The organism is Cellulosimicrobium sp. ES-005, from assembly GCF_040448685.1.
Taxonomy (GTDB): Bacteria; Actinomycetota; Actinomycetes; order Actinomycetales; family Cellulomonadaceae; genus Cellulosimicrobium; species Cellulosimicrobium cellulans_G.
In genome coordinates this window covers 4797903-4854723 of sequence record NZ_CP159290.1, presented here as the reverse complement: position 1 = coordinate 4854723, position 56821 = coordinate 4797903, and the positions used below count along the sequence as shown (strand labels likewise).

Annotated in this window: 55 protein-coding genes (2 of these 55 only partly in view); 8 read left to right on the top strand and 47 right to left on the bottom strand. The window is 74.7% G+C overall.

The features are described from left to right. Window positions 1-102, top strand: the 3' portion of a protein-coding gene (locus ABRQ22_RS21655) for a glycoside hydrolase family 15 protein (RefSeq protein WP_353708129.1). The gene continues 1092 nt to the left of window position 1, outside the view; 102 of the gene's 1194 nt are visible here — the last part of the coding sequence; its start codon lies beyond the left edge, outside the window; the stop codon is at window positions 100-102. After that, on the top strand, window positions 99-2369 hold the full coding sequence (locus ABRQ22_RS21650; protein WP_353708128.1) for a TIM-barrel domain-containing protein: 2271 nt from the start codon (window positions 99-101) through the stop codon (window positions 2367-2369). Before ABRQ22_RS21655 ends, ABRQ22_RS21650 begins: the two co-directional genes overlap by 4 nt. An 89-nt stretch (window positions 2370-2458) precedes the next feature. Here ABRQ22_RS21650 and ABRQ22_RS21645 read toward each other — a convergent pair whose 3' ends face one another. From ABRQ22_RS21645 to rpsB, 10 genes are all read right to left on the bottom strand, one after another. After that, entirely contained in the window at window positions 2459-3769 is a 1311-nt protein-coding gene (locus tag ABRQ22_RS21645; RefSeq protein ID WP_253051289.1) for a site-2 protease family protein, read from the bottom strand. A 55-nt stretch (window positions 3770-3824) separates the two neighbouring features. Then, window positions 3825-5024 carry a 1-deoxy-D-xylulose-5-phosphate reductoisomerase gene (gene dxr, locus ABRQ22_RS21640; RefSeq protein ID WP_353708127.1) on the bottom strand — a complete coding sequence of 400 codons (1200 nt, stop codon included), beginning with the start codon at window positions 5022-5024 and terminating at the stop codon, window positions 3825-3827. 55 nt (window positions 5025-5079) lie between these two features. Beyond that, complete coding sequence (locus ABRQ22_RS21635) at window positions 5080-5841, bottom strand: class I SAM-dependent methyltransferase (protein ID WP_353708126.1); 762 nt, start codon at window positions 5839-5841, stop codon at window positions 5080-5082. Between the two features lie 23 nt (window positions 5842-5864). After that, window positions 5865-6416 (bottom strand): DivIVA domain-containing protein, encoded by a 552-nt coding sequence (locus ABRQ22_RS21630; RefSeq protein ID WP_253051286.1) that lies wholly within the window; start codon window positions 6414-6416, stop codon window positions 5865-5867. Beyond that, window positions 6413-7504: a 23S rRNA (adenine(2503)-C(2))-methyltransferase RlmN gene (gene rlmN / locus ABRQ22_RS21625; RefSeq protein WP_253051465.1), complete on the bottom strand. Its 1092-nt coding sequence runs from the start codon at window positions 7502-7504 to the stop codon at window positions 6413-6415. Before rlmN ends, ABRQ22_RS21630 begins: the two co-directional genes overlap by 4 nt. Window positions 7505-7629: 125 nt before the next feature. Next, complete coding sequence (locus ABRQ22_RS21620; RefSeq protein WP_353708125.1) at window positions 7630-8487, bottom strand: phosphatidate cytidylyltransferase; 858 nt, start codon at window positions 8485-8487, stop codon at window positions 7630-7632. A gap of 32 nt (window positions 8488-8519) precedes the next feature. Further along, entirely contained in the window at window positions 8520-9077 is a 558-nt protein-coding gene (gene frr / locus ABRQ22_RS21615; RefSeq protein WP_253051284.1) for a ribosome recycling factor, read from the bottom strand. A 46-nt stretch (window positions 9078-9123) separates the two neighbouring features. Continuing rightward, the gene (gene pyrH / locus ABRQ22_RS21610; RefSeq protein ID WP_253051283.1) at window positions 9124-9879 is read right to left on the bottom strand and encodes a UMP kinase; all 756 of its coding nucleotides are present in this window, start codon (window positions 9877-9879) and stop codon (window positions 9124-9126) included. A 161-nt stretch (window positions 9880-10040) separates the two neighbouring features. After that, window positions 10041-10880, bottom strand: a complete 840-nt coding sequence (gene tsf / locus ABRQ22_RS21605) for a translation elongation factor Ts (protein ID WP_253051282.1) — start codon at window positions 10878-10880, stop codon at window positions 10041-10043. A gap of 131 nt (window positions 10881-11011) precedes the next feature. Then, the gene (gene rpsB / locus ABRQ22_RS21600) at window positions 11012-11995 is read right to left on the bottom strand and encodes a 30S ribosomal protein S2 (RefSeq protein WP_253051281.1); all 984 of its coding nucleotides are present in this window, start codon (window positions 11993-11995) and stop codon (window positions 11012-11014) included. Between the two features lie 430 nt (window positions 11996-12425). Between rpsB and ABRQ22_RS21595 the strand changes: the two genes are divergently transcribed. Beyond that, the gene (locus ABRQ22_RS21595; RefSeq protein ID WP_353708124.1) at window positions 12426-13004 is read left to right on the top strand and encodes a M23 family metallopeptidase; all 579 of its coding nucleotides are present in this window, start codon (window positions 12426-12428) and stop codon (window positions 13002-13004) included. Between the two features lie 25 nt (window positions 13005-13029). Here the strand turns inward: ABRQ22_RS21595 and ABRQ22_RS21590 are convergent, their stop codons facing one another. From ABRQ22_RS21590 to ABRQ22_RS21435, 32 genes are all read right to left on the bottom strand, one after another. After that, on the bottom strand, window positions 13030-13938 hold the full coding sequence (locus ABRQ22_RS21590; RefSeq protein ID WP_353709604.1) for a tyrosine recombinase XerC: 909 nt from the start codon (window positions 13936-13938) through the stop codon (window positions 13030-13032). 168 nt (window positions 13939-14106) lie between these two features. Further along, window positions 14107-15447, bottom strand: a complete 1341-nt coding sequence (gene dprA / locus ABRQ22_RS21585; protein WP_353708123.1) for a DNA-processing protein DprA — start codon at window positions 15445-15447, stop codon at window positions 14107-14109. Beyond that, window positions 15440-16978, bottom strand: coding sequence for a YifB family Mg chelatase-like AAA ATPase (locus tag ABRQ22_RS21580; protein WP_353708122.1), 1539 nt, complete (start codon window positions 16976-16978; stop codon window positions 15440-15442). Before ABRQ22_RS21580 ends, dprA begins: the two co-directional genes overlap by 8 nt. Beyond that, the gene (locus ABRQ22_RS21575; protein WP_253051277.1) at window positions 16978-17337 is read right to left on the bottom strand and encodes a YraN family protein; all 360 of its coding nucleotides are present in this window, start codon (window positions 17335-17337) and stop codon (window positions 16978-16980) included. Before ABRQ22_RS21575 ends, ABRQ22_RS21580 begins: the two co-directional genes overlap by 1 nt. Before the next feature lie 115 nt (window positions 17338-17452). Further along, window positions 17453-17752, bottom strand: coding sequence for a DUF2469 domain-containing protein (locus ABRQ22_RS21570; protein ID WP_024840525.1), 300 nt, complete (start codon window positions 17750-17752; stop codon window positions 17453-17455). Window positions 17753-17789: 37 nt separating this feature from the next. Next, entirely contained in the window at window positions 17790-18524 is a 735-nt protein-coding gene (locus ABRQ22_RS21565) for a ribonuclease HII (protein ID WP_353709603.1), read from the bottom strand. A gap of 131 nt (window positions 18525-18655) precedes the next feature. Continuing rightward, window positions 18656-19483: a signal peptidase I gene (gene lepB / locus ABRQ22_RS21560; RefSeq protein WP_353708121.1), complete on the bottom strand. Its 828-nt coding sequence runs from the start codon at window positions 19481-19483 to the stop codon at window positions 18656-18658. A 173-nt stretch (window positions 19484-19656) separates the two neighbouring features. After that, entirely contained in the window at window positions 19657-20016 is a 360-nt protein-coding gene (gene rplS / locus ABRQ22_RS21555) for a 50S ribosomal protein L19 (protein WP_253051275.1), read from the bottom strand. A gap of 264 nt (window positions 20017-20280) precedes the next feature. Beyond that, window positions 20281-21096: a tRNA (guanosine(37)-N1)-methyltransferase TrmD gene (gene trmD / locus ABRQ22_RS21550; RefSeq protein WP_353708120.1), complete on the bottom strand. Its 816-nt coding sequence runs from the start codon at window positions 21094-21096 to the stop codon at window positions 20281-20283. Between the two features lies 1 nt (window position 21097). Then, window positions 21098-21691 carry a ribosome maturation factor RimM gene (gene rimM / locus ABRQ22_RS21545; protein WP_353708119.1) on the bottom strand — a complete coding sequence of 198 codons (594 nt, stop codon included), beginning with the start codon at window positions 21689-21691 and terminating at the stop codon, window positions 21098-21100. A gap of 141 nt (window positions 21692-21832) precedes the next feature. After that, window positions 21833-22072, bottom strand: coding sequence for an RNA-binding protein (locus ABRQ22_RS21540; RefSeq protein ID WP_024840519.1), 240 nt, complete (start codon window positions 22070-22072; stop codon window positions 21833-21835). Beyond that, window positions 22072-22509, bottom strand: coding sequence for a 30S ribosomal protein S16 (gene rpsP, locus ABRQ22_RS21535; protein WP_253051272.1), 438 nt, complete (start codon window positions 22507-22509; stop codon window positions 22072-22074). The genes ABRQ22_RS21540 and rpsP overlap by 1 nt, the downstream gene beginning before the upstream one ends. 172 nt (window positions 22510-22681) lie before the next feature. Beyond that, window positions 22682-23806: an amidohydrolase family protein gene (locus tag ABRQ22_RS21530; protein WP_253051271.1), complete on the bottom strand. Its 1125-nt coding sequence runs from the start codon at window positions 23804-23806 to the stop codon at window positions 22682-22684. A 156-nt stretch (window positions 23807-23962) separates the two neighbouring features. Further along, window positions 23963-25573 (bottom strand): signal recognition particle protein, encoded by a 1611-nt coding sequence (gene ffh / locus ABRQ22_RS21525; protein ID WP_353708118.1) that lies wholly within the window; start codon window positions 25571-25573, stop codon window positions 23963-23965. 112 nt (window positions 25574-25685) lie between these two features. Beyond that, on the bottom strand, window positions 25686-27548 hold the full coding sequence (locus ABRQ22_RS21520) for a [protein-PII] uridylyltransferase (RefSeq protein WP_353708117.1): 1863 nt from the start codon (window positions 27546-27548) through the stop codon (window positions 25686-25688). Between the two features lie 16 nt (window positions 27549-27564). After that, entirely contained in the window at window positions 27565-27903 is a 339-nt protein-coding gene (locus ABRQ22_RS21515) for a P-II family nitrogen regulator (RefSeq protein WP_253051268.1), read from the bottom strand. Continuing rightward, window positions 27900-29213: an ammonium transporter gene (locus tag ABRQ22_RS21510; protein WP_253051267.1), complete on the bottom strand. Its 1314-nt coding sequence runs from the start codon at window positions 29211-29213 to the stop codon at window positions 27900-27902. Before ABRQ22_RS21510 ends, ABRQ22_RS21515 begins: the two co-directional genes overlap by 4 nt. Window positions 29214-29438: 225 nt before the next feature. After that, a complete protein-coding gene (gene ftsY / locus ABRQ22_RS21505) occupies window positions 29439-30611 on the bottom strand; it encodes a signal recognition particle-docking protein FtsY (protein WP_253051266.1) in 1173 nt (390 codons plus the stop codon). 63 nt (window positions 30612-30674) lie between these two features. Next, window positions 30675-31055, bottom strand: coding sequence for a hypothetical protein (locus ABRQ22_RS21500; RefSeq protein ID WP_253051265.1), 381 nt, complete (start codon window positions 31053-31055; stop codon window positions 30675-30677). A gap of 150 nt (window positions 31056-31205) precedes the next feature. Continuing rightward, window positions 31206-34763 carry a chromosome segregation protein SMC gene (gene smc / locus ABRQ22_RS21495; RefSeq protein WP_353708116.1) on the bottom strand — a complete coding sequence of 1186 codons (3558 nt, stop codon included), beginning with the start codon at window positions 34761-34763 and terminating at the stop codon, window positions 31206-31208. A gap of 144 nt (window positions 34764-34907) precedes the next feature. Continuing rightward, complete coding sequence (gene ndk / locus ABRQ22_RS21490) at window positions 34908-35360, bottom strand: nucleoside-diphosphate kinase (protein WP_253051263.1); 453 nt, start codon at window positions 35358-35360, stop codon at window positions 34908-34910. Between the two features lie 67 nt (window positions 35361-35427). After that, window positions 35428-35922 (bottom strand): DUF4233 domain-containing protein, encoded by a 495-nt coding sequence (locus tag ABRQ22_RS21485; RefSeq protein WP_308202275.1) that lies wholly within the window; start codon window positions 35920-35922, stop codon window positions 35428-35430. Window positions 35923-35926: 4 nt separating this feature from the next. Further along, window positions 35927-37654, bottom strand: coding sequence for an MDR family MFS transporter (locus ABRQ22_RS21480; RefSeq protein ID WP_253051262.1), 1728 nt, complete (start codon window positions 37652-37654; stop codon window positions 35927-35929). Between the two features lie 117 nt (window positions 37655-37771). Continuing rightward, entirely contained in the window at window positions 37772-38440 is a 669-nt protein-coding gene (locus tag ABRQ22_RS21475) for a TetR family transcriptional regulator (RefSeq protein ID WP_253051261.1), read from the bottom strand. A 96-nt stretch (window positions 38441-38536) separates the two neighbouring features. Continuing rightward, entirely contained in the window at window positions 38537-39274 is a 738-nt protein-coding gene (gene dhaM / locus ABRQ22_RS21470) for a dihydroxyacetone kinase phosphoryl donor subunit DhaM (protein WP_353708115.1), read from the bottom strand. Beyond that, the gene (dhaL, locus tag ABRQ22_RS21465; RefSeq protein ID WP_253051259.1) at window positions 39271-39915 is read right to left on the bottom strand and encodes a dihydroxyacetone kinase subunit DhaL; all 645 of its coding nucleotides are present in this window, start codon (window positions 39913-39915) and stop codon (window positions 39271-39273) included. The genes dhaM and dhaL overlap by 4 nt, the downstream gene beginning before the upstream one ends. Window positions 39916-39985: 70 nt before the next feature. Continuing rightward, a complete protein-coding gene (gene dhaK, locus ABRQ22_RS21460; RefSeq protein ID WP_253051258.1) occupies window positions 39986-40981 on the bottom strand; it encodes a dihydroxyacetone kinase subunit DhaK in 996 nt (331 codons plus the stop codon). 193 nt (window positions 40982-41174) lie between these two features. Then, window positions 41175-42596: a folylpolyglutamate synthase/dihydrofolate synthase family protein gene (locus ABRQ22_RS21455; protein WP_353708114.1), complete on the bottom strand. Its 1422-nt coding sequence runs from the start codon at window positions 42594-42596 to the stop codon at window positions 41175-41177. Continuing rightward, on the bottom strand, window positions 42593-46063 hold the full coding sequence (gene ileS / locus ABRQ22_RS21450) for an isoleucine--tRNA ligase (RefSeq protein ID WP_353708113.1): 3471 nt from the start codon (window positions 46061-46063) through the stop codon (window positions 42593-42595). The genes ABRQ22_RS21455 and ileS overlap by 4 nt, the downstream gene beginning before the upstream one ends. A 244-nt stretch (window positions 46064-46307) precedes the next feature. Beyond that, window positions 46308-46574: a hypothetical protein gene (locus tag ABRQ22_RS21445; RefSeq protein ID WP_353708112.1), complete on the bottom strand. Its 267-nt coding sequence runs from the start codon at window positions 46572-46574 to the stop codon at window positions 46308-46310. Window positions 46575-46894: 320 nt separating this feature from the next. Beyond that, the gene (locus ABRQ22_RS21440; protein ID WP_353708111.1) at window positions 46895-48481 is read right to left on the bottom strand and encodes a molybdopterin-dependent oxidoreductase; all 1587 of its coding nucleotides are present in this window, start codon (window positions 48479-48481) and stop codon (window positions 46895-46897) included. An 87-nt stretch (window positions 48482-48568) separates the two neighbouring features. Then, window positions 48569-49384, bottom strand: a complete 816-nt coding sequence (locus tag ABRQ22_RS21435) for an SDR family NAD(P)-dependent oxidoreductase (protein WP_353708110.1) — start codon at window positions 49382-49384, stop codon at window positions 48569-48571. 231 nt (window positions 49385-49615) lie between these two features. Here ABRQ22_RS21435 and ABRQ22_RS21430 point away from each other — a divergent pair, with 231 nt between their 5' ends. The 4 genes from ABRQ22_RS21430 (at window position 49616) to ABRQ22_RS21415 (ending at window position 53209) form a co-directional block, all read left to right on the top strand. Then, the gene (locus ABRQ22_RS21430; protein ID WP_353708109.1) at window positions 49616-50671 is read left to right on the top strand and encodes a putative F420-0 ABC transporter substrate-binding protein; all 1056 of its coding nucleotides are present in this window, start codon (window positions 49616-49618) and stop codon (window positions 50669-50671) included. Window positions 50672-50757: 86 nt separating this feature from the next. After that, window positions 50758-51753 carry a putative F420-0 ABC transporter permease subunit gene (locus ABRQ22_RS21425; protein ID WP_353709602.1) on the top strand — a complete coding sequence of 332 codons (996 nt, stop codon included), beginning with the start codon at window positions 50758-50760 and terminating at the stop codon, window positions 51751-51753. Then, window positions 51750-52649, top strand: coding sequence for a putative F420-0 ABC transporter ATP-binding protein (locus tag ABRQ22_RS21420; protein ID WP_353708108.1), 900 nt, complete (start codon window positions 51750-51752; stop codon window positions 52647-52649). Before ABRQ22_RS21425 ends, ABRQ22_RS21420 begins: the two co-directional genes overlap by 4 nt. Window positions 52650-52675: 26 nt before the next feature. Then, window positions 52676-53209, top strand: a complete 534-nt coding sequence (locus ABRQ22_RS21415; RefSeq protein WP_353708107.1) for a hypothetical protein — start codon at window positions 52676-52678, stop codon at window positions 53207-53209. Between the two features lie 59 nt (window positions 53210-53268). Here ABRQ22_RS21415 and ABRQ22_RS21410 read toward each other — a convergent pair whose 3' ends face one another. The 4 genes from ABRQ22_RS21410 to ABRQ22_RS21395 form a co-directional block, all read right to left on the bottom strand. Next, window positions 53269-53694 (bottom strand): TIGR03667 family PPOX class F420-dependent oxidoreductase, encoded by a 426-nt coding sequence (locus ABRQ22_RS21410; protein ID WP_353708106.1) that lies wholly within the window; start codon window positions 53692-53694, stop codon window positions 53269-53271. Window positions 53695-53696: 2 nt separating this feature from the next. Next, window positions 53697-54146, bottom strand: a complete 450-nt coding sequence (locus tag ABRQ22_RS21405; RefSeq protein ID WP_353708105.1) for a CoA-binding protein — start codon at window positions 54144-54146, stop codon at window positions 53697-53699. A 62-nt stretch (window positions 54147-54208) separates the two neighbouring features. Next, on the bottom strand, window positions 54209-54679 hold the full coding sequence (locus tag ABRQ22_RS21400; RefSeq protein WP_353708104.1) for an anthrone oxygenase family protein: 471 nt from the start codon (window positions 54677-54679) through the stop codon (window positions 54209-54211). Continuing rightward, window positions 54676-55581 carry an NAD(P)H-binding protein gene (locus tag ABRQ22_RS21395; protein WP_353708103.1) on the bottom strand — a complete coding sequence of 302 codons (906 nt, stop codon included), beginning with the start codon at window positions 55579-55581 and terminating at the stop codon, window positions 54676-54678. The genes ABRQ22_RS21400 and ABRQ22_RS21395 overlap by 4 nt, the downstream gene beginning before the upstream one ends. Window positions 55582-55745: 164 nt before the next feature. Here ABRQ22_RS21395 and ABRQ22_RS21390 point away from each other — a divergent pair, with 164 nt between their 5' ends. Continuing rightward, a complete protein-coding gene (locus tag ABRQ22_RS21390) occupies window positions 55746-56696 on the top strand; it encodes an AraC family transcriptional regulator (RefSeq protein WP_253051245.1) in 951 nt (316 codons plus the stop codon). Window positions 56697-56702: 6 nt separating this feature from the next. Here ABRQ22_RS21390 and ABRQ22_RS21385 read toward each other — a convergent pair whose 3' ends face one another. After that, window positions 56703-56821: the 3' end of a metallophosphoesterase gene (locus ABRQ22_RS21385; RefSeq protein WP_353708102.1), read on the bottom strand. The gene runs 385 nt beyond the window's last position; only the last 119 of its 504 coding nucleotides appear in the window; its start codon lies off the right edge, out of view; the stop codon is at window positions 56703-56705.

Below are 56821 nucleotides of genomic sequence, written 5' to 3'. Positions count from 1 at the left end.
GGGCCCGTGGCCCTGCCCCTGCTCTGGTCCCACGGCATGTACCTGATCCTGGCCGACGAGCTCGGCCTCTTGACCGACACGACGACGGAGCAGCACCCATGACGACCCTGATCCACCGCCCGGCCGGCATCGGCCACCCCTACGCCGCGTCGGCCGACCAGCGCGTGCCCGTACGCCCGCACGCCGGCAGTGCCGTCAGCCTGGGCGTCGTCGTCGAGAACGCCCCCGCCGACGTCGCCGTCACGTGCGAGTGGGACGACGGCGAGCAGGTCACGAGTCTCGGCGTCGCGCCCGGCTCTGTCTCGCCGGCCGACGCGGCGGCCCTCGCGGGCGGCGACGGCCACCTCGCCGCGGCGCAGGCGGGCCAGCTCGCCGCCGACGGCGCCTGGCACGCCACCAGCCCCGTCCTCGACGCCGGGCGCCGCTACCGCTACCGCTTCACGGCCGACGGCGTGAGCACCGAGTGGTTCGAGGTCAGCGCGGGCGCGTGGACCTCGACCGCCCCCGCCGGTTCCCGCGGCGTGACCGTGGGCGGGGTCCCCGCCGACGAGCACCCCCTCGTCGTCCCCGGCTCGGTCGAGTGGTGGGTCGACCAGGACCGCGCGCACCGCGTGCGCCTCGCGTTCCGCCTCGCCGACTCCGAGCACGTCGTCGGCTTCGGCGAGCGCTTCGACGCGGTCGACCAGCGCGGCAAGCGCCTCGACGCCGTCGTGTTCGAGCAGTACAAGTCGCAGGGCGCGACGGGCCGCACCTACCTGCCCATGCCGTTCGCGCACGTCGTCGGCGGTGAGGGCTGGGGCTTCCACGTCCGCACCTCGCGCCGCACCTGGTACGACGTCGCCGCCACGGCGCCCGATCGTCTCGTGATCGAGGCCGCGCTCGGGGACGACGCGGCGCTCGACGTCGGCGTCTACGAGGGCGACCCGACCGCGGTCCTCAAGGCGTTCGGCGACGAGGTCGGTCGCGCCGAGGAGCTCCCTGAGTGGGTCCTGCGTCTGTGGGCCTCCGGCAACGAGTGGAACACCCAGCAGCTCGTCATGAGCCAGATGGACGCGCACCGTGATCTCGACATCCCCGTGGGCGTGGTCGTCATCGAAGCGTGGAGCGACGAGGAGGGCATCACGATCTTCCGCGACGCCCGGTACGCGGTCCATGCCGACGGCGCACCACACTCCGCGGACGACTTCACCTACCCGGCCGACGGCGCGTGGCCCGACCCTCAGGGCATGATCGACGAGCTTCACGCTCGCGGCGTCAAGGTCGTCCTGTGGCAGATCCCGCTCCTCAAGACCGAGCACGACCTCGGCCCCGACGTGCCGCACGACGCGCAGGTTCTCGCCGACGGCCGTGCCATGGTCGCGGCCGGGCACGCCGTCCGCGAGGCCGACGGCAGCGCGTACCACAACCGCGGGTGGTGGTTCCCGCAGTCCCTCATGGCCGACCTGTCGACTCCCGAGGGCCGCGAGTGGTGGACCGCGCGGCGGCAGTACCTCGTCGGCGAGCTCGACGTCGACGGCTTCAAGACCGATGGCGGCGAGCACGCCTGGGGCGACGAGCTCCGATACGGCGACGGGCGCCGCGGCGACGAGGGCAACAACCTGTACCCCGTCCACTACGCGCGCGCGTTCGGCGACCTGCTGCGCAAGAACGGCAAGGCACCCGTGACGTTCTCCCGCGCCGGGTTCACCGGCTCGCAGGCGCACGGCCTGCACTGGGCGGGCGACGAGAACTCCACGTGGGAGGCGTTCCGCTGGTCCATGACCGCGGGCATCACCGCCTCGGCGTGCGGCATCGTCTACTGGGGCTGGGACCTCGCCGGGTTCTCCGGCCCCGTGCCGGGCTCCGAGCTGTACCTGCGCGGCGTCGCGGCCGCGACGTTCACCCCCGTCATGCAGTACCACTCCGAGTTCAACCACCACCGGCGGCCGCTGCGCGACCGCACACCGTGGTACGTCGCGGAGACGAACGACGACCCGGAGGTCGTCGACGTGTTCCGCGCCTACGCCCAGCTCCGCGAGCGGCTCGTGCCCTACGTCGCCGAGCAGGCGCGCCGCTCGATCGCCACGGGCGCGCCGCTCATGCGCGGCCTGTTCGTCGACCACGCGCACGACGAGAACGTGTGGGCGCACGCGGACGAGTTCCAGCTCGGGGACGACCTCCTCGTGCACCCGGTGACGCAGGAGGGAGCCACGTCGTGGAGCACGTACCTCCCGGCCGGCGACTGGGTGGACGCGTGGACGGGGCGACCCGCCACGGGTGAGCGACGCGGCCCGGGCCAGGTCGTCACCCGTCCGGTGCCGCGCGACGTCATCCCCGTGTACGTCCGCACCGACGCGTGGGAGCGCCTCGCGCCGGTGTTCCAGGCGTAGCGCGGCTCCGGCGTAGCGGTCAGCAAGACGTCGCGCAAGAGGACGGGCCCGGGACCCGCAGAGGCGTGGTCCCGGGCCCGTCCGTGCGCTCAGGTCAGGCGGACGGGGTCGATGATGTCGGCGAGGATGAGGAGGGCGCCGACGCCGACGAGGACGACGAACATGACGTACGCGACGGGCATCATGCGGGCGAGGTCCGCGGGGCCGGGGCGCGGGAGGCCGCGGACCCGGGCGACCGTGCGCTTGGCCCCCTCGTAGAGGGCGTTGACGACGTGCCCGCCGTCGAGCGGCAGCAGCGGGATGAGGTTGAAGACGAACAGGGCCACGTTGAGCGCGGCGAGCAGCATGAGCATCGTGACGACGCGGTCGAGGACCGGGCTCTCGGCACCTGCCACGTCCACCGCGACACGGCCGACGCCGACGACGCTCATCACGGAGTCCTGGCCGCGGGGCGCGTCGGTGAACGCGGCCTGGGCGGCCTCGTAGACCTTCACGGGCAGGGTGACGATGATCCCCGCCGTGCCGCTCACCTGCTGCCACGTGGCCTCGGCCGCGACGCCGATCCCCGTGGGCTGCCGCTCCACCGTCGGGGTGAAGCCGACGAAGCCGGCGGGCTCGGTCACCGGGTCGCCGGACTCGTCCACGACGGGCGTCCCGTCCTCGGCGACGACCTGGCGCTCCACGTCGACGGGCGTGATGGTGAGGTCGACCTGCTCGCCGTCGCGCTCGACGACGACGGGCGTCGCCTGGCCGGCGGAGCCGCGGATCATCCCCGAGAGCTGGTCCCAGGAGGTGACCTCCGTGCCGTCGAACGACACCACGGTGTCGCCCGGCTCCAGTCCGGCGGCGGCCGCCGGCGACGGGTCGGCCGTGGCCGCGCACTCCTCCTGCTCGGTCGCGACGACCGACGGGACGCACGCGGACACGGACCCGACCGTCGTCGTGACGGCGGGCAGGCCGATGCCGACGCACACGATCGCCATGAGCACGAACGCGATGAGGAGGTTCATGAAGGGACCGCCGAGCATGACGACGACCTTCTTGGGCGCGGAGAGGTTGTAGAAGGCCCGGTGCTCCTCGCCGGGCCGGATCTCCTCGGTGCTCGCGTCGCGGGCGTCGGCGACGACCTGCGAGAAGAAGCCGTTCCCCCGCGGGCGCGCACCGGCGGGCGCGGGCGGGTACATGCCGACGAGGCGGACGTAGCCGCCGAGCGGGATCGCCTTGAACCCGTACTCGGTCTCGCCCCGGGTGCGCGACCACAGGGTCGGGCCGAACCCGACCATGTACTGGCTCACGCGGACGCCGAACCTCTTCGCGGGCACCATGTGCCCGACCTCGTGCAGCGCGATCGAGACGACGATCCCGACCACGATCACGAGGATGCCGATCAGCGTCGCCATCTGTCCCTCTGCTCCTTCTCGGCCCGGGCGCTCGACGCGACCGGACGGTTGCTCGTCACCGGCGGTCCAGGATCTCGCGCGCGCGGGCGCGCGCCCAGGCCTCGGCCTCCGCCACGTCGTCCAACGTCACGGCGTCCGCGGAGGTTCCGTCGTGCGCCGCGAGCACACGCTCGACGGTCGTCACGATGTCACCGAAACCTGCGCGTCCGCTGAGGAAGGCCGCGACGGCCTCCTCGTTGGCGGCGTTGTAGACCGCCGGGTGGGTCGCGCTCGCCGCGACGGCGGCGCGCGCGAGGCTCACCGCGGGGAACGCGGCGTCGTCGAGGGGCTCGAACGTCCACGACGTCGCGGCCGTCCAGTCGCACGGCGGGGTCACGGGGTCGAGCCGCTCGGGCCACGACAGCCCGAGCGCGATGGGCAGGCGCATGTCCGGGGGCGACGCCTGCGCGATCGTCGAGCCGTCGACGAACTCGACCATCGAGTGCACCACGGACTGCGGGTGGACGACGACCGTGATGTCGTCGGCGGGGACGTCGAACAGCAGGTGCGCCTCGATGAGCTCGAGGCCCTTGTTCATGAGGCTCGCGGAGTTCACGGTGACGACCGGACCCATGGCCCACGTGGGGTGCGCGAGCGCCTGCTCGACCGTCGCCGCCTTGACCGCGTCCGCGTCCCACCCGCGGAAGGGCCCGCCGGAGGCGGTCAGGATCAGGCGGCGCACCTCGGCCCGCGTCCCGGACCGCAGGCACTGCGCGATGGCCGAGTGCTCGGAGTCGACGGGCACGATCTGGTCGGCGTGCTGCTGCGCCGCGCGCACCAGGGCACCCCCGGCGACGAGCGACTCCTTGTTCGCGAGGGCCAGCGTGGACCCGGCGCGCAGCGCGGCGAGCGTCGGGCCGAGCCCGACGGAACCCGTGACGCCGTTGAGGACGACGTCGCTCCCCCGGGCGGCGAGCGCAGCGGCGGCGTCGGGCCCGGCGAGCACCTCGGGGACGTCCGCACGTCCGGCGAAGGCGCGCGCCAGCGCCTCGCCCAGCGCCGTGGCGCGCGACGCGTCGGCGACGCCGACCGCGCGCACGCCCAGCGTCGCGGCCTGGCGCGCGAGCAGCTCCACGTCTCCGCCGCCCGCCGAGAGCGCGTCGACGCGGAACCGGTCGGGGTGGGCCTGGACGACGTCGATCGCCTGCGTGCCGATCGACCCGGTCGAGCCGAGGATCGTCACGGTGCGGAGGGCGGGGGCGGGTCCGTCGGGCATGGTTCCCATCCTCCCAGGCCGCGGGCGGTGCGTGCGCACGGCGTGTCCCGACGCGTCAGCGCGGGGCCGTCCACTCGAGCGTGTACCGGAAGAAGAGCCGACGGCGCACGCGCACCCCGGGCAGGTGCGCCCGGGCCGTGCGCGCGATCTCGTCGACGGTGTGCCGCGAGTCCCGGACCGGCATGCCCGGGGCGTCCGTCCCGGGATCCCCGGGCCGGGCTCGGCGCGGGTGCTTGACGAGGCCCACGAGGGGGTTGAGGAGCGCCGACGGGACGTCGACCGCGAGGTCGCGCGCCGACACCACGCGCGCGAGGCCGACGACGAGCAGCCGCCCGCCCGGGGCGAGGAGGCTGCGGGCGTGCGCGAGTCCGTCGTCGAGGTCGAGATGGTGCAGCACCGCGACCATCGTCACCGCGTCGTAGCCCCCGCCCACCCGGGCGTCCGGGCCGGTGGGGCGTTCCCGAGGACCGGGCTCGCCGGGTGAGCGGACGTCGTCGGGCGAGCGGACGTCGTCGAACCCGAGCTGCCGGACGGTCACGGCGGGGTCGGCGGCGAGGCGCGCCAGAGCCTGGGCGACCATGCCCGCGTCGGCGTCGATCCCGTGGACCTCGGGAGCCCGGCCGCGCAGCCGGCCGAGCAGCACGCCGGCCCCGCAGCCCACGTCGAGCACGACCCGGGCGCCGCGCGGCACCCGGCGCACGACCCAGCCGTGGAAGTGCTCGTTGTGGTTCCACGGGTGCCGGTCGTTGGCCGCCTTCAGCCACGAGGCGGCGCGGCGCACCAGCGGGTTCGCGGACGTCCGCGGATCGAGGCTCACGCGCGTCGGGTCCTGATGCGTCGTCACTCGACGCCGAGCAGGACCTCGATGGCGCGGGCGAAGAACGCGTCGACCGGACCCTCCGCGTACCCGTCGCGACCCCGCGCACGGCCGAACGTCGCGGAGCGGATCTCCGCCGCGGTGATCGGCACCTGACGGTCGAAGTAGGCGACGAGCCGGTCGCACAGGTCGTCCACGTCGTCGATGTCGTACGCAGGCTTGCCGCGCTCCGCGAGCGCGAACTTCTCACCGTCCGGGCGGCCCAGGCGGCCGTAGAGCGACCGGGCGCGCTCGGCGAGCGCGTTCATCCAGGCCTGCTGGCCGTGGGCGGCGACGTACTCGGCGCGCTGGCGCGCGATGAACGCACCCTCGAGGCGGTCCAGCGCCGCGTCGACCTCGTGCGTGTCGTACCCCCCACGGACCAGGTCGAAGACCGAGGCCTGGATCTCGGTGCTGGTCAGCCGCTCCTGCACCCGGCCCTCGTACACGTCGCGGGCGTGCTCGAAGAAGTCGTCGACCTCCTCGGGGTCGTACCCGTTCCGGGTCTTGCCGACCGTGGTGAACAGCGAACTCACTCGTCCTCCTCTGCCGCGAGCTGCCCGCAGGCACCGTCGATGTCGCTGCCGCGGGTGTCACGGATCGTCGTCGGGATCCCGTGACCGCGCAATCGTGCCACGAACTCCGCCTCGACGGCAGGGTCGCTGGCCGTCCAGATCGAGCCGGGCGTCGGGTTGAGCGGGATCGGGTTGACGTGCACCCAGCCGCGACCCCGGGCGTTGAGCTTCTCGCCGAGCAGGTCGGCACGCCACGCGTGGTCGTTCATGTCCTTGATGAGCGCGTACTCGATGCTCACGCGCCGTCCGGTGACCTCGAAGTAGTGCCGCGCCGCGTCGAGCGTCTCGTCGACGCTCCACCGCGTGTTGATCGGCACGAGCTCGCTGCGCAGGTCGTCGTCGGGGGCGTGCAGCGACAGCGCGAGCGTCACCGGGATCCCCTCGTCGGCGAGCTTGCGCATCGCCGGGACGAGGCCGACCGTCGACACCGTGATGTTGCGCGCCGACATGCCGAGCCCGTCCGGGGCCGGCGCCACGAGGCGTCGGACCGTGCCCATGACGGCCTTGTAGTTGGCGAGCGGCTCCCCCATGCCCATGAACACGAGGTTGTTGAGCCGGGTCGGGCCGCCGGGGATCTCCCCGTCCGCGAGCGACCGGGCGGCGGAGCGCACCTGCTCGACGATCTCGGCGACGGAGAGGTTGCGCGTGAGGCCGAGCTGCCCCGTCGCGCAGAACGGGCACGCCATGCCGCAGCCCGCCTGGCTCGACACGCACAGCGTGGAGCGCTGCGGGTACCGCATGAGCACCGACTCGACCTTGGCGCCGTCGAAGAGGTGCCACAGCGTCTTGACGGTCGTCCCGCCGTCGGCCTCCATCCGGCGCGCCGCGGTGAGCAGCGGCGGGAAGAGCGCGTCCGTGAGCACGTCGCGCGTCGCCTTCGGCAGGTCCGTCATCGCCTCGGGGTCGCGCGTGAGGTGCGCGTAGTAGTGCGTCGCGAGCTGCTTGGCGCGGAACGGCTTCTCCCCGAGCTCGACGACGACGTCGCGCACCTCCTCGGGCGCGAGGTCGGCGAAGTGGCGCGGCGGCTTGCCGCGCCGGGGCGCGGTCATGACGAGCGGGAGCGGCTTCGACTCCGCGGACGGGCGGACGGAACGGACGGTCATGAGGAGGTCCAAGCGTGGGGGGGTCGTGCGGACGGTTCGCACCGCGGTGCGAGCAGGTCGTCGGACGGCTGTCAGACGGCCAGCGCGAGGAGCACGTACACGAACGGGGCGGTGAGGAGCATGGAGTCGAGCCGGTCCAGGATGCCTCCGTGACCGGGCAGGAGCGACCCCATGTCCTTCAATTCTAGGTCGCGCTTGATCATCGACTCGGCGAGGTCGCCGACCGTCGCCGTGAGCGGGGCGAGGATGCCCAGCGCGACGCCCACGAACGGGCTCGCCCCGAGGCCCACCACGGCCCCGACCACGCCGACCGCCGTCGCGAGCACGAACGAGCCCGCCAGCCCCTCCCAGGACTTCTTGGGGCTCACGGAGGGGGCCAGCGGGTGGCGCCCGAACAGGACGCCGGCGACGTACCCGCCGACGTCGTTCGCGACGGCGAGCAGGATGAAGATCAGGACCCGCACGCGCCCGTCGGGAGCGGCCAGCATGAGCATCACGAAGCCCGCCATGAACGGCAGGTACGCCGCCGCGAACGTGGCCGCCGCGGCGTCGCGCACCGCCGCCGTCCCCGACCCGTCGATGACCCGCCACACGACCGCGCCCGCGACCGTGAGCATGAAGGAGACGAGCAGGGCCTCGGGCCCCGAGTAGTACGAGGACACGAGGATGCCGACCGTGCCCACGAGGAGCGGGAGGAGCGGGAGGTGCAGCTCGCGGCGCTTGAACGCCTGGGCGAGCTCCCACAGCGCGGCGCCGACCGCCACGGTCGCGAGCAGCACGAAGAACTCGGGCCGGAAGGCGAGGCTCGCCGCGACGAGCGCGAGCAGGCCGAGGCCCACCGCGATCGCCACGGGGAGGTTGCGGCCCGCCTGGGGAGCGCGCGCCGCGGAGGTGCTGTCGCCGGCGGCCGTCGAGGAGGTGTCGGTCATCGGTGCGTGGAAGAGCTCGCCGGACGAGGTGCTCAGACCTCGAGCAGCTCGCTCTCCTTGCCCGCGAGGAGCGCGTCCACCTGGTCAACGTGCGCCTTGGTGAGGGCCTCGAGCTCCTTCTCGGCGCGCCCGACCTCGTCCTCGCCGGCCTCGCCGTCGCGCGCGATGCGGTCCAGCTCCTCCTTGGCGCGACGGCGCACGTTGCGGATCGCGACGCGCGAGTCCTCGGCCTTCGCCTTGGCGAGCTTCACGAAGTCACGGCGGCGCTCCTCCGTGAGGGCGGGCAGCACGACCCGGATGACGTTGCCGTCGTTGGAGGGGTTCACGCCGAGGTCGGAGTCGCGCAGCGACTTCTCGACCGCCGTGATCGAGCTCTTGTCGAACGGGGAGACGAGGATCGTGCGCGCCTCGGTCACCGTGAACGACGCGAGCTGCTGCAGCGGCGTCGGCGCGCCGTAGTAGTCGACCGTGATCTTGTTGAACATCGCGGCGTTCGCACGGCCCGTGCGGATCGCGGCGAAGTCCTCCTTGGCCACCTCGACGGCCTTGTCCATCTTCTCCTCGGCCTCGAGGAGGGTCTCGTCGATCACCAGTGCTCCTTCGTCGTTCGTCGGTGGGGTCGTGCGGTGTCCGTCGTCAGTCGGTCGTGACCAGTGTGCCAATATTCTCGCCGACCAGGGCACGCGTGACGTTCCCCGGCTCGCTCATGCCGAAGACGCGCATCCGCACGTCGTTGTCCCGGCACAGGCTCAGCGCCGTCGCGTCCATGACCCCGAGGTCGTTGACGAGCGCGTCGGTGTACGTGAGGTGGTCGAGCTTCGTCGCCGACGGGTCCTTGCGCGGGTCGGCGGTGTAGACGCCGTCCACGCCGTTCTTGCCCATGAGGACCTCCTGGCAGTGCGTCTCGAGGGCGCGCTGCACGGAGACCGTGTCGGTGGAGAAGTAGGGCATGCCGGCGCCGGCGCCGAAGATGACGACGCGGCCCTTCTCGAGGTGGCGGATCGCCCGCAGCGGGATGTACGGCTCGGCGACCTGGCCCATCGTGATGGCGGTCTGCACGCGCGTCTTCACCCCCGCCTGCTCGAGGAAGTCCTGGAGCGCGAGGCAGTTCATGACGGTGCCGAGCATGCCCATGTAGTCGGCACGCGCGCGGTCGAGCCCGCGCTGGGAGAGCTCGGCGCCGCGGAAGAAGTTCCCGCCGCCGACGACGATGGCGACCTGCACGCCCTGGGCGACCGCGTCCGCGATCTCCTGGGCCACGCGCTGGACGACGTCCGGCGCCAGACCGATCTGCCCGCCGCCGAACGTCTCGCCCGACAGCTTGAGGAGCACCCGCCGGTGCTCGGAACCCTCGCGGGGCGTGGTCTGCTCGCCTGCCGTCACTGTCGACACCTGTCCTTCGTCCTGGCCCGGTGGGGTGGGGGGTGGTCCTGCTCCGCCGTCGTCCCACCCGATGGTGCGGCACGACGCCGGTCGTCGCGCGCCCGGAGCCGGGTGCGCGGTCGGCCCGGTCCCGCCGCCTCGGGGGCGGCGGGACCGGGCCGACGGGGGCGTCAGGCGCCGACGCGGTACCGCACGAACTCGGTGATGGTGCCACCGACCTCGGAGACGACCTGGCCGACCGTCTTCTTCGGGTCCTTCGCGAGCGGCTGGTCGACGAGGACGACGTCCTTGAAGTAGCCGTTGAGACGACCCTCGACGATCTTCGGCAGCGCGGCCTCGGGCTTGCCCTCGTTGCGCGAGGTCTCCTCGGCGATGCGACGCTCGTTCTCGACCGTCTCGGCCGGGACCTCGTCGCGCGACAGGTACGTCGGGGACATCGCGGCGACGTGCTGCGCGACGTCCTTCGCGACGGCCTCGCCCGCGGCGTCCGTGGCGACGACGACGCCGATCGACGGCGGCAGGTCACGCGCCGTGCGGTGCAGGTACGCCGTGACGCGCTCGCCGGCGACGCGGGTCACGCGGCGCAGGACGATCTTCTCGCCGAGCGTCGCGGCCTGGTTGTCGATGACCTCCTGGACGGTCTCGCCGTCCGAGTCCGCGGCGAGGGCCGCGTCGGCGTCGCGCGCGCCGGCCTCGGCAGCGGCCTTGAGGACGCGGTCCGCGAGCGAGATGAACGTGTCGTTCTTGGCGACGAAGTCCGTCTCGGAGTTGAGCTCGATGAGCGTCGCGACCTGGCCACCCTCGGTGTCGCGGATGTCGACGGCGATGAGGCCCTCGGAGGTCGAGCGGCCCTCGCGCTTGGCGACGCCCTTCAGACCCTTGACGCGGATGATCTCGAGCGCCTTCTCCGCGTCGCCGTCCGCCTCGTCCAGAGCCTTCTTGACGTCGAGCATGCCGGCGCCGGTGCGCTCGCGCAGGGCCTTGATGTCAGCGGCGGTGTAGTTCGCCATGGTGGTTCCTCACTCGTGGTTCGTCACGGGTTCTTCGTCACGGGTACGTGCAGGGGCACCGCGCCGGTGCCCGGTGCGCCGGTGGGACGGCACGGGGTGCGCGGCGGGCGACCGCCGCGCACCCCGGGACGTCACTTGGTCTCGTCGGCCTCGGCGTCGGCGACCACGGCCTCCGCGTCGGCGACGGCGGCGACCTCGGCAGCAGCCTCGGCCACGACCTCGGCAGCGGCGTCGCCCGGCTCCTCGGCGGCGACCTCGGCAGCGGCCTCGGCGACCTCCTCGGCCGCGGCGGCCTCGACGTTCGCCTCGGCGGCGGTCTCGTCGGCCGCGAGCTGCTTCTCGGCACCGGCGAGGAGCTCGCGCTCCCACTCGGCCAGCGGCTCGGCCTCGGCGCCTGCCTCGGCCTCGGCACCGGAACGGCCGGAGTGGCGCTGGAGCAGACCCTCGGCGACCGCGTCCGCGATGACGCGCGTGAGCAGCGTCACGGAGCGGATCGCGTCGTCGTTGCCCGGGATCTTGTAGTCCACGACGTCGGGGTCGCAGTTGGTGTCCAGGATCGCGACGATCGGGATGTGGAGCTTGCGCGCCTCGTCGACCGCGAGGTGCTCCTTGTTCGTGTCGACGATCCACACGGCGGAGGGGACCTTCGCCATGTCGCGGATGCCGCCGAGCGTGCGGGCGAGCTTGTCCTTCTCGCGACGCAGGACGAGGAGCTCCTTCTTGGTGAGCGACGAGCCGGCGACGTCGTCGAAGTCGATCTCCTCGAGCTCCTTGAGGCGCTGGAGACGCTTGTGCACCGTGGTGAAGTTGGTGAGCATGCCGCCGAGCCAGCGGTGGTTCACGTAGGGCATCCCGACGCGCGCGGCCTGCTCGGCCACGGGCTCCTGGGCCTGCTTCTTGGTGCCGACGAAGAGGATGGAGCCGCCGTGCGCGACGGTCTCCTTGACGAACTCGTACGCGCGGTCGATGTACGACAGCGACTGCTGGAGGTCGACGATGTAGATGCCGTTGCGCTCCGTGAAGATGAAGCGCTTCATCTTCGGGTTCCAACGGCGGGTCTGGTGCCCGAAGTGGACACCGCTCTCGAGGAGCTGGCGCATGGTCACGACGGCCATGACACGTCCTTTCGCCGTGCGGCCCGGGATCCACCCGGTGCGCGCACGCTTCTGGCGACCCCTCCCGGAGGACGGGCCGCGGTGCGGTTGTCGGTGACGACCCTGGTGGTCGCACCCCTGGCGCCACCCGTGCCGACGCCTGCGACGCACCGTGGACGGTGCGGGCAGGACCGACGCCGGACGCGGCCCCGCCCGGTCCGGCGGGGCCGGGAGCATGGGCGAGGACGTGACGCGCGAAGTCGACCGGCCCCGTCCTCGGCCGAGGTGAGCACCTCGGGCCGGGCACGGCGAACGCGCCGGTCGCAGCGGCAAGTCTACCCGACGGGAGGGCCGACCACAGCCGCCGGTCCCGGGCGCCGTCGCGACCCGCTGTCCACAGGCCGCCGGCTCCCGCCGCCCGGCCACGGCCCGCGTCGGGCACCCTGGCGCGATGGCTCCCGACCGTACCCCTGCGACCGTCCGACGACGTGCGGTGGCCCTCGCGCTGACCGCGCTCCTGCTCGTCCTGGCCCCGCCGCCGCCCGCCGCCCCGGGCAAGCCCCTGGACGCCCCCGCCGGCGCCTCCCCCGGCTGGGTGCCGCCGCTCGACCGCGCGCCCGACGCGCTCGGCGTGCTCGTGCCGTTCGACCCGCCGCTGCACGACTGGCTGCCCGGCCACCGGGGCGTCGACCTCGCCGCGGGCACCGGGGAGAGCGTCCTGGCCCCGGCACCGGGGGTCGTCACGTTCACCGGCCCGGTCGCCGGGCGCGACGTGGTCGTCGTGACGCACGACGACGGCCTGCGCACGTCGCTCGAGCCGGTCACCGCCGTGGCACCGCGGGGGACGCGTGTCGCCGCAGGGAGCGTCCTCGGGACCGTGCAAGGGCCGGGAGGCGGCGGGGCCATCGCGAGCCACTGCGCGGCCACCTGCGTGCACTGGGGCGTGCGGCGGGGCGAGCGCTACGTCGACCCGCTCGCGCTGCTCGGCGAGCGGCCGCCGATCGTGCTCCTCCCGCTCGGAGAGCCGTGACCGGAGGACCCGCGCGTCCGGAGCCTCAGGCGCGTGGGAAGGCCTGCTCGAACGAGCTGCGGAGCCGCTCGGCCGTCACGTGGGTGTAGCGCTGCGTCGTCGCGAGCGAGGAGTGCCCGAGGATCTCCTGGACGCTGCGCAGGTCCGAGCCGCCCGCGAGGAGGTGCGTCGCGGCGCTGTGCCGCAGGTCGTGCGGAGCGACGTCGTCGACCCCGGCCGCCTGCGCGAGCCGGTGCACCGCGTCGCGCACCTGTCGCTGCCCCCACCGACCGCCCCGGTCCCCGACGAGGAGCGCCGCACCCGACCGCTCCGTCACGAGCGCCGGCCGACCCGCGTCCAGCCAGCGGGTCACGGCCCGCGCCGCCGGGACGCCGAACGGGACGACGCGCTCCTTGTCGCCCTTGCCGAGCACCCGGACGACCCGCTGCGACAGGTCCACGTCGTCCACGTCGATCCCCGCGAGCTCGCCCACGCGGATGCCGGCCCCGTAGAGGAGCTCCGCGGCGGCCCACTCGCGCAGCCGGGCCGGCTCGCCCGACGCGGCCGCCTCCCGCGCGCAGTCGAGCATGCGACCGGCCGCGTCGGCCGTGAGCACGGTCGGCAGGGTGCGCGGGACGCGCGGGCTCGCGAGCCGTGCCGCCGGGTCCGCCGCGACGCGACCGGTCCGCCGCGCCCAGTCGAAGAACGCGCGCGCGGCGGCGCCCCGGCGCGCGAGCGTCGCGCGGGCGAGCCCGCGTTCCGACTGCTCCGTCAGCCATGCGCGCAGGGCGGCGAGGTCGACGTCGCTCGGCGACGCCGCGCCGTGGCGTGCCGCATGACCCAGCAGCGACTCGACGTCGCCCGTGTACGCGCGCACCGTGTGCGCGGACGACCCCTGGGCGAGCTCGAGGTGCACGGCGAAGTCCGCGAGCGCCGCGCGCAGGGCCGCCGGCAGCGCGTCGGCCGACGCGGGCGCCCGGTCGGCGCCCTGCTCGGCCGCCGGGTCGTCGGGGAGGTCGGACGGGGTCACGCGACCAGTCTGGCGCGTGCGCCTGCGCGCCTCGCGGAGGCGCTCCGTCCGGGTGCCCTTCCGGAGACGCGCCGTCCGGTGTGCTCTCCGGGGTCAGACCGCGCGCACGCGCCGCCAGCCGCCGGACGTCCGCTCGGCCAGGCCGCGGATCTCGAGCCGGCCGAGGGCACCGACGGTCTCGGGGACGGCGAGCCCCGCCGACCGCGCGACGGCGTCCGTCGGCACCCCTGACCGCAGCGGCAGGGCGTCCCACGTCCGGGTCTCGACGGCGTCGAGCCCGTCGTACACGGCGTCGCGGGGCGCCCTGCGCGTCCCCGCGGCCGGTGCTGCCGGCGCCGCGTCCCGTGCCAGCGCTCCGGCCAGCTCCGCCACCTCGTCGGCGTCGGTGACGCACACGGCGGCACCGTCGCGCAGGAGCCGGTGGCAGCCGGTCGACGCCATCGAGGTCACGGGTCCGGGGACGGCGCCGACGGGCCGCGAGAGCTCGGCGGCCCGGACCGCCGTGCTGAGCGATCCCGAGCGCCAGGCCGCCTCCACGACCACGGTCGCGCCCGCGAACGCCGCGATGAGCCGGTTGCGCAGCAGGAAGCGGACCCGGCTGGGCACGGAGCCCGGCGGCACCTCCGACACGACGGCGCCTCCGGTCCCGACGACGGCCCGGAGGAGCTCCGTGTTGCCGACGGGGTACAGCCGGTCCACCCCGCCCGCGAGGAACGCGACCGTCGGGCCGCCGGACACGAGCGCCGCGCGGTGGGCCGCGGCGTCGATGCCGTAGGCACCGCCCGAGACGACCGTGAACCCGCGCGCCGCGAGACCGGACGCGATCTCCCCGGTCACGTGGCGCCCGTAGTCCGTGCACGCGCGTGCCCCGACGACCGCGACGGATCGCGCCGCCAGCGCCGCCAGGCCGTCCGAGCCACGGACCCAGAGCGCGAGCGGACGGCCCGGACCCAGGTCGTCGAGGGGCGTCGGCCAGCCCGGGTCGCCCGGGACGACGAGGGAGCCGTCGAGCCGGTCGAGCACGTGGAGCTCGCGGCGTGGGTCGAGGCCCTCCAGCCGCGGTGCCCAGCGCGCGACGGCGCGCAGGAGCCGCGCGACGGGCCCGCTCCGCGGGTCGCGACCGGGCGCGGGCCGGTCGTCGCCGGCTGCCGCGGTGCCCGGCCCGGCCCCTCCGAGCAGCGGCCCCAGCCCCGACCCGCCGTCGTCGGCGACCTCCGCGAGCCGGACGAGCTCGCGGCGGGCCTGCGCCGGGTCGTTCACCGCCTCGACGAGCCAGGCCAGCGCGCCCGGGGCCCCGAGCTGCTCGACGAGCGCGACCGCGACCTCGTCCCCGGGCTCCGCCAGGCGCGACCACGCCGCCCGCGCGAGCCGGTCGTCGGCGACGTCGAAGACCGGCCGCACGGGAGCCGTCGGGGCGGCCCGGCGCTCAGCCACGGTAGCCCCGCGTCCGGAGCGCGAGCCCGGCCCCGACGTCGGCGCGCGTGGGTGCGGCGTGCCCGGCGAGGTCGGCGACCGTCCAGGCGAGGCGCAGCACACGGTCCGCGCCGCGCAGGCTCAGCGTGCCGCGGTCGAGCGCGGCGTCGACGTCCGTCAGCAGGCCGGGGTCGGGCCCCAGCCGGTCGCGCAGCCACGTGCCGGGCACCTCGGCGTTCGTCCGCCACGGCGTCCCGGCCAGGCGCGCTGACGCCGTCTCCCGGGCGGCGGCGACCCGTCGCGCGACCGCCGCGCTCGGCTCCGGCCGCCCGGCGTCCGCGCGCTCGACCCGGGTGACGGGACGGACCTCGACCTGGACGTCGACCCGGTCGAGCAGCGGACCGGAGAGCCGGCCGAAGTAGCGGCGCTGCGCGACGGGCGAGCACGTGCACTCGAGCCCCTTCCCGACGCCCTTGCCGCACGGGCACGGGTTCGCCGCCAGGACGAGCTGGAAGCGCGCGGGGTAGCGCGCCGTCCCCCCGGCCCGGTGGATCACGAGCTCGCCGTGCTCGAGCGGCTGCCGCAGGGTCTGCAGCACGCGCGCCCCGAACTCCGGTGCCTCGTCCAGGAAGAGGACCCCGCGGTGCGCGCGCGACGCGGCACCGGGCCGGGGCAGGCCGCTGCCGCCCCCGACGATCGCCGCCGGGGTGGCCGTGTGGTGGGGGTCCTCGTACGGCGGGCGGCGGACGAGCCCGGAGCCCGGGTCGAACACCCCGGCCACCGAGTGGACGGCGGTCACCTCGACGGCCTCTCCCTCCGTGAGGTCGGGCAGGATCCCGGGCAGCCGTGACGCGAGCATCGTCTTGCCCGCGCCCGGCGCACCGACCAGCAGCAGGTGGTGCCCGCCCGCCGCGGCGACCTCGAGCGCGTGCCGAGCCTCGTGCTGCCCGACGACGTCCGCGAGGTCGCCCGGCTGCGGCCGCGCGGCGGCCGGACGGGGCACCACGACCGGTGGCGCGGCACCGCCCGGGTCGTCGAGCGACGCCCCGTGGAACCGGGCGACGTCGGCGAGGGTCGTGGCCCCCACGACGTGCGCTCCCGGCACCAGCCGGGCCTCCTCGGCGTCCGCCGCGGGCACGACGACGTCGGGGAACCCGGCGGCGACGGCCGCGGCCACCGCGGGCAGGACGCCGCGCACGGGCTGCAGGCGGCCGTCGAGGCCGAGCTCCCCGAGGTGCACGACGTCCTCCACGGCGCGCAGCGGGACGACCTGGGCTCCCGCGAGCAGCGCGACCGCGATCGCGAGGTCGAAGCCCGTGCCGGACTTGGGGAGCGCCGCGGGCGAGAGGTTGATCGTGACCTTGCGCTGGGGCCACGGGATGCCCGACGAGGTGACCGCCGCACGCACGCGGTCGCGCGACTCGCTGAGCGCCGCGTCCGGGAGCCCGACGAGCACGAAGCCGGGCACCGAGGCAGCCAGGTGCGCCTGCACCTCGACGACGTGGCCCGACAGCCCGACGAGCGCGACAGCGCGGGTCGTCCCCAGACCCATCAGGCGCTCACCCCGACGAGGTGCTCCACCTGCGCCGCGCCCGCGCGCGCCACGAGCACGGCGACGACGTCGATGCGGACCGACCGTGCGCGCACGTCGTGGGTCGCGAGCCACTCCCCCGTGAGCCGGCGCAGGCGACCGAGCTTCGCGGGCGTCACGGCCTGGGCAGGGTGCCCGAACCCGGTGCCGCGACGCGTCTTCACCTCGACGGCGACCAGCACGTCACCGTCCAGCGCGACGACGTCGAGCTCGCCGCGCGTCCCGCGCCAGTTGCGGTCGAGCACGGTCCAGCCGGCCTCGACCAAGTGGGCCGCGGCCACCCTCTCCCCGTACCGCCCGACGGCGTCCTTCGCTCCCATGGGGCTCACCTCCGCCGCCCACCGTGGGCGACGGGGAGGACGCGGCGCCAGCGACCCGCGACCGCCTGTGGACGGGACCCTCAGGAAGCGGCCGTGTGGACGGCCACGACCGTGGTCAGAGCTGGAGCTCCGCCTTCGCGAGCTCCTCGACGTTGACGTCCTTGAAGGTCACCACCCGGACCGACTTCACGAACCGCGCCGACCGGTACACGTCCCACACCCACGCGTCCGCGAGCCGCAGCTCGAAGTACACCTCGCCCGCGGCGGAACGCACCTGGAGGTCCACCTGGTTCGCCAGGTAGAAGCGGCGTTCGGTCTCCACCACGTACGAGAACAGGCCCACCACGTCGCGGTACTCGCGGTACAGCGCGAGCTCCATCTCGGTCTCGTAGTTCTCGAGGTCTTCGGCGCTCACGCCTCCATCATGGACCATCGAGCGCTCCGCGCCCGCCTCAGCTCGTGGGCAGCCCGGCGTCGGGGTCGAGCTCGAGGACGTCCACGGGCTCGCCGTACGCGGGGGCGCCGAGACCCTCGTCCCCGCGCTCGGGCAGGCGCCAGGACCGGCGGTGCTGCGGCGTCGGGCCGTGCTCGCGCAGAGCCTCGACGTGGGCCGCCGCGCCGTAGCCCTTGTTCTGGTCCCACCCGAAGGCCGGGTACTGCCGCGCGAGGCTGGTCATGAGACCGTCGCGCTCGGTCTTCGCGAGCACGCTCGCCGCGGCGACGGAGGCGCACTGGAGGTCGGCCTTGACCAGCGTGCGCACGCGCGGGTCGACGATCCGCTCGTCGTCGTGCGGGTCGAGGTCGAACGCCTCGAAGAGGTCGACCGCCGAGGGGCGGCTGAGCCAGTCGTGCTTGCCGTCCAGGAGGACCGCGTCGACGTCGCCGACCGTGCGGCGCACCTGGGCGAGCGCGCGGCGGCCCGCGAGGCGCAACGCACCGACGATGCCGTGCGCGTCGATCTCGGCCGGACCGGCGTGGCCCACGGCCCACGCGACCGACCACGAGCGCGCGAGCGGCACGAGGGCCTCGCGCGCGGCCGCGGTGAGGAGCTTGGAGTCGGTGAGACCGGGCGGGCACGGCTTCGTGGCGAGGTCGACGACCACGACGCCCACCGAGACCGGGCCCGCGAGCGCGCCGCGGCCGACCTCGTCCATGCCGGCGACGAGCCGGGCGCCGTCGCGCAGCATCGCGCGCTCCTGGCGCAGGTCCGGACGACGCCGCGCGGGCGCGCGGCGCCCGCGCGAGGGTGCCGCCGGCGGCGGAGCGACGGGCGCCGCGGCGGGCGCGGGAACGGCGGGAGGCGCGACGGCGTCGAGCGTCACGGCTCCACCTCGGGCACGTCGGCGAACACGTCACCGGGGTTGCGCAGCAGGCCGAGGTGGGAGAGCGGCCAGACCTTGACGAACGCCGTCCCGACCACGTTGCCCATCGGCACGAACCCGCCGCCGGGCTTGCCCGTGTTGTAGCGCGAGTCCGCCGAGTTCTGCCGGTTGTCGCCCATGACGAACAGCATGTCCTCGGGCACGGTCCGGTCGAACGGGTCCTGGCTGGGGATCGAGCCGGGCTTGATGTACGTCTCGTCGATCGAGACGCCGTTGACGCTCACGCGCCCCTCGGCGTCGCAGCACACCACGTGGTCGCCCGGCGTGCCGATCACCCGCTTGATGAGGTGCTCGCCCGTGTCCTGCGGCAGCAGGCCGACGAAGGTCAGCGCCGCGCGCAGCGCCTCCGACACCGGGCTCTCGGCCTGCGGCACCGGCGGCGGCAGCCACCCGCCCGGGTCCTTGAACACCACGATGTCTCCGCGGTGCACGTCGAACGCACCCGGCACGAGCCGGGACACCATCACCCGGTCGCCCTCGACCAGCGTGTCCTCCATGGACGCGCTCGGGATGAAGAACGCCTGCACGAGGAACGTCTTGATGAGCAGCGACAGCACGAGCGCGCTGACCACGATGATGGCCGTCTCGCGCAGCAACGACGACTTCCGGGCCGGGCGCTCGCGCGAGCCGCGCGACGAGCCGCCCGCCCCGTCGGCGGCGAGGTGCTGGCCGTGCGGGCCCGGCCCGTCGTCCTCGGGACCGAGCGCCGCGCGCTCGGTGCCGGCGTCGGGCTGCGGGCCGCGGGGCGGGGCGCTGTCGGTCACGCGTTCACAATGCCACCTTCCGGCGACTTCCGAGAAACGGACCGGCCCTCGGACCGCGGGTCCGGGGACGACGACGGCGGCCGTCCCGAGGGGACGGCCGCCGTCGGACGAGCGGAGCGGCAGCGCGTGTCGGCCGTCTGTCGACGGTCCGTCGACGGCCTGCCGGCAGCCGATCAGCGAGCAGGCGCGGTGTCGCGCTTCTCCTTGATCTTCGCCTTCTTGCCGCGGAGCGCGCGCAGGTAGTACAGCTTGGCGCGGCGCACGTCACCGCGCGTCACGACCTCGACCGAGTCGATGGACGGCGAGTGCACGGGGAACGTGCGCTCGACACCCACGCCGAAGCTGATCTTGCGGACCGTGAACGTCTCACGGATCCCGCTGCCCTGACGGGCGATCACGACGCCCTGGAACGCCTGGACGCGGGAGCGGGTGCCCTCGACGACCTTGACGTTGACCTTGAGCGTGTCGCCGGGGCGGAACTCCGGGACGTCGCTGCGCAGCGATGCTGCGTCGACGCTGTCCAGCGTGTGCATGTGCTTCTCCTCGTCCGCCACAGGTCGGACGCGTGCTCGTGGCCCGGGCGCGCCGGGCCGTCGTCGTCTGTCGGTTGGGGTGTGCCGTGCTGCGCGTGGACGGTCGACCACCTCGCGGTCGTCGTCCGTCGTGCCAGTCCGCCCGAGGATCCGGGCGCGGGCTCCCCTGTGGCAGAGGTTCCGGGGCGGCACACACCGATCGACCATTCTGCCACACCCGGGGGGGGTTGCCGGCAGCCGGCGTCTCGCGGGGTCGACGCGACCTCAGGGAGCGCCGTGCGCGGCGGGCACGAGGCGACCGTCGACGACGGCCCACCCCACCTCCGCGAGGACCTCCAGGTCCTGCCGGTCGAGCCCGTCGACGGCCAGCGCACGCACCATGTCCGGCCGTCGCGCGGCGGTCCGGCGCAGGGCCTGGTCGCGGCGCCAGCGATGGATCCGCGCGTGATGACCCGACAGGAGCACGTCGGGCACCTCGAGGTCGCCCCAGGCGGGCGGCTTCGTGTACACGGGGTACTCGAGCAGGCCCGCGGCGCCGTGCGACTCCTCGACCAGCGACTCGGGGTTGCCCACGACGCCCGGCAGCAGCCGCCCGACCGCCTCGACCATGACGAGCGCGGCGACCTCTCCCCCGTTGAGGACGTAGTCGCCGATCGACAGCTCGCTGACCCGCATCCCGGCCGACCGGTAGTGCTCGGCGACGCGCGCGTCGATCCCCTCGTAGCGTCCGCAGGCGACGACGAGGTGCTCCTCGGTCGCGAGCGCCTCCGCCGTGCGCTGCGTGAAGGTCTCGCCCGACGGCGTCGGCACGACCAGGTGCACCGCGCCCGCCGCGTCCGGCGTCCCCGCCGAGAGGCCCGCCACGTCGTCGATCGCGCGGCCCCACACGTCGGGGCGCATGACCATGCCCGCCCCGCCGCCGAACGGCGTGTCGTCGACGGTGCGGTGCCGGTCGGTCGTCCAGTCCCGCAGGTCGTGCACGCGCAGGTCGAGGATCCCCGCGGCGCGCGCCTTGCCGACGAGCGACAGGTCGAGCGCCGCGAGGTAGTCGGGGAAGATCGTGACGACGTCGATCCGCACGTCAGGCCTCGCCGTCGTGCTGGTCGTCGGTCTCGCTCGCGCCGGAGCCCGACGTGTCGGCGCCGTCCGGCGCCGCGACCTCGAGCCGGTCCGCGTCCGACGCGAGCAGCCCACCCGGCGGGTCGAGCACGACCCGCCCGCCCGCCACGTCGACGAGCGGGACGATCTGCCGGACGAACGGGACGAGCGTGCGGGCCCCTCCCGTCTCGCGGAGCACGAGGACGTCGTGCGCGGGCAGGTGCTCGAGGCCGTCGATGCGTCCGAGCGTCCGGCCGTCCGGGTCCTCCGCACGGAGCCCGACGAGCTCGTGCGGGTACCACGCGTCCTCCTCGTCGGACGCCTCGACCTCGACGACGAGCTCGACGCCGCGGAGGGCCTCCGCGGCGGTGCGGTCGCGGACCCCCTCGAACCCGACGAGCCAGCGCCCCTGGTGCACCCGCACGGTCGCCACGATCAGCGGGCCCGCCGCAGCGGGACGCGTCACCAGGCGCTCGCCCACCGCGAGGCGCTCCTCGGGCTCGTCGGTGCGCAGGTCGAGCACGACCTCGCCACGCAGTCCGTGCGCCTTGCCGACGCGCGCGACGGTCAGCTCCATGGTCGTCACTCCTCCGGTGGTCCTGGTCGGGGTGGTGCCGGGTCGGCACCGGGTCTCGCAGCGGGTACAGGAAGGCCCGGCCCGCCGGTCGGCGGGCCGGGCCTAGCCCGTGGCCCCTCACGGGGCACGATGGTGCGGGCCTCAGCGGCGGTCGACGTCCACGACGTCGACGCGGACCGGCCCGTCGGTCGCGAGCGCGCCGATCACCGTGCGCAGGGCACGGGCGGTGCGCCCGCCACGACCGATCACGCGGCCGAGGTCGTCCGGGTGCACCCGGACCTCGAGCAGGTCACCGCGACGCAGCGTCTTCGCGTTCACCCGGACGTCGTCCGGGTTGTCCACGATGCCGCGCACGAGGTGCTCGAGCGCCTCGGCGATCATCAGGCCTGCTCGTCGGCAGCGGCCTCGTCGGCCGCGTCGGCGGGCTCCTCGGCCGGAGCCTCGGCCTTCTTCTCGGCGGCCTTGGCCTTGACCTTCTCCGCGTCGGCGGCGGCGGCCTCGATCGCGGCGGCGGGGTCGACCTTCTCGCCCTTGACCTTGAGCGTGCCCTCGGCCCCGGGCAGGCCCTTGAACTTCTGCCAGTCGCCCGTGATCTTGAGGAGCGCGAGCACCTGCTCGGTCGGCTGCGCGCCGACGCCGAGCCAGTACTGGGCGCGGTCCGAGGTGATCTCGATGAACGAGGGCTCCTCGGTCGGGTGGTACTTGCCGATCTCCTCGATCACGCGACCGTCGCGCTTGGTGCGCGAGTCCGCGACGACGACACGGTAGTACGGCGCACGGATCTTGCCGAGACGCTTCAGACGAATCTTGACGGCCACAGTGGTGGTCTCTCCTGGTTCTGGTTCGGGCGAACCCGGACCCGTCCCGTGGGGACAGGACGAGGAAGGGGTTCAGGACACGGCACGCGCCGGAGAGAGGGGCCGGGGCACGCCGAGTACCGGGACATTGTGCCAGACCGGACCGGCCGGGACCAACCTGCGCGCGAACCTCTCAGCCGGCGTGCGGGGCGACGATCTCGCCGCGCAGCACGACGGCGGTCGGGGCGCGCAGGACGCCGACGTCCTCGCGCGGGTCCTGCGGGTACACGACGAAGTCCGCCGACGCGCCCTCGACGAGCGACGTGTAGCCGAGGTACTCCCGGCCCTGCCAGCTCGCCGCCGCGACGACCGCCGCGTCGGGGATGCCGGCGGCCACGAGCTCGGCGCACTCGTCCGCGAGGCGACCGTGCCCGATCGTCCCGCCCGCGTCGGTCCCCACGAGGATCTGGATGCCCGCCTCGTACAGCGCCCGGGCCTGCTCGTACCGTCGCTCGTGGAGCCGTCGCATGCGCGCCGCGAACACCGGGTACTTCCCGTCGGCCTGCCGGGCGATCGCCTCGAACTGCCCGACCTGCAGCAGCGTCGGCGTGACGGCGATCCCCCGCTCGGAGATCTCGTACATCAGGTCCGGGTCGATCCCCGTGCCGTGCTCGATCCCGTCGACGCCGGCGGCGAGCAGCGACGGGATCACCTCCTCGGAGAACGCGTGCACGGTGACGCGCGCGGCCTCGGCGTGCGCGGCCGCGACGGCCTCCGCGAGGACGTCGTCGGGCCACAGCGGTCGCAGGTCGCCCTCGGACCCGAGGTCGCGGTCGATCCAGTCACCGACGATCTTCACCCAGCCGTCGCCCTGGCGCGCCTCGCGGCGGACGGCCTCGGGGAGCTGCGCGACGTCGTCGAGCTCGAGCCCGTAGTGCCGCAGGTAGCGCTTGGGACGCGCGAGGTGACGCCCGGCCCGCACGAGCCGCGGCAGGTCGCGCCGCCCGTGGACCCACCGCGTGTCGAGCGGCGAGCCGGCGTCGCGCACGAGGAGGACGCCGCTGTCGCGGTCCGTGACGGCCTGGTCCTGGGCCGTCGCCGCGTCGACCGCGCCCTGAGCCCCCAGGCCGACGTGGCAGTGCACGTCGACGAGGCCGGGCAGGGCCCAGCCCTCGAGCTCCACCATGTTGGTGCCCTGGGCGGACGGCCGCGTGAGGCTGATCCGTCCGTCCTTGACCCACAGGTCGCCCACCTCGCGGTCGTCGCCGACGATGACGTGGCCGCGGACGTGCAGCGTGGGGCCTTCCAGCGCGGACATGCGGCTCCTGGGTGAGGACGGTCAGGACGGTCGGCCCGGTTCGCGGGCCCGGGAGGCACCGGACGGGTGCCACGGACATAACCTAGCGCCACCTGGCGACCAGGCGGCTGCGGGACGCACCCGGGACACGACGCGGCGCCCGCGGGCGGCGGTCGGTCAGCGGCCGAGCAGCTTCTCGAACCCGGGCGGGAGCTGGAGGTCGTCGGGCGTCGTCCGGGCCGGCTCGGCGGGGCTGCCGACACCGAACGCCGACCCGGCGGGCGCGGACGGTCCGGGGGTCTCCCCCGCCGCGCGGGCGGCGGCCGCGCGCTCCTGCGCGGCGCGCTTCGCCGGGTTGCCCGACTTGCCCTTGACCTTGCGCTGCGGCGCCTGGCGCCCGCGAGCCTTCTTGCCGCCCATGCCCGGCAAGTTGCCCATGCCCGGCATCCCCGGCATGCCGCCGCCCCGGCTCATCTGCCGCATCATCTTCTGCGCCCCGGCGAACCGCTCGAGGAGCTGGTTGACGTCGCTGGTCGTCACGCCGGACCCGCGCGCGATGCGCGCGCGGCGCGACCCGTTGATGATCTTCGGGTTGTCGCGCTCCGCGGGGGTCATCGAGCGGATGATCGCCTCGATGCGGTCGACCTCGCGCTCGTCGAAGTTGTCGAGCGCCTCGCGCATCTGGCCCATGCCCGGGAGCATCCCGAGCATCTTCTTCATCGAGCCCATGTTCTTCATCTGCTGCATCTGCACCAGGAAGTCCGCGAGCGTGAAGTCCTGCCCCGTGGCGACCTTCTCCGCCATCTTCGCGGCCTGCTCGGCGTCGAACGCCTTCTCGGCCTGCTCGATGAGCGTGAGGACGTCGCCCATGTCGAGGATGCGCGACGCCATGCGGTCCGGGTGGAACGCCTCGAAGTCGGTGAGCTTCTCGCCGGTCGAGGCGAAGAGGATCGGGCGCCCGGTGACGCCGCGCACGGACAGCGCGGCACCGCCGCGCGCGTCGCCGTCGAGCTTGGTGAGCACGACGCCCGTGAAGTCGACGCCCTCCTCGAACGCCTTCGCGGTCGCGACGGCGTCCTGACCGATCATCGCGTCGATGACGAACAGGACCTCGTCGGGCTGCACGGCGTCGCGGATGTCCGACGCCTGCTGCATGAGCACGGCGTCCAGGCCGAGGCGGCCCGCGGTGTCGACGATGACGACGTCGTGCTGACGCTGCCGCGCCGTCTCGACGCCCTCGCGCGCGACGGCGACCGGGTCGCCGATCACGTCGTCGACCTCGACGCCGCTCTGGTTGCCGGGGTGCGGCGCGAACACGGGCACCCCCGCGCGCTCGGCGACGACCGAGAGCTGGGTGACGGCGTTCGGGCGCTGGAGGTCGGCGGCGACGAGGAGCGGCGTGTGCCCCTGCTCGCGCAGGTGCAGGGCCAGCTTCCCGGCCAGGGTCGTCTTTCCCGCGCCCTGGAGGCCCGCGAGCATGATGACGGTCGGGGGCGTCTTGGAGAAGCGCAGCCCGCGGCTCTCACCGCCGAGGATGCCGACGAGCTCCTCGTTGACGATCTTGACGACCTGCTGCGCCGGGTTGAGCGCGCCCGAGACCTCGGCCGAGAGCGCGCGCTCGCGCACGGTCGCGCTGAACTCGCGCACGACGGGGACCGCGACGTCGGCGTCGAGCAGCGCGCGCCGGATCTCCCGGATCGTCGCGTCGATGTCCGCCTCGGACAGCCGGCCCTTCGCACGCAGGTTCTTGAAGGTCGAAGTCAGTCGGTCCGACAGCGTGTTGAACACCGCGTCATCCTCACCAGTCGTCGGAAGTCTCGTCCGCGTCGGCGCTCCCGCCCGCCGTCGCCCGAGGTCGGGCGCGGGCTGGCAGAGGACGCGCCGTCCGCGAGGGACCAGCCTACCCGGCGGCGTCCGGTTCTCCCGGCACGTCTCTCGGCGCAGCCCGCAGCACCCGGAGCGTCTCCCCCACGAGGTCGTCGACGAGGCGAGCACGCCAGGCGGTCCACGCGCTCGGGCCGAGCGAGGACGCGTCGGCCTCGGTGAGCGCCCGCAGCACCTCGAGCAGGTCGGCGCGGTGGTCGACGGCGGCGGCGAGCTCGGCCACCGTCGCCGGGTCGTCGGGGTCCTCGCTCACGGCGAGGCGGGACAGCGTCAGGTGGTGGCGCACGAGCCGCTCGACGTCGGACACGACGTCCGGCTCGAACCCCATCCGGCCGAGGATCGCGGGCACGAGGCGCGCACCCTCGACCGAGTGGTCGACGGCTCCCGCACGCTTGCCGATGTCGTGCAGCACCGCGGACAGCAGGAGCAGCTCCGGCCGCTCGACGTCCTTGCGGACGCGCGCGGCACGCGCGACGACCTCCACGAGGTGCCGGTCGACGGTGTGCCGGTGCACGGCGGCGCGCTGCGGGCGGTTCCGCACGCCCGCCCACTCGGGGATCCACGTGGTCACGACCCCGGCCAGGTCGAGCGCCTCCCACACCGCCACCTGGGCCTGCCCCGACCCGAGGAGGGAGAGGAACGCGGCGCGCGCGGCACGCGGCCACGGCTCGGGCAGGGGCGGGCACTGGGCGAGGCTCGCGACGGAGACCGGCGAGAGCGTGAGGCCCGTCCGCGCGGCGGTGGCGGCGGCGCGCAGGGACAGGAGCGGGTCGGACGCGGGGTGGGCGTCCACGGCGAGCACGAGCTCGCCGTCGTGCTCGACGAGCCCGTCGCCGACGGACCGCAGGCGGGGTGCCGTCCGACGGCCCCGGACGAGCACCGGACGCCGCGTGACCGACGGCCGCTGGAGCGCCTGGCGGGCGCGCCGGACCGTGGTGTCGAGCGCGTAGGAGACCTCACGGCCCGCCGCCGCGAGGCTCGCGAGCAGCTCGTCGGGGTCGTCGAAGCCGGACAGCGCGGCGACCTCGTCGAGGTCGGCCAGCAGGAGCCGGCTCGTGTGCCGCCCCGTGACGACCTGCAGGGTGTCCCGTACGTCGAGCAGGTGCGCGTGCGCGCGGTCGACCGACCCGTGAGGGCGGTCCGTGAGCCACGTCGCGGCGAGGGCCGAGAGCACGACGGCGTCCCGGATGCCTCCGCGCGACTCCTTGAGGTCGGGCTCGATGAGGTAGGCCAGCTCGCCGGACCGCTCGGCGCGCTCGCGCGTGGACGCGAGCAGGTCGGGCAGGCGGCGGCGCGACGCGGAGCGCCAGTCGGTGAGGACGGCGGACGACGCTCGGTGCACGACGACCGCGTCGCCGGCCACGGCACGCACGTCGAGCCAGCCGACGGCCGCGGGCACGTCCTTGGACGCCACCTGGCGGCACTGCGAGAGCGAGCGCACGGAGTGGTCGAGGTCGACCCCGGCGTCCCAGAGCGGGTACCACAGGCGCTCGGCGACGCGGGCGACGTCGTCCGCCGTGTGGCTGCGGCCGTCGTGGACCAGGACGAGGTCGAGGTCGCTCGCCGGCCCCATGTCGCCCCGGCCCAGGCTGCCCACCGCGGCGAGCGCGATGCCGTCCGGCGCGACGCCGTCGGTCGCCTCGCGCCACAGGCCCTGCAGGGACGAGGTCACGAGGTCGACGACGGCGGCCCGGCGCGCGACCCCGCTGCGGCCGGGGCCGCTCCTGGACCGCGCGACGTCGAGCATCCGCGCGCGGAGGTCCCGCACCCCGACGGGGTGCGGGACCTCCGCGTCGTTCTCGCCCGGCTGCTGCCCGAGGCGCCCCGCCGATCCCCCTGCGACCCCGCCCGTGGTCGGGGTGTCGGCGTGGTCGGTCATCCGATGGCCCGTCGCCTCACAGGGCGCCGGGGCCGTGCTCGCCCGTGCGCACGCGGGCGACGTCGTCCACCGGGACCGTCCAGACCTTGCCGTCGCCGATCTTGCCGGTCTGCGCCGCCTTGACGATCACCTCGGTGACCGCGGTCGCGTCGGCGTCGTCGACGAGGACCTCGACGCGGACCTTGGGCACCAGGTCGACCGTGTACTCCGCACCGCGGTAGACCTCGGTGTGGCCCTTCTGGCGCCCGTAGCCGCTGGCCTCGCTGACCGTCATGCCCCGCACGCCCGCGGCCTCGAGCCCCGACTTCACGTCGTCGAGCCGGTGCGGCTGGATGATTCCCGTGACGAGCTTCATGCCCGCACCTCCTTGATGACGCTGCCCTGCTGGATGGACTCGTACGCCGTCTCGCCGTGGACCGCGAGGTCGATGCCGCCGACCTCGGCGTCCTCGCTGACCCGCCAGCCCATCGTCGCCTTGAGGATCAGGCCGATGACGAGCGTCGTGGCCGCCGAGAACACGATGGCGACGAGGGCGATGAGGATCTGCACGACGAGCTGCTGCGCGCCGCCGCCGAAGAAGAGGCCCGTGTCGGTGGCGAGGAAGCCGATCGCGACGGTACCCCAGAGGCCCGAGACCAGGTGGACGCCGACGACGTCGAGCGAGTCGTCGTAGCCGAAGCGGTACTTGAGACCCACCGCGAGCGCGGAGAGCGCGCCGGCGACGAGGCCCAGGACGATCGACGTCACGGGGTTGAGGGCGCCCGCGGCCGGGGTGATCGCGACGAGACCCGCCACGACGCCCGACGCAGCACCGAGCGACGTCGCGTGGCCGTCGCGGATCTTCTCCGTGAGGAGCCAGCCGATGATGCCCGCCGCGGTGGCGCTCGTCGTGTTGACCCACGCGAGTCCGGCGGTCTCGTTCGCACCGAAGGCCGAGCCGGCGTTGAAGCCGAACCAGCCGAACCACAGGAGGGCCGCGCCGAGCATGACGAACGGCAGGTTGTGCGGGCGCATCGGCTCCTTGCCGAAGCCCTTGCGCTTGCCGATGAGGATCGCGAGCACGAGGGCCGCGACGCCGGCGTTGATGTGGACGACGGTGCCGCCCGCGAAGTCGATCGGCGCGACCGTGGCGGCGCCGTCCGTCACCCCGAAGACGCGTGCCGCGAGGCCGTTCTCGTTGCCCGAGAGGAAGCCGCCGCCCCAGACCATGTGGGCGAGCGGGAAGTAGGTGACGGTGACCCAGATCGCCGTGAAGGTGAGCCAGGTGCCGAACTTCACGCGGTCGGCCAGCGCACCCGAGATGAGCGCGACCGTGATGATCGCGAACGTCACCTGGAACGCGATGTCCACCACGTTCGGGTAGTTGCCGAGCGTGCTCGCCACGGCGCTGCCGTCGGCGTCCGTGATCGCCCCCGAGAGGCCGAACTGCGCGAACGGGCTGGCGACGAGGCCGCCCGTCCCGGCCTCGCCGTAGGACATCGACCAGCCCCACAGCACGTAGACGACGCCCACGACGGCCATCGCGCCGAACGACATCATCATCATGTTCAGCACGGACTTGGCGCGGACCATGCCGCCGTAGAAGAACGCCAGTCCGGGCGTCATCAGGAGCACGAGGGATGCTGAGGTCAGCATCCACGCGGTTGCCCCGGTGTCCCACTCCATCGGATCATCTCCCCTCGCCAGCCGGGCGGCCGGTCGGGGACTACGGTGGTGCGGGCGGGTTTCCCCCGCGGTGTCGCCGTGTTACGCGGGTGTGACAAGCGTTCCTCGGACGTAAACGTTCCGTTTCACCGCCCCTTCACACCTCCGGGGACGTCGCACCGCGTCCGGATCGCGACACGCTCGTGATCGGAGCGTGACACGACCGTGACCCGTGGACGTCCCCCGTCAGTCGCCGAGGAGCCCGTCGACGAACTGCTCCGGGTCGAACGGGGCGAGGTCGTCGGGTCCCTCCCCCAGCCCGACGAGCTTCACGGGGACGCCCAGCTCGCGCTGCACCGCGACGACGATGCCTCCTCGTGCCGTCCCGTCGAGCTTCGTCAGGACGATGCCCGTCACACCGGCGACCTCGCCGAACACGCGCGCCTGGTTGAGACCGTTCTGCCCCGTGGTCGCGTCGAGGACGAGGAGGACCTCGGAGAGCGGCGCCTCCTTGGTGATGACGCGCCGGATCTTGCCCAGCTCGTCCATGAGGCCCTGCTTGTTCTGGAGCCGGCCGGCGGTGTCGACGAGCACGACGTCCACGCCCTCGGCGCGGCCCCGGCGCACGGCGTCGAACGCCACGGCGGCGGGGTCGGCGCCGTCGCGGTCCGAGCGCACGGTCGGGACGCCGACGCGCGAGCCCCAGGTCTCGAGCTGGTCCGCCGCCGCGGCCCGGAACGTGTCCGCCGCGCCGAGCACGACGCTGCGGTCCTCCGCGACGAGCACGCGCGCGAGCTTGCCGACCGTCGTCGTCTTCCCCGTGCCGTTCACGCCGACGACGAGCACCACGGCCGGCACCGGGTTCCCGTCCTCGCCGGCGTGGGGCGACGTCGCGAGCGACCGGTCGAGCGACGGGTCGACGAGCGCGACGAGCTCCGTGCGGAGCAGGTCGCGCACGCTCGCGGCGTCCCGGACGCCGAGGACGCGGACCTTGGTGCGCAGCGCGTCGATGAGCTCGCCGGCAGGACCGGCGCCCACGTCCGCGAGCAGGAGCGTCTCCTCGAGCTCGTCCCAGTCGTCCTCCGCGAGGTGGTCGCGCGAGAGCACGGAGAGGAGCCGGGCGCCGAGCGGCGAGCCGGAGCGCGCGAGGCGCTCACGGAGCCGGACGAGGCGACCGCCGACGGGCTCGGGCCGCTCGACCGTCGGCGCGGGAGGCGCCTCCTCCACGGGCGGGGCCTGCACCTCGGCGCCCGGGGGCGCCGTCACGGGCTCGCGGGTCGCCGGCGGCTCGGCGGGTGCGGTGGGCGGGGGCTCGACGACGTCGCGGCGACGCCGACGGACCGACACGGTCCCGAAGGTGACGAGGCCGACGAGAAGCAGGACGCCGAGGACGATCCAGAGCGGGAGGAGGTCGTTCACCCCGGAAGTCTCTCAGACGAGGGCGGAGGCCACGCGGCGGTCACGCCCGTGGTCCCGCGGTGGTCACGCCTGAGGGGGACGCTCTCCCGTGTGCAGCGGCCGCACGCGCTCCCGCGCGCGGTGCAGGACGTCGGTGAGCTCCTCCGCGTCGACGTACGCGTTCGACGTCACCTCGGTCGCGGTGAAGAAGTCGTCGATGCTCGTGTCGACCGGCCGAGGCATGCGCACGGTCCCGACGTGGTGGGCGTCCAGGTTCCCGCGGCGACGCCGCCGACGCAGCCCCGAGCGGAAGTCGCGCCAGAACGCGCGCATCCCCTGCTCACCGGACCGGTCCCCCGCCGCGCCCGTGGCCTGGGCCTCCGAGCGCGCGACGACGCTCGCGAACAGGAACACGACGGCGGCGACGCCGAGCGTGAGCCCCAGCCACACGAACATCCAGACCATGAGGTCCAGTATCCGGGTCGACGCACGCGGCGCGACCCGTGCCACGCCGTGCCGTCCGATCGGCACCACATCTTCACAAGGCCCGGAATTCCAACGTTTCTCCAGCGTCCGCCCAGGTCGCGCACGTGCCGTGCGGCGGCGTGAGCCCGCTCACACGGGGACCTCCTCGCGCGTCTCGTTCATCCGCTGGCTGATGACGGTCGTCACGCCGTCGCCGCGCATCGTCACCCCGTAGAGGGCGTCGGCGATCTCCATCGTGCGCTTCTGGTGCGTGATGACGATGAGCTGCGAGTCCTCCTGGAGTTCCCGGAAGATCTCGAGGAGCCGGCCGAGGTTGACGTCGTCCAGCGCGGCCTCGACCTCGTCCATGACGTAGAACGGCGAGGGCCGGGCCTTGAAGATCGCGACGAGCAGCGCGACCGCGGTGAGCGAGCGCTCGCCCCCGGACAGGAGCGAGAGCCGCTTGACCTTCTTGCCCGCCGGCCGCGCCTCGACCTCGATCCCGGTCGTGAGCATGTCGTCCGGGTCCGTGAGTACCAGCCGTCCCTCGCCGCCGGGGAACATGCGCGCGAACACCCGCTCGAACTGCTCGGCGGTGTCGCGGTACGCGTCGGCGAACACGCGCTCGACGCGCTCGTCGATCTCCTTGACGATCTCCAGGAGGTCGGCACGCGACTTCTTGAGGTCGGCGAGCTGGTCCGCGAGGAACTTGTGCCGTTCCTCGAGCGCCGCGAACTCCTCGAGCGCGAGCGGGTTCACCTTGCCGAGCCGACCGAGGTCCCGCTCGGCGGCCCGGAGCCGCTTCTCCTGGGCCGCGCGGTCGTAGGGCACGGTGCGCGGCTCGTCGTCGTCCGACGCGACCGGGACGTCGCGGTGCGGGCCGAGCTCCTCGACGAGGACCGCCGGGTCGAGGCCGAGCTCGTCGACGCTGCGCGCCTGGAGCTGCTCGATGCGCAGCTGCTGCTGCGCGCGCGCCACCTCGTCGCGGTGCGCGACGTCGGTCAGCTCGCGCAGGCGGGAGGCGAGGTCGTCGACCTCGCGCCGGGCAGCGGTCACGGCGGCGTCGCGCTCCGCGCGCGCCGCCTCGGCGGCCGCGCGCTCCTCGCCCGCGCGGGCGAGGGACCGGTCGACCGCGCCGAGGGCGCGCGCCGCGCCGTCGCGCACGGCCGACGCGCGCTCGGCCTGGCGCACCCGGGCGGCCTCGCGCCGCGCGGCCCGCTCGCGCGCCTCGCGCTCCGCCGCGGCGGCCCGGGCGAGCGACTGCGCCCGGCCGGCCACGGCGCGCGCACGTTCCTCGCTGGTCCGCAGCGCGAGACGCGCCTCGGTCTCGGTGGTGCGCGCCGCCGACGCGAGCGCGAGGAGACGGTCGCGCTCGGTCGTCGCGTCGGCGACCGCCTCCTCGGACTGCTCCGGGGCCGCCTCCGCGACGTCGAGCCGCGCCACGAGGTCCGCGAGCACCTCGCGCGCGTCGTCGAGCCCCTGCGACGCGCGCTCGAGCGAGGTACGCACGCGCTCCGCCTCCGCCGCGGCCGACCGCGCCGTCGCGCCGAGGTGTCCGAGCTGTTCCGCGACGGCCGCGAGCTGGGCGTCCGACTCGTTGAGCCGGTCGAGGGTGTCGTCGTACCGAGCGCGGGCCTCCTGCGCGGCGTCGCGCGCGCCCACGAGGGCGAACCGCGCGCGCTCCCCCCGGGCCGCGGCGTCGTCGTGGGCGGCGCGCGCCTCGTCGAGGGCGGCCTGCAGGTGCAGCACGCTCGGAGCGGAGGCCGACCCGCCCCACGCGCGGGTCGTCGCGAGGAGATCGCCGCCGCGCGTCACGACGGAGATGCCCGGGTGCCGCGCCACGAGGGCGCGCGCGTCCGCGAGGTCCTCGACGACCGCGACGTCGGAGAGCAGCGCGCGCACGGCGCCGCCGACGCCCCCGCCGGCCGTCACGACGTCGACGACCCAGCGCGCGCCGTCCGGCAGGGCGACGTCGCCGTGCACGCTCCCGTCCGCCCCGTCGGCCGCCACGACCAGGCCCGCCCGTCCGGCGTCCTCGGTGCGCAGGTAGCGCAGCGCGTCGACGGCGGCGTCGACCGACTCGACGGCGACGGCGTCCGCGGCGGGGCCGAGCGCCGCAGCCACGGCGTCCTCGTACCCGGCCTCGACGCCGAGCAGCGCCGCGAGAGACCCCACCACCCCGACGCCGTCGGCCGCGAGCAGCGCGCCGGCGCCGTCCTTGCGGTCCAGGCTCAGCTCCAGGGCCTCGATCCGCGCGCTCCACGTGGCGCGCTCCTGGTCCGCCACGGACGCCTCGTCCTCGAGCTCCCGCACGACCGTCGTCGTCCGCTCGACCTCGTCCGCTGCGGCCTCGTGCTCGGCGTCGAGGCCTTCCTCGCCCTCCTCGGCGCCGACCACCTGGGTCTCCAGCACCGCGAAGTCCGTGCGCGCCTGGGTGCCCCGGTGCTCGGCCTCCGCCAGCGACTCGCGGAGGCGCCCGATCTCCGCCTCCGCGGCCTCGACCCGCGTGCGCTGCGCGGCGACCTGGCCCGCGAGGCGCGCGAGGCCCTCCCGCCGGTCGGCGGCACCGCGGAGCAGCGTCGCGACCGCGCGCTCGGCCTCGCCCGCCGACCGCTCGGCGTCCTCGCGGTCCGCGACGGCCGCCGCGAGCGCGTCGCGCGCCCGGACGACCTCCGCCTCGAGCTCGGCCTCGGTCGCGCGCACGCGCTCCGCCTGGGCCTCGAGCTCGTCGGGGTCCTGGCCCCGCTGGGCGGGCTCCGGGCGACCGAGCAGGCGGACCCGCTCCTCCGCGAGCGTCTGCGTGCCGCGCAGGCGCTCGCGCAGGGACGACAGCCGGAACCAGACGTCGGTCGCGGCACCGAGCGCGGGCGCCGCCTCCGCGGCCTCGCGCTCGAGCCGGCCGAGCCCGTCGCGGGCCGTGGCGAGCGCCCGCTCGACCTCCGCCTGCTGCGCGCGCAGCGCCGCCTCGTCCGCGATCTCCTGCTCCAGGGTCGCGGTGAGCTGCGCGAGGTCGTCCGCGAGCAGGCGGGCCTTGGCGTCGCGCAGGTCCGCCTGGATCGTCGCCGCCTTGCGGGCGATCTCGGCCTGGCGTCCCAGCGGGCCGAGCTGGCGGCGGATCTCGGTCGTGAGGTCGGCGAGGCGGGTGAGGTTGGCCTGCATCGCGTCGAGCTTGCGGAGCGCCTTCTCCTTGCGCTTGCGGTGCTTGAGGACGCCCGCGGCCTCCTCGACGAAGCCGCGGCGGTCCTCGGGGGTCGCGCGCAGGACCGCGTCGAGCTGTCCCTGCCCGACGATCACGTGCATCTCCCGGCCGAGGCCGGAGTCCGAGAGGAGGTCCTGGATGTCGAGGAGGCGGCACGCGGCGCCGTTGATCGCGTACTCGGAGCCGCCGCTGCGGAACAGCGTGCGGGAGATCGTCACCTCGGTGTAGTCGATCGGCAGCGCGCCGTCGGTGTTGTCGATCGTCAGGGAGACCTCGGCGCGCCCGAGCGGCGGCCGCCCGGACGTCCCGGCGAAGATGACGTCCTCCATCTTGCCGCCGCGCAGCGTCTTGGCGCCCTGCTCACCCATGACCCACGCGAGCGCGTCGACGACGTTGGACTTGCCCGAGCCGTTCGGCCCGACGACGCACGTGACCCCGGGCTCGAAGCTCAGCGTCGTCGCGGACGCGAACGACTTGAAGCCGCGCAGCGTCAGGGTCTTGAGGTGCACGGACCCGAGCCTAGTGGCGGCCCCCGACGAACCCGCGGATCTGCGCCCCGCGCGGCCGGACGCCGTCGGCGGGGCGCCGGGACGCGAGACGCCCCGCCCCGGCCGGTGCGGCCGGGACGGGGCGCGGTGCCGCGTGACGGTGCGTCAGCCGAGCTCGGGGAACCAGAGCGCGATCTCGCGCGCGGCGGACTCGGGCGAGTCGGAGCCGTGGACGAGGTTCTGCTGGACCTTGAGGCCCCAGTCGCGGCCGAGGTCGCCGCGGACGGTGCCGGGCAGGGCCTCGGTCGGGTTCGTCGCGCCCGCGAGGGAGCGGAAGCCGGGGATGACGCCCTGGCCCTCGGCCACGACCGCGAGGATCTTGCCCGAGAGCATGAAGTCGACGAGCGGCTGGTAGAACGGCTTGCCCTCGTGCTCGGCGTAGTGCGCGGCGAGCAGCTCGGGCGTCGCGTCGAGCAGGCGCACGGCGGCGAGCGTGTAGCCCTTGGCCTCGACGCGCCGCAGGATCTCGCCGGACAGGCCGCGGCGGACGCCGTCGGGCTTGACGAGGATGAGGGTGCGCTCGATGGTCTCGGTCAGTGCGGGTGCGACGTCGGTCATGGTCGCCGAGCCTACCGGCCGCGCGGGCGTGCGGGACGCCGTGACCACCGGGCCCGTGAGGCGCGCCTCAGTCGGCGTTGGGCGCGGTCTCGGGGTGCTCGGCGTCGTACGCGGCGCGCTCCCGGTCGATGCGCCCGCCGAGCCGGATCGAGACGACCCACAGCACGACGAAGAGCCCGCCGACGACGAACATCATCGGCACGACGAGGCCGAACGCCAGGACCGGCACCTGGACGACCGACCCGGCGACGTAGCCGCCCGGCGTGCCGACCATGCGCGAGAGGACGACGAGCACGACCGCGAGGGCGCCGCCCACGAGCCAGATCGACGTCGCGCTCGGCAGCTCGAGCGGCCCGCGCGAGTACGGCACGTCCCGCAGCCCGTAGGCGACGAGCGTGGCGAACACCACGAGGAACGCCTCGAGCAGCAGCGTGGTGGACGCGAACTGGACCTTCGCGGGCTTCTTGGGCTTGATCCGGTCGCCCGGCGAGGGGCGCACCGGGCCCGCCGCGCGGCCGTAGCGGGACGGCTGCGCGGCGGGCTGCGACGGCGAGGTGCTCACCCGGTCAGGATACCGGCGTGGCGTCGCGGCCCCGGTCCTCCGGGTGGTCGCCGCCCGCCCCCGCGGCTCCCGCGGTCACGACGGCCGGGGCCTCGCCCGCGCCGTCCTCGACCGGCACCGGGGCGTCCTCGACGAGGTCGCCGTGGTCCGCGACGGCCTCGCCGCGCGCGACCATCCCCGCGACGTCGGAGAGCTTGACCTCGCGCAGGAAGAGCGCGAGGACGAACCCGACGAGCACGAGCGGGACGAGGTACCAGAAGGCCGGGGCGAGCGCGTCCGTGAACGCGTCGACGACGCCCGTGTGGATCGGCTCGGGGAGCTGCTGCACCATCTCGGGCGTGAGCGAGGCCCCCTCGGCACCGGCGGGGGCCGAGCCCGCGGGCAGGCCCGCGAAGACGCCCTCGAGGTTGTCCGCGAGGCGCGACGTGAAGATCGTGCTGAACAGCGCCGTGCCGACGGCCGCGCCGATCTCGCGGAAGAAGTTGTTCGCGCTCGTCGCGGTCCCCAGCTCGTGCGGGTCGACGGCGTTCTGGACCGCGAGGACGATCGTCTGCATGACGAGGCCCATGCCGGCGCCCATGACGAAGATCATGGCGCCGAAGAGCCACATCGACATGTCCCCGGTGATGCGCGTGAGCCAGATCATGCCCGCGGCGGTGATCGCGAGCCCGACGACCGGGAACACCTTGTAGCGGCCGGTCTTGGTGATCGCGATACCGGACCCGATCGCCGTGAGCATGACGCCCGCCATCATGGGCAGCAGGAGGAAGCCGGACTCGGTGACCCCGGCGCCGGTCGACATCTGGAGGAACGTCGGCAGGAACGCGAGCGCCGAGAACATGCCCATGCCCAGCACGAGGCCGATGAGCGTCGCGATCGTGAACGTCCGGTTCTTGAAGAGGTGCAGCGGGAGCAGCGGCTCCTCGGCACGGTTCTCCACCACGACGAACGCGGCGATCGACACGATCACGACCGTGACGAGGCCCAGGAGCCACGGGTCCGACCAGTCGTAGCCGCGCGAGCTGGTGAGGGACTCCCAGCTCGTGACGAGCACGATGCCGGACGTGGCGACGACCATGAGGAAGATCCCGGCGACGTCGATCTTGCGGCCCGAGCGGTGCGACGGGAGCTTGAGCGCGACCCACGCGACGACGAAGGCCGCGACGCCGATCGGCACGTTGATCCAGAACGCCCAGCGCCAGCCCGGCCCCTCGGTGAACCAGCCGCCCAGGAGCGGCCCGATCACGGCCGCGATGCCGAACAGGGCGCCCATGGGACCCATGTACTTGCCGCGGTCCTTCGCGGGCACGATGTCCGCGATGATCGCCTGCGACAGGATCATCAGACCGCCGCCGCCGAGGCCCTGCACGCCGCGCCAGGCGACGAGCTCGGGGAACGACTGCGCGAACCCGGCACCGGCCGACGCGATGGTGAAGAGCCCGATCGCGACGAGGAACGGCCACCGACGACCCCAGAGGTCGCCGAACTTGCCGTACAGGGGCATGACGATCGCGATGGCCAGGATGTAGGCCGTGATGACCCAGCCCTGGTGCTCGACGCCGTGGAGCTCGCCGACGATGGTCGGCATCGCGGTGCCGACGATCGACTGGTCGAGGGAGGACAGGAACATCGACGCCATGAGCGCGCCGAAGATCACCCACACGGTGCGCGGGGTGAGCACGACGAGCGGCTTGGCGCCGTCGACGGGGGGTGCTGCGGTGGAGGAGGCCATGAGGATCCGGTTCGGTCAGGACGGGCGGGCGCGCGCCGACGGGCGCGGCCCGTCGTCGGGTGGGGAGCTGGTGAGGCGGTGGAGCGGTGGTGGTGCGGTGGCCCGCAGGGCGTGCGGCTAGCGGGCCACGGGATCAGGGGCGCGCGTGTCCGCCAGGAGCGCGCGGAGCTGGGCGACGACGGTCGGCAGGTGGTCCACCGGCTCGCCCTCGCGGTCGCGCTGCTGCCACTCGAGGGTGCTCGCGCGCAGCAGGCTCATGACCACGAGGGCCAGGAGCTCGGGATCGGGGACGAAGGGCCGGGCGGCCCGGCGTGCGACGAACATGTCGACGAGCTCCGCGCGATGGCCGTCGACCCACGCGACGTGCCGCGCGACGAGCTGCGGCTCGCGCTGGACGAGCTCGAGCGTGCGCGCCATGCGCTCGGGCGTGACGACCTGGTGCCCGAGCACGTCGGCGACGACCACCTCGAGGTCGTCGAGCAGGGCGCCCGTCGGGCCGCCCTCGACGAAGGCCGCGACGACCTCCGGGCGCACGGAGAAGTCCTCCAGGCCGAGCACGGCGTCGTCCTTGGAGGGGAAGTAGTTGAAGAACGTGCGCGGCGAGACCCCGACCTCGGCACAGATGTCCTCGACCGTCACCGCGTCGAAGCCGCGCTCCAGCACGAGCGTCTGCGCGGCCTCGACGAGCGCTTCCCGTCGGGCGCGCTTCTTGCGCTCTCGCAGACCGCCGGGAGACGGCGCGAGGCACGTCGCGGCCCGCTCGACCAACGAGGGGCGAGCGGGCACGTCAGGGAGAGTCAGGGGCACCCGTGTATTCTTGCACCCTCTGCAATTTTGCATCAACTGCAATATGGCGTGACGCCCGTCACACCGGGGTGCCGGTCAGACCTCCCCGAATCCGCCCTCCACGGCCTCGACGACCGCGCGCACGGCGTCGGCGGCCTGGGGTCCCTCCCCCGTCACGGTGAGGTCCTGCCCGCCCGTGGCCCCCAGCTTCATGAGCTCGAGGACGCTCGCGCCGTTGACCCCGTCGATCGCCACCGTCGCGTCGAAACCGGCGACGAGCCGCGCGAGCACCGCGGCGGGGCGCGCGTGCAGGCCGAGCGGGTTGCGCAGCGCGACGACGGCGCGCGTCGCACCGTCCGCGGGAGGCTCCGCCCGGGTCGCCGACGCCTCCTCGGCGGGAGCTCCGCCAGCGACCGCGAACGTGCCGCCCGCGTGCTCGGCCGACGCGAGCACCTCCGCGACGTCGCCCCCACCGTGCGCGGTCACCGCCGCCGCCACCGCGCCCTCGACGAACGGGGCGTCGGCGAGCCGGACCCTCCCGTCGAACCCGTCCTCCATGTCCAGCACCGACTCGACGGTCATGACGGCGGAGCCCAGGTCGGCGAGTACGACCACGCCCTCCGCGACGGCCAGCGCCTCGTCGAGCGCCGCGGACACCCGGTCGTAGCTCGTGCCGAGCCCGCCGTCGTCGGTCCCTCCCGCGGCGAGCAGCAGCACACCGGGAGCCATCTGCGCGGACAGCTCGACGGCACCCTCGGCGAGCCGCTGCGAGTGCGAGACGAGGACGAGCGCGACGCGCGCTCGCGCCCCGACCGGCCCGGCGGCGCCGCTCACGCCGTCGCCGCGTCGCGCGCGGCCTCGAGGAGGATCGCGGTCGAGGTCGCCCCCGGGTCCTGGTGCCCGGCGCTGCGCTCACCCAGGTAGCTCGCGCGGCCCTTCGTCGCGACGAGCGGGACCGTCGCCTCGGCGCCCGCGCGCGCCGCCTGCGCGGCGGCGGCGAGGACGTCGCCGGTCGACGCCCCGGCGTCCGCGGCGGCCTCCGCGGCGTCCACCGCCGGCTGCCAGGCGTCCACCATCGTCTTCTCCCCGACCTGCGCCTTGCCACGGGCGGTGATGCCCTCCAGCGCGCCCTCGAGGAGGGCCACCACGCCGTGGGCGTCGAGCTCGGACAGGCCCGTCACCTTCGCCGCACGCAGGTAGGCGGTGCCGTAGAGCGGCCCCGAGGCGCCGCCGACGGACGACATGAGGGTCGTGGCCACGAGCTTGAGCACGTCGCCGATCTGACCCGGCGGCTGGTCCCCGGCGGCCGTCCCGTCGAGCTTGGCGACCACCGCGCGGAACCCCCGGTCGAGGTTCTCCCCGTGGTCGCCGTCACCGATCTGGCGGTCCAGCTCGGTCAGCTCGTCCCGTGCCGCCGCGATGCGCTCCGCGCTCAGCCGCGTCCACCGGTCCGCCCAGGCCACGTCCAGCGTCATGCCCCACCTCTCCTCGCCGTCGAGCCGGCGGTCCGCCGGCCCCTCGGAGACTGCACGCACGGGCGCCGCCTCACCAGCGCAGCGCAGCCGTGTGGACGGGAGCGTCCCACAGGGCGGTGAGCTCGTCGTCCAGGCGCAGCACGGTGACCGACGCACCCTGCATCTCCAGCGACGTGACGTAGTTGCCGACGAGCGAGCGCGTCACCCGTACGCCGCGCCCCTCGAGCAGCCTCCTCGCCTGACGATAGACGACGTACAGCTCGGACAGCGGCGTACCGCCCATTCCGTTAACGAACAGCAACACGTCCTCGCCGTCCGACAGGCCCAGGTCGTCGGCGACGGGGTCCACGAGCCGCTGCGTGATCTCGTCCGCCGAGGCCAGCGGGATGCGGTGCCGGCCCGGCTCGCCGTGGATGCCGATCCCGATCTCGACCTCGTCGTCGCCGAGGTCGAAGCTCGGCTTGCCGACGTGCGGGACCGTGCAGGCGGTGAGCGCGACGCCCATCGAGCGCACGTTCGCGACGACGCGGCCCGCGATCTCCGTCACCGCGCCGAGGTCGTCGCCGCGCTCGGCCGCGGCGCCCGCGATCTTCTCGACCGCGACCGTCCCCGCGACGCCGCGCCGGCCGGCGGTGTAGAGCGAGTCCTCGACCGCGACGTCGTCGTTGACGAGGATGCTCGTGACCTGGGTGCCCTCCGCCTCGACGAGCTCGACCGCCGTCTCGAAGTTCAGCACGTCGCCCGTGTAGTTCTTCACGATCGCGAGGACGCCCGCGCCCGAGTCGGCGCCGAGGATCGCCGGGACGATCTGGTCCGGCGTCGGCGAGGTGAAGACCGCGCCCGGGACCGCGGCGTCGAGCATCCCCAAGCCGACGAAGCCCGCGTGCAGCGGCTCGTGCCCGGACCCACCGCCGGAGACCAGCCCGACCTTCCCGGGGACCGCACCCCCGGCCCGCGAGACGTAGGGCGGCGCGAGGTGCACCTCCACGAGGTCGGCGTGCGCCTGGCCGAACCCCTCCAGGGACTCCGACACCGCGTCCTGGGGATCGTTGAGCAGCTTCTTCACCGGTCATCCCTCCATCGGTCCGTGCGCCCGGTGCTCCGGACGCCGACGACCCCCGCCCGGCGTGTCCGTCGCCGTCGTCGCCTCCATCAAACACCCGGGTGCGGCGGGCCGCGAGGCGTCCCCGACGCGACGAGGCGCGCCACCCGGTGGCGCGCCTCGTGCGCGGAGGAGCAGTGCCGCGCGGGACGGGGCGTCAGCCGCGCCCGAGGAGGATGCGCGCGTCGGCGACCGTGACGACCGAGCCCGTGACGAGCACGCCCGAGCCGGTCCCCACGCCCACCGCGTCGTCCCGCTCGGCGAGGTCGACGGCCACCTGGAGCGCCTCGTCGAGCCGCTCGGTGCTGTGCACGCGGTCCTCGCCGAACACGTCCGCGGCGAGCTCGGCGAGGTCGGCGGGATCGGCCGACCGCTCGGAGCTGTTGCGCGTCACGACGACCTCGGACAGCACCGGCTCGAGCGCCGCGAGCAGCGGCTCGGCGTCCTTGTCCGCCATGATCGCGACGACCCCGACGAGGTGGCGCAGGTCGAACGCCTCGCCGAGCGCGGTCGCGAGCGCCTCCGCGCCCGCGGCGTTGTGCGCCGCGTCGACGAGGACGGTCGGGCTCGACCGCACGACCTCGAGCCGGCCCGGCGAGGTGACGTCCGCGAAGGCCGCCTCGACGAGCGTGCCGTCGAGCGCCCGGCCGCCGAGGAACGCCTCCACCGCGCCGAGCGCGAGCAGCGCGTTGTGCGCCTGGTGCTCGCCGTGCAGCGGGAGGAACACCTCGGTGTAGAGCGCGGCGGGCGTGCGCAGGTCGAGGAGCTGCCCCCCGACCGCGACCTGCCGTGCCGCCACGTCGAGGTCGACGCCCTCGCGCAGCAGGCGCGCACCGACGCGCTCGGCGCGGGCGCGCAGCACCTCCTCGACCTCCGGGCGCTGCGCGGCGGAGACGACGGTCGCGCCACCCTTGACGATGCCCGACTTGACCGTCGCGATCTCCTCGAGCGTGCTGCCGAGCCAGCGCTCGTGGTCGAGCGCGACGGGCGTCACGACGGCGACCTCGGCGTCGACCACGTTGGTCGAGTCCCACTCGCCGCCCATGCCGACCTCGACGATCGCGACGTCGACGGGCGTGTCGGCGAACGCCGCGAACGCCACGCCCGTGAGCACCTCGAAGAAGCTGAGCTGCGACTGCCCGGCCTCGGCGAGCTCGGCGTCGACGACCTGCACGTACGGGTAGACGTCCTCCCAGACCTCGACGAACCGGCGCGCCGAGAGCGGCTCGCCGTCGACGACGATCCGCTCGGTGACGCTCGTCAGGTGCGGGCTCGTGAACATCCCCGTGCGCAGCCCGTGCTCGCGCACGAGGCGCTCCGCGACGCGCGCGGTGCTCGTCTTGCCGTTGGTCCCGGTGAGGTGGATCGTCCGGAACGCGTGCTGCGGGTCGCCCAGCAGCTCGAACAGGCGCCGCACCCGGTCGATCGTCGGGTCGAAGTCGTGCTCGGGAGCACGGGACACGATGTGCTGGTAGACACGCTCCAGGTCCGCCTGCGCGGCGACGTCCTCCGCGGCCGCGCGGGCGTCCTTCGCGCTCTGCCGGCGTGCGGCGCCGGGGTCCTTGCGGGCGGCGCTCACAGGATCACCGCCGTCTCCGGAACGGTGCCGTCGGCCTTCTCGACGCGCACGGAGCGCACGTCGGTCGGCGACGTCTCGAGGACGACCTCGACCGCGAGGGTCTCGCGCGCGACGAGGTCGCGGTGCTCCTCGACCGCGACGAGCCACTCGCCGGGCACGTCGAGCGACAGCCGGATGCGGTCGGCCACGTCGAGGCCGGCGGCCTTGCGCGCGTCCTGCACGTCGCGGATCACGTCGCGTGCGTAGCCCTCGGCGAGCAACGCGTCGTCGAGCGCGAGGTCGAGGACGGCAAACCCGCCGCTCGCGAGCACCGCGGCGGCGACGCTCGGTGCCTCCGCGTCGGGCTCCGGGCCGCCGGCCCGGGTGGCGGCGACCACCGTCGTCAGCTCGTACTCCGCGGGCAGGAGCGCGACGTCGCCGTCGTCCGTCGTCACGACGACCTCCCCGGCGTCGTCCACGCGCCACGCACCCGCCTTGGCGGCCTTGATGACGGCCTGGACCCCGCGGCCCAGGCGCGGTCCCGCGGCGCGCGCGTTCACGGCGAGGCGCTGCGTGATACCGAAGCGCTCGGCGGCGTCCGAGTCGGTCGACTCGAGCTCGACGGCCTTGACGTTGAGCTCGCGCGCCAGCAGGTCCGTGTACGGCGCGAGCGCCTCGGGGTCGTCCACGACGACCGTGAGGCGCGCGAGCGGCTGGCGCACGCGGAGCTGGTGCGCCTTGCGCAGGCCGAGCGCGGCCGACGCGACGGCGCGGACCTCGTCCATCGCGGCGACGAGCGCCGGGTCGGCGACGAGGGACGCGTCCGGGACGTGGCGCACGGCCACGGCGGACGAGCCGTCCTCGCCGACGAACCGCTCGCCGACCTCTTCGGTGGACGCCGGCCAGTCGGTGAGGTGGACCGAGCGCCCGCCCGTCAGGCCGCGCCACACCTCCTCCGCGAGCAGCGGGGCGAGCGGCGCCATGACGCGCGTGAGCGTCTCGAGCGCCGTGTACAGCGTGTCGAACGCGTCGGCGTCCTCGGCCCAGAACCGGTCGCGCTGGGTGCGCACGTACCAGTTCGTCAGGACGTCGAGGTGCTCGCGCACGGTCTCGCACGCGCCGGCGATGTCGTAGGCGTCGAGCTGCTCGGTGACGCGCACGACGAGGTCGTGCGTGCGCGCGAGCAGGTAGCGGTCGAGCGCCGGGAGCCCGGCCACGCGCTCGGGTGCGACCTTCTGCGCGACGTATCCCGCCGCGCCGCCCGGCTCGCCCGCGCGCGCCTGCGCCTTCGACGTGTTCGCGTACAGGGTGAAGAAGTAGTACGTGCTCCACAGCGGGAGGAGCACCTGGCGCACCGCGTCGCGGATCCCGTCCTCGGTGACGACGAGGTTGCCGCCGCGCAGGATCGGCGAGCTCATGAGGAACCAGCGCATCGCGTCGGAGCCGTCGCGGTCGAAGACCTCGTTGACGTCCGGGTAGTTGCGCAGGGACTTGCTCATCTTGCGGCCGTCGGAGCCCAGCACGATGCCGTGCGAGACGGCCGAGCGGAACGCGGGGCGGTCGAACAGCGCGGTCGCGAGCACGTGCAGCGTGTAGAACCAGCCGCGCGTCTGGCCGATGTACTCGACGATGAAGTCGCCCGGGTTGTGGTGCTCGAACCAGTCCGTGTTCTCGAACGGGTAGTGCACCTGCGCGTAGGGCATGGACCCCGAGTCGAACCAGACGTCCATGACGTCCTCGACGCGGCGCATGGTCGAGCGGCCCGTCGGGTCGTCGGGGTTGGGCCGGGTGAGGCGGTCGACGAACGGGCGGTGCAGGTCCGGCTCGCCCTTCTCGTTGCGCGGCAGCGTGCCGAAGTCGCGCTCGAGCTCGGCGAACGACCCGTAGACGTCGACGCGCGGGTACTGCGGGTCGTCGGAGCGCCACACCGGCACCGGGCTCCCCCAGAACCGGTTGCGCGTGATCGACCAGTCGCGCGCGTTCTCGAGCCACTTGCCGAACTGGCCGTGCTGGATGTGCTCGGGCGTCCAGGAGATCTGCTCGTTGAGCTCGACCATGCGGTCCTTGAACGTCGACACCGCGACGAACCACGACGACACGCCCATGTAGATGAGCGGCTGCCGGCAGCGCCAGCAGTGCGGGTAGGAGTGCGCGTACGACTCGCGGCGCAGCAGCACCGTCCCGACGCTGGTGGCGCCGAGCGCGAGGTCCGGAGCCGCCTCGCCCGCCGCCACCGCGGCGTCGTGCCGCGTCCGGCCCTTGAGGTGGTCGATGATGAGCGCGTTCGCGTCGAAGACCTGCAGGCTCTCGTAGTCGACGACGGGGAAGACGAACTTGCCGTCGGACGCGACCGGGAGGACCGGCTCGACCCCCTCGCGGTCGGAGACGACCTTGTCCTCCTCGCCGAACGCGCCGGCGTTGTGCACGAGGCCGGTGCCGTCCGTCGTCGTGACGAAGTCCGCCTCGACGACGCGGTGCGCACCGGGGTGGCCGGCGAAGTAGGAGAACGGCGGCGTGTAGGAGCGCCCGACGAGGTCGGCGCCCGTGAGGCGCTCGACGACCTGCGTCGTCACGTCCTCGACGCCCTCGTCGGCGAGCTCGCGCGCGTACGCCCCGAGGCGCTCGGCCGCGATCACGTAGCGCTCCGTGACGCCCGTGAACGACGACTCCACGACGACGTACTCGACGTCCGGCCCGACCATGACGAACAGGTTGGACGGCAGGGTCCAGGGCGTCGTCGTCCAGATGAGCGCGAGCTCGCCCGTCTCGAGCCGGAAGCCCACGGTGACCGCCGGGTCCTGGCGGACCTGGTACACGTCCTCGTCCATGCGCAGCTCGTGGTTGGACAGCGGCGTCTGGTCGTTCCAGCAGTAGGGCAGCACGCGGAAGCCCTCGTAGACGAGGCCCTTGTCGTAGAGCTGCTTGAACGCCCACAGGACCGACTCCATGAACGTCGGGTCGAGCGTCTTGTAGTCGTGCTCGAAGTCGACCCAGCGCGCCTGGCGGGTCACGTAGTCCTGCCACTCGCTCGTGTACTTCAGCACCGACGCGCGGCACGCGTCGTTGAACCGCTCGATCCCCAGCTCGAGGATCTCCTCCTTGGTCTTGATCCCGAGCTGGTCCATCGCCTCGAGCTCGGCGGGCAGGCCGTGCGTGTCCCACCCGAAACGGCGCTCGACGTGCTTGCCGCGCATCGTCTGGTAGCGCGGCACGACGTCCTTCGCGTACCCCGTGAGCAGGTGCCCGTAGTGGGGCAGGCCGTTGGCGAACGGCGGGCCGTCGTAGAAGACGAACTCGTTGCTGCCGTTCTCGCCGGCGGAGTTGCGCTCGACCGAGGCGCGGAACGTGTCGTCCGCCTCCCAGTAGGCGAGGACCTCGCGCTCGATCGCGGGCAGGTCGGGAGAGGCAGGCACGCCGAACGCGGCTCCGGGGTGCGAGTCGGCGGCAGAGGCGGCGGACGAGGGGGCGCGGTGCAGCGGATAGGCCATGGTCTCGAGGACTCCGGAGGGTAGCGGCCGGCGGGGTGTCCGCCGTGGTGGTACGGGTCGGTCGTGCTCTCCTGCGAGGACGACTCCCCCACCCAGGGGCGGGCTCGCCGCGGTACCACCTCGCTTGCCGGCGTCGTCCCCCGCGCCCGACGTCGTCGGGCGCGGCGGGCGGTCGCCGACCGCTCGTCGCAGGCTGTGACGGGCCCACCCGTCCGGGTCTAGTGAGGACCTGGCCGCGGGGCCGTCAGGCCTGCCCGACGGCGCGGGTCCCGTTCTTCCGGAGGCTCGCCGGTGATGGCCGGGTCGACGCCTGTGCGTCCATGGTAGCCGCCGCGCGGCGGCGCGCGGTGTAGGCGTCGATGTCCCGCGCGACGAGCCACTCGAGCGTGAGCGGCGGGCGGGCGTCGTGCCCGACGGCGGTCGTCGCGGCGGGCGGGCGGGCGGGCTCGCGCGACGGCGCGGCGAGCGACGTCGTCGGGCGGTAGCGGGGAAAGCTCCGGGGAACGTACATGGTGTGGTCTCGCGTCCTGTGCTCGGCGGGCGTCCGGAGGTGCAGACCCGGGCGTCGCGCGGGACTCATCGATGAGCCCGTGGCACGAGACCGGCGACCGTCACGCCCCTTCGTCAGGAGGGAGGGGCGGGAAGCTGCTCGCGGACACCAGGTCGAGGCTGCGCAGGGCGCCGCGAGCCCTCAACAACAGGTGGCGGAGGAGACCTGCGGGCGCGCGTCGACGAGCGTGCGGCTCGTGGGGCGCGGGGAGGTCACGCGGACATGGTGCCAGGGCGGACCCGGGCGGACAACCCCGCGTCCACGGGCCGGACGCGGTCCCGTCAGTCGACGCGGACCGTGACCTCGTGCCACCCCGACGCGCCGTCGGGCGCGGGCGGGGCGACGTCGGCGGTCTGCGTCCGGCCGTCGGCGTCGGTCGCGCGGACCGTCAGGCGGTGCTCGCCCGGCGTGGCGTCCCACGCGTACGACCACTGCCGCCACGTGTCGGGGCCCACCGTCTCGGCGAGCGTCGCGGTGCGCCACGTGCCGTCGTCGACCCGGACCTCCACGCCCGCGATCCCCGTGTGCTGCGCCCACGCGACGCCCGCGACGGTCACGACGCCCGCCGGGACCGGCGCCCCCGCGCGCGGCGTGTCGACGCGCGACGCGAGCTTGATCGGGCCGCGCTCGGACCAGCCGCGCGTGGACCAGTACGCGACGTCGTCGGCGAACGTCGTGACCTTGAGCTCGGTGACCCACTTGGTCGCGGACACGTAGCCGTAGAGCCCCGGGACGACGAGCCGCGCGGGGAACCCGTGCTCCGCGGGCAGCGGCTCGCCGTTCATCCCGACGGCGAGCAGGCACGCGCGGTCGGGGTCGGTGAGCACGTCGAGCGGGGTGCTCGCGGTCCAGCCGTCGGCGCTCGTGGACAGGACCATGTCGGCGCCGTCGCGCACCCCGGCGCGCGCGAGCAGCTCGCGCACGGGGTAGCCGAGCCACCGCGCGTTGCCGACGAGGTCGCCGCCGACCTCGTTCGACACGCACGTGAGCGTCACGTGGTGCTCCGTGAGCGGGAGCGCGAGCAGATCGTCGAGCGTGAGCTCGAACGGCTCGTCGACGAGACCGGTCACGCGCAGCGTCCACGAGGTGGGGTCGACCTGGGGCACGCGCAGCGCGGTGTCGATCCGGTAGAAGTCGCCGTTGGGCGTCACGTACGGCGCGAGGCCTGGCACCCGCAGGTCCGCCCCGGCGGGGACGGCCGGGGCGGGCGTCGCCGGGGAGGGCAGCCGCAGCGCCTCGCGCGCGGCCGTGACGGCGCGCGACCCGGCCGACACCGCCCGGGACGTCGCGAGCGCGACGACGCCCGCCGCGGCGGCGAGGCCGGTGACGAGGAGGAAGCGGCGCCGGTCCATCGGGCCACGGACCCCGGTGACCGCCCGGCCGTCGTCGGCGACGCTCTCGGCGAGGAGCCCCGCGTCCGACGGGCCGCGCAGCGGCGCGAGGGACGCCCGGAGCAGCAGGACCGCGACCCCGACCCCGACGAGCGACGGCAGCGCCCACGCGACGCTCGCGCCCGGCCGGGCCGCGGCCACGACGGCTCCGACGGCGCCGACGGCGCCCAGCAGCACGGACCCCCACGGCGGGCGGCGCAGCTCGAGCCAGCCCGCGAGCGCCGCGCCCGCGGCGAGGACGACCGCCATGCCGCCGAGCAGCACCGCCTTGTCGGCGGTCCCGAACGTCGCGACCGCCCAGTCCTTGACCGGCCCGGGGACGGCGTCGACCACCCCGGCGCCCGCGGCGAAGAGCGGGCTCGACCCCGGCCCGACGAGCGCCGCGACGAGCTCGACGACCGCGAACCCGACGGCCGCGCACACGACCCCCGCGAGCGCGGCCCACGCTCCCGCCCGACCGTTCCGACCGCCGCCCATCCGCCGACCTCCTGTCGCTCCCAGTGAACGCCCGTCACGGGCTCCGCGCTACGGCCTCGGCCCTGCGCCGTCTCCGCGGGTCGTCGCTCAGGCGGTCTCGACGCCCTTGGGGACGAGCGGGGCGCGCCACAGGGAGTACGTCGACGCCTGGGCGACGGGGCGCAGGACCAGCGAGTCGATGTTGACGTGGTGCGGGCGCGTGACGGCGAAGGTCACGACGTCGGCGACGTCGTCGGCGGTGAGCGGGTCCACGACCCCGGCGTACACGGCGTCGGCGCCGGCCTGGTCCCCGTGGTAGCGGTTGAGCGAGAACTCCGGCGTGTGCACGAGGCCGGGCGCGATCTCGATGACGCGGATCGGCTCGCCGACCAGCTCCAGGCGGAGCGTCTTGGCGACACCGAGCAGCGCGTGCTTGGACGCGACGTAGCCGGACCCGCCGACGTACGTGTCGTGGCCGGCGGTCGACGTCATGAGCACGATGTCGCCCCGGCGCGACGCGCGCAGGAGAGGCAGGAACGCCTTCGTCACGCGCACGGTGCCGAGCACGTTCGTCTCGTACATCGCGCGCCACTCGTCGATCTTCGCCTCGTCCACGTGGTCGACGCCGAGCCCGAACCCGGCGATGTTGAGCAGCGCGTGCACCGGCCCGCGCGCGCCCGCCTCCGCGACGAGGCGCGCGACGTCGTCGTCGGACGTGACGTCGCCGACGACCGGGTGGGCGCCCGTGCGCTCCGCGACCTCCGTGAGCCGGTCCGCGCGCCGCGCGAACGCGACGACGTCCCAGCCGCGGGCGCGCAGGAACCGCACGCACGCCTCGCCGATGCCCGACGACGCGCCGGTCACCACCGCGCGCAGCGGTGCGGTCGAGGGGCTCTGGGCAGGCAGGTTCGATGGCTCCGTCACGACGGACACTCTGCCACGACGGACCGCCGGAGGGACTAGGCTGGCGGAGGACCACGGGCCCCGTACTGGCCCGTCCGGGCGGCACGGATCTGTGCCGCGGGTCCGCGCGACGCGAGATGACGCGTCGGTCCCGGCCGGCTCTCGCCGGCCGGCATCGAGAACGCACCGCCGCAGCGGCGTGCCCGTCGAGGGTTCGCCGCGCCGCACCCGACCCCCCCGGAGACCTCGCCCGTGCCCTCGTCCCGCACCGTGCACCGCCAGCCCGTCCGCCGCGCCGTCCTCGTGCTCCCGACCGCCACGCTCGCCCTGCTGCTCGCCGCCTGCTCGTCGGGCACCGCACCTGGCGACGAGCCGACCGCGGGCGTCGACGCCACGCCGTCGGGCGACGCGAGGGCGACCACCTACCCCCTCACGCTCGACGACTGCGGGTTCGAGGTGACGTTCGACGCGGCGCCGGAGCGCGTGGTGACGATCAAGTCGAGCACGACGGAGATGCTGCTCGCGCTCGGGCTGGGCGACCGGATCGTCGCGAGCGCGTTCGCCGACGGCCCGGTCCCCGAGTCGCTCGCCGACGCCGCGGCGGACGTCCCCGCCGTCGCCGAGCCGCTCTCGGACAAGGTGCCCGGTGCGGAGGCGGTCCTGGAGACCGAGCCCGACCTCGTCTACGCGGGCTGGGAGTCCAACCTCACGGCGGAGGGCGCAGGCGACCGCGAGACGCTCGCGCAGCTCGGCGTCGCGACCTACGTCTCCCCCGCCGCGTGCAAGGCGCCCGAGTACATGCCCGACCCGCTGACGTTCGACGACGTTTTCGCCGAGATCACCGAGGTCGGCACGATCTTCGACGCGCAGGACGCGGCCGCCGACCTCGTCGCGGAGCAGCGCGCGACGCTCGACGGCGTCGCCCGGGACGAGCGCGGGCTCACGGCCCTGTGGTACTCGTCCGGCGACGACATCCCGTACGTCGGCGCAGGCATCGGCGCGCCGCAGATGATCATGGACGCCGTCGGCCTGGAGAACGTCGCGGGCGACGTGCACGACACCTGGACCGCGTTCGCGTGGGAGGAGGCGATCGCCGCCGACCCCGACGTCCTCGTCCTGGTCGACGCGGCGTGGAACACCGCCGAGGCGAAGATCGAGCGGCTCGAGTCCAACCCGGCGACGGCCGAGATGGCGGCCGTGCGCGAGGGCCGCTACCTGACGGTCCCGTTCCCGGCGACCGAGGCCGGCGTGCGCAACGTCGACGCCGTCGTGGACCTCGCGGCACAGCTGGAGGCGCTCGGCCTGTGACCACGCTGCGCACCCGGCCCGCCCCCGCGCCGCCCGCCCGACGGGACGGCGCGGGGACCGGCGCGCGCCGGGGCGCGGGCTGGTGGGTGCCGGTCGGCGTCGGCGCCCTCGTCGTGACGGTGCTCGTCACGGTGACGATCGGCCCGGCGGACCTCGCGGTCGGGGACGTGTGGCGCTCCGTCGCGACGCACCTCGGGCTCGGCGGGCTGCTCGGCCTCGAGCCGCTCGGGGCCCTCCAGGACGGCATGGTGTGGCAGCTTCGCCTCCCCCGCGTGCTCACCGCGGCGGCCGTGGGCGCGGGTCTCGCCGTGTGCGGCGTCGTCATGCAGTCGCTCACGCGCAACCCCCTCGCGGACCCGTACCTCCTCGGGCTGTCCTCGGGAGCGTCGCTCGGCGCGGTGCTCGTGCTCGTCGCCGGGTTGACCGTGCTCCTGCCGGTCGCGGCGTTCGGGGGCGCCGTGCTCGCGCTCGTCGCGGCGCTCGGCCTCGCCGGCGCGCTCGGCGCGCTCACGCCGACGCGGACCGTGCTCGCGGGCCTCGCGGTGAGCCAGCTCGCGGCGGCCGCGACGAGCTTCGTCATCTTCTGGTCCGCGACCGGCGACTCCTACCGCGAGATCCTCTCGTGGCTCATGGGGTCCGTCGCCGGAGCGACGTGGACCTCCGTCGCGGTCGCGGGCGGCGCGACCCTCGTGCTCGGGACCCTGCTCGCGTCGACCGGTTCCGTGCTGGACGCCTTCACGTTCGGCGACACCGCCGCGTCCACGCTCGGGGTCGACGTCGCGCGCGTGCGCTGGACGCTGCTCGTGGGCGTCGCGCTGCTCACCGGGGCGCTCGTCTCCCAGTCGGGGTCCATCGGGTTCGTCGGCCTGATCCTGCCGCACGCCGTGCGGCTCCTCACGGGCGCGCGGCACCGGCTGCTCCTGCCGCTCTCCGCGCTGTTCGGGGCGACGTTCCTCGTCTGGGCGGACACGCTCGCGCGCACGGTGTTCGCGCCTCGCGAGCTGCCTGTCGGGATCGTTACGGCCGCGATCGGCGCGCCGGTGTTCGCGCTGCTCCTGTGGCGAGGGAGGAAGGCCGCATGAGCGGGACGACGCGCACGACGGCGCACGCGGCTCCCCCGGTCGGCGCCGACGCCGTGCCGGACCGCCTCGGCGACGGGACCAGCCCGTCCGGTCGCGACGGCACGGACGGGCTCGACGCCACACGCGTGTCCTGGTCCGTCGACGGTCGCCTGATCCTCGACGGCGTCGACTGCACCGCTCCGGCCGGCGCGGTGAGCGGGCTGCTCGGGCCCAACGGCTCCGGCAAGTCGACCCTCCTGCGCGTGCTCGCGGGGGTGCGCGCCCCGTCCACGGGGCCCGACGACGCCGCGCGGGCGCGCTTCGACGGCGCGGACCTGCTCACGATGCCGCGGCGGCGACGCGCGCGCGTGCTCGCGCTCGTCGAGCAGGACGCGACGACCGACCTCCCGCTCTCCGTGCTCGACGCCGTCCTGCTGGGCCGCATCCCCCACCGATCGCTCCTGGCGGGCGACTCCGCGCACGACCGGGAGGTGGCCGCCGCGGCGCTCGCCCGCGCCGGGATGTCCGGCTTCGCCGAGCGGGAGGTCGCGACCCTCTCCGGCGGCGAGCGCCAGCGCGTGCACCTGGCGCGCGCGCTCGCGCAGGAGCCCGCGCTGCTCCTGCTCGACGAGCCGACCAACCACCTCGACATCGCCGCGCAGCTCGACACGATGCGCGTCCTGCGCGACCTCGCCGACGACGGGGTGACCGTCCTCGCCGCGCTCCACGACCTCAACCTCGCGGCGCAGACGTGCGACCACGTCGTCGTGCTGGCGGACGGGCGGGTCGTCGCCGCGGGCGACGTGCGCGAGGTCCTGGTCCCCGAGGTGCTCGACCCGGTCTACGGCGTGCGGTGCGAGGTGCTCACCCACCCCCGGACGGGCCGACCCGTCCTCACGTTCGCGCCGCGGGACTGAACGACCCGCTCGCGTACCCTCGGCGGGTGCGTCTCTCGCTGGTTCCCCGTCGTGCGCCGATGCTCGCCGCGGCCGGGCTCGCCGTGGCCTGCGCCGTGTCTCTCTCCGGCTGCGCGGTGCTCGACGGGCGGTCCCCGTTCGACAGCTCGAACGTCTCGTACGCGGACGTCGAACGGGCCCTGCCCGGGGTCCAGGACGCGCTGGACGAGGCGGACCTCCCCGTCGAGGTGAGCCTGTACACCGGTTCGAGCAACTGCGAGGGCGCGTGCGACCTGGGTGTCGGGGTGAGCCTGCTGCCGGCCGAGGACGCGCCACGCCCCGACCTGCACCCGGACGCGCTGGCCGCGGTGCTCGTGGTCGTGCTGCCCGAGGAGTCGGGCATGCCCGTGTACGTCAGGACCGGGGTCTCCGAGGACGGCGCGGGCCTCGACCTCGAGCCCGCGGCCCGTGCCCTCGGACTGGACGAGCCTCCCTTCTCGATGTCGATCGGCGAGGTGCACGTCCCGAAGGACGAGCTCGACACGGCGCTCGAGCTGGCGGTCGCCCGCCTCGACCGCTGACCGCGGCCTTCCGGGTCGTGTCTTCACCTTGACCGGCCGGGCCGAGGCGCGGTGCTCGCTCAGTAGCCGCGGAGGCGCTCCAGACGGACGCGCACGGTGACGGAGTAGTCCTCGTGGAAGCCGTCGGGAGTCATGCCGAGGCCGCGGATCCCCTCGCCGTACTTCGCGTCGTACGCGACGCGCTCGTCGGGTGAGAGGCCGGCGTCGTCGATCGCGGCGGTGCCGGTGAGGACGACGACGTCGTCCCCCGACCGGGTGCTGTTGAGGTGCACCGCGACGCGGTGGTTCCCGCGGACGTTGCGCAGCTTCGCGGTGCGGGGCTGGGACTTGACCACGACCTCGTCCGCACCGTCCCACACGAACCACACGGGGGTCGGCTGGGGGGCGTCGTGCGGGTCGACGGTCACGAACCACAGGACCGGCTCGGCGGCGAGACGGGTCGCGGCGCGCGAGCCCAGGTCGGACGTGGTGTCGATCGCGGGCACGGTCACGCCTCCTTCGTGGTGGTCGCGGCCAGGCGCGGCAGCTCGATCGCGGGGCAGCGGTCCATGACCATGTCGAGCCCGGCGTCGCGCACGCGCTGCGCGGCGTCCTCGTCGATCACGTCGAGCTGGAACCAGACCGCCTTCGCGCCGATCGCGACGGCCTGGTCGGCGACGTCGCCCGCGAGCTCGGAGCGCACGAACACGTCGACGACGTCGACCGGGAACGGGACGTCCGCGAGCGTGGCGTAGCCCTGCTCGTCGTGCACGGTCTCCGCGGACGGGTGGACGGGGACGATGCGCTTGCCGTGCTGCTGGAGCACGCGCGCCACGCCGTACGCAGCGCGCGACGTGTTGTTCGACAGGCCGACGACGGCCCAGGTCTCGGTGCCCTCGAGCACCCGACGGATGGTCTCCTGCTCGTCGGCCGGCGCGGCCGCTGCGACGTCGCTCATGTCGTGCGCAACCGGCCCCCCGCCGTGGCTATTCCGCGACGGAGGCCCGGCGCGCGGGCACCTCAGACGAGCGCGACCGCCAGCAGCGCGGTCGCCACCGCGCCGGCGACGGTCCGCACGTGGTTCCACGCGAGCCAGCGCGGGAGGAACGCGGCCCACGCGGCGGCGAGGTCCGCGGGCCGCTCCGCCGCCGCGTCGAGACGCTCGTTGAGCGGGACGTTGCCCACGGCCGTGACGCCGAGGATCCCGACAGCGGAGACCACCGCGCCCGCGAGCGCCCGCACCGCGCCGGGCGACCCGCCGACCAGGCCGACGACGGCCGCCGCGGCGGGCACGAGCACGCTGGCCGCGAGCAGGAGCATCAGCGGCGGGCGCAGCGCGTCCTCGTTGATCGCGACCATGGCCGCGGCCCCGTCGGCGGCGGGGAGGCGGCGCAGCCCGCCCATCACGAACGTGGAGAACGCGAAGAGCACCCCGCCCGCGAGCCCCGTCGCGACCGCACCCGCGACGACGAGCACCGCGAAGGCGCTCACGAGGGCTGCCCGGACGTCGACGTGACCGTCGCCGGCCAGGTCGCGGCCTCGCGCACCGCGAACTCGCGGAAGTCGCGCGGCTCGCGGCCCAACGCCTGCCGGACGCCGTCGGCGACCGGGGTCCCGCGGCCGTCGAGCACCTCGGTGAAGAGGTAGCGCATGAGGCCCACGACGTCGTCGGGCAGCCCGATCGCCCGCAGCCCCGCGACGAACTCGTCCATGGTGATCGGCGCGAACCGCACGTCGTGCCCGCTCGCCCTCGCGATCTCCGCCACCGCCTCGGCGAACGTGATCGCACGCGGCCCGGTGAGCTCGTAGACCCGGCCGGCGTGCGCGTCGTCGACGAGAGCAGCGACCGCGACGTCGGCGACGTCCTCGAGGTCGACGAACGGCTCGGCGACCCGGTCCACCGGGAGCGCGAGGACGCCGTCGAGCACGGGATCGAGCAGGAAGCTCTCGCTGAAGTTCTGGTCGAAGAACGCGCACCGGACCACGGTGCGGCCGGGGAACGCCTCGGCGACCAGCACCTCCGCGCGCTGTGCCTCGACCTCGCCGCGACCGGAGAGCAGGACGAGGCGGCGCACCCCCGCCTCCCGGGCGAGCGCCGCGAACCGGGCGACGGTCTCCGGGGAGCCCGGGATCGCGAGGTCGGGCACGTAGACCGCGTACACCGCCTCGGCCCCGGCGACCGCGGGGCGCCACGTGGTCTCGTCCTCCCAGTCGAAGCGGACGGCCCCGGAGCGGGACGCGCGCCGCACGGGGAGCCCGAGGGCGTCGAGGCGGTCGGCGACCCGGCGGCCGGTCTTGCCCGTCGCGCCGAGGACCAGGACCGGACCGGGGGCCGGGGCAGCGGTCGGGGTGTCGGTCGAGGCGGGAACCGGGTTCGGTGTCGTAGCGCTCATGGCGTCTCTCCTGTCGAGCGTCGGTGCGGGGACGAATGCCAGTCAACCGGGCACCGGCGAGACGTGACATGGCCCTGACGCTCGTCTCCATACGCGACCGTCTCACGTCCCCGCGGCGCCTCGACCCCTGGCCGCGGCTCCGGGACGGTGCGTACCCTGACCGGATGGACGTCGTCGCCGGGCTCCTCGACGGGCCGCGCGCCCGCGGCGCCTTCCTCCTGCGCAGCCACCTCCGGGCCCCGTGGGGCATGCGCATCGAGGACGAGGCGCCGCTGACGATCGTGCCCGTGCTGCGCGGCTCGGGCTGGGTCGGGCCGGTCGTGGGCGACGACGGCGCGGACCCGGGCGAGCACGTCGGGGCGGGGGACGTCGTCCTGCTGCGCGGCCCCGACCACTACGTCGTGGCGGACGCGCCGACGACCGCGCCCCAGGTGGTCATCGGGCCCGAGTCCGACATGTGCCGTGCGGTCGACGGCGGGCCCTCCCCCATGACGGTGCTCGGCGTGCGGTCGTGGGGCAACGACCCCGGTGGCGAGACCGTCATCATCACGGGCACCTACCCGCTCGACGGCGAGGTGGGCCGTCGCGTCCTGCGCGTCCTGCCGCAGCGCGTGGTGCTGCGCAGCGGCGACGTCGACGGGACGCTCGTGGAGATGCTCGCGCGCGAGGTCGTCCAGGACCTGCCCGGGCAGGAGGCGGTGCTCGACCGCCTGCTCGACCTCCTCCTCATCTCGTGCCTGCGCACGTGGCTCTCGCGCGACGACGCACCCGGCTGGTACCGCGCCGACGCGGATCCGGTGGTCGGCGCGGCGCTGCGCCTCATCCACCACGACCCGGCCCGCGCCTGGACCGTGGACGCGCTCGCGCGCGAGGTCGGGCTGTCGCGCGCGGCGTTCTCGCGGCGCTTCACCACGCTCGTCGGCGAGCCGCCGATGAGCTACCTCACCGGCTGGCGCCTCGACCTCGCGGCGGACCTCCTGCTGGAGCCCGACGCCACCCTGACGTCGGTCGCACGCGCGGTCGGGTACGCGACGCCGTTCGCGCTGAGCGCCGCCTTCAAGCGCGTGCGCGGCGTGAGCCCCGCCGCGCACCGGGCGCGCGCGGGCGCCGCCTGAGGCGGCTCACCGCGGCACCGGCACGAGCGCGACGTCCCGGAGCACGCCGTCGTCGACGACGGCCGTGAGGTACGTCCCGACCGGCTGACGACGGCGGTCCGTCGGCGACCCGGGGTTGAGGAGCC

Excerpts from the sequence above, each read along its gene's own strand:
- tsf (WP_253051282.1), bottom strand. The coding sequence starts at position 10,880 with ATGGCGAACTACACCGCCGCTGACATCAAGGCCCTGCGCGAGCGCACC.
- ABRQ22_RS21530 (WP_253051271.1), bottom strand. The coding sequence starts at position 23,806 with ATGTCCGCGCTGGAAGGCCCCACGCTGCACGTCCGCGGCCACGTCATC.
- dxr (WP_353708127.1), bottom strand. The coding sequence starts at position 5,024 with ATGCCCGACGGACCCGCCCCCGCCCTCCGCACCGTGACGATCCTCGGC.
- rpsB (WP_253051281.1), bottom strand. The coding sequence starts at position 11,995 with ATGGCCGTCGTGACCATGCGCCAGCTCCTCGAGAGCGGTGTCCACTTC.
- ABRQ22_RS21440 (WP_353708111.1), bottom strand. The coding sequence starts at position 48,481 with ATGGGCGGCGGTCGGAACGGTCGGGCGGGAGCGTGGGCCGCGCTCGCG.
- rimM (WP_353708119.1), bottom strand. The coding sequence starts at position 21,691 with ATGGAGCTGACCGTCGCGCGCGTCGGCAAGGCGCACGGACTGCGTGGC.
- ABRQ22_RS21565 (WP_353709603.1), bottom strand. The coding sequence starts at position 18,524 with ATGCTGCGCGACGGCGCCCGGCTCGTCGCCGGCATGGACGAGGTCGGC.
- ileS (WP_353708113.1), bottom strand. The coding sequence starts at position 46,063 with ATGGCCTATCCGCTGCACCGCGCCCCCTCGTCCGCCGCCTCTGCCGCC.
- ABRQ22_RS21420 (WP_353708108.1), top strand. The coding sequence starts at position 51,750 with ATGAGCGGGACGACGCGCACGACGGCGCACGCGGCTCCCCCGGTCGGC.
- ABRQ22_RS21510 (WP_253051267.1), bottom strand. The coding sequence starts at position 29,213 with ATGGAGTGGGACACCGGGGCAACCGCGTGGATGCTGACCTCAGCATCC.
- ABRQ22_RS21520 (WP_353708117.1), bottom strand. The coding sequence starts at position 27,548 with ATGACCGACCACGCCGACACCCCGACCACGGGCGGGGTCGCAGGGGGA.
- rplS (WP_253051275.1), bottom strand. The coding sequence starts at position 20,016 with ATGCACACGCTGGACAGCGTCGACGCAGCATCGCTGCGCAGCGACGTC.
- ndk (WP_253051263.1), bottom strand. The coding sequence starts at position 35,360 with ATGACCGACGTCGCACCCGCACTGACCGAGACCATCGAGCGCACCCTC.
- ABRQ22_RS21390 (WP_253051245.1), top strand. The coding sequence starts at position 55,746 with ATGGACGTCGTCGCCGGGCTCCTCGACGGGCCGCGCGCCCGCGGCGCC.
- dhaL (WP_253051259.1), bottom strand. The coding sequence starts at position 39,915 with ATGACGCTGGACGTGGCCTGGGCGGACCGGTGGACGCGGCTGAGCGCG.
- ABRQ22_RS21620 (WP_353708125.1), bottom strand. The coding sequence starts at position 8,487 with ATGACCGACACCTCCTCGACGGCCGCCGGCGACAGCACCTCCGCGGCG.
- rlmN (WP_253051465.1), bottom strand. The coding sequence starts at position 7,504 with ATGACCGCGCCCCGGCGCGGCAAGCCGCCGCGCCACTTCGCCGACCTC.
- ABRQ22_RS21515 (WP_253051268.1), bottom strand. The coding sequence starts at position 27,903 with ATGAAGCTCGTCACGGGAATCATCCAGCCGCACCGGCTCGACGACGTG.
- ABRQ22_RS21500 (WP_253051265.1), bottom strand. The coding sequence starts at position 31,055 with ATGGTCTGGATGTTCGTGTGGCTGGGGCTCACGCTCGGCGTCGCCGCC.
- ABRQ22_RS21405 (WP_353708105.1), bottom strand. The coding sequence starts at position 54,146 with ATGAGCGACGTCGCAGCGGCCGCGCCGGCCGACGAGCAGGAGACCATC.
- ABRQ22_RS21575 (WP_253051277.1), bottom strand. The coding sequence starts at position 17,337 with ATGGGAGCGAAGGACGCCGTCGGGCGGTACGGGGAGAGGGTGGCCGCG.
- ABRQ22_RS21445 (WP_353708112.1), bottom strand. The coding sequence starts at position 46,574 with ATGTACGTTCCCCGGAGCTTTCCCCGCTACCGCCCGACGACGTCGCTC.
- ABRQ22_RS21540 (WP_024840519.1), bottom strand. The coding sequence starts at position 22,072 with ATGATCGCCGAGGCGCTCGAGCACCTCGTGCGCGGCATCGTGGACAAC.
- ABRQ22_RS21480 (WP_253051262.1), bottom strand. The coding sequence starts at position 37,654 with ATGGCCTCCTCCACCGCAGCACCCCCCGTCGACGGCGCCAAGCCGCTC.
- ABRQ22_RS21395 (WP_353708103.1), bottom strand. The coding sequence starts at position 55,581 with ATGAGCGCTACGACACCGAACCCGGTTCCCGCCTCGACCGACACCCCG.
- ABRQ22_RS21650 (WP_353708128.1), top strand. The coding sequence starts at position 99 with ATGACGACCCTGATCCACCGCCCGGCCGGCATCGGCCACCCCTACGCC.
- ABRQ22_RS21595 (WP_353708124.1), top strand. The coding sequence starts at position 12,426 with ATGGCTCCCGACCGTACCCCTGCGACCGTCCGACGACGTGCGGTGGCC.
- ABRQ22_RS21645 (WP_253051289.1), bottom strand. The coding sequence starts at position 3,769 with ATGGCGACGCTGATCGGCATCCTCGTGATCGTGGTCGGGATCGTCGTC.
- ABRQ22_RS21580 (WP_353708122.1), bottom strand. The coding sequence starts at position 16,978 with ATGGGTCTGGGGACGACCCGCGCTGTCGCGCTCGTCGGGCTGTCGGGC.